Source organism: Nocardia sp. NPDC051787 (assembly GCF_040681325.1).
In the GTDB taxonomy this organism is placed as follows: domain Bacteria; phylum Actinomycetota; class Actinomycetes; order Mycobacteriales; family Mycobacteriaceae; genus Nocardia.
In genome coordinates this window covers 158,189-211,871 of record NZ_JBFAYO010000006.1, presented here as the reverse complement: position 1 = coordinate 211,871, position 53,683 = coordinate 158,189, and the positions used below count along the sequence as shown (strand labels likewise).

Genomic DNA, 53,683 nt, shown 5'->3' with positions numbered 1-53,683 from the left:
TGTTCTATGTCCCGAACCGGGCGCGGACCCCTTCGTCGAGGTCGGCGACCGGGTGCGGGCCGGACAGCAGATCGCCATCGTGGAGGCGATGAAACTGATGATCCCGGTCACCGCCCAGACCGGCGGCGTGATCACCGGGATACTCGAGGAAGACAACGAACCGGTGCAATTCGACGAGCCGTTGTTCTCGTATTCGCCGGAATGACAGTGCATTTCAGGCAGGCGAGCGGCTGCGTCGCCAGGTGAGCACCCGGCGCTGGGTCCGCCCGCCGACCTGTGCGGAGCCGATCAGGGTGAGCACGTCTCCGGTCAGCGACATCTGGCGCACCTGCTCGGTGTCCGCCCACGCCGGGTTGGAACACACGCTGATCGCGTGCACCATCTCCGTGCCGGATCGCCGCCAGGTGCCCGCGTAGCCCATGAACGGGGTCGCGCCCGCGGCGCCGTCGGTGCGCATCATGCTCACCGACATGTAGCCGTGCGCGCCGTAGATCAGCAGGCCGCGCGGCGCGTCGCCCAGCGGTCCTTGGCTGGTCGCATCGTTTTCGTCGATGTCGAAATAGGACATGAGTTCCCATGTCCCGACGAGGTCGGTCGCGTTCATGGGCCCAACGATGACGGCCGCCGCTCTAATCACGCTGTAGCCGAACCGCGGGCGAAATGGTGACTGATCCGCACCAGCCGCCAGATGATGTCCAGCTCCTCGTGATCGCGCGGCCCGTAGACCATCACCAGCGTCCCGGGCAGGAACCCCTGCCTGGCCATCGGATGCAGCTCCGCCCAGCCCTGCTGGACAGTCTGCGTCACCACGTCGTTCGGCAGGCACATGTGCAAGCTGCCATCGTCGTGTCCGTGCAAGTGGGCGAATTCGGTGCCCGCGAGATAGGCCTGGCCGGGACCCGTGGCAAGGGTCGGCCGCAGGTGCAGGGCACGGGTGTCGGGCAGTGAAACGCCGGTGCGGCCGAGCAGGACGCCGTCCAGCGTGGTCATCCGGGACCACAGCTCCTCTTGCAGATCGGGCGGTGCGATCTGGCTGAGCTGCTGATGCGGGTTGTGCTCGCGGGTCCGCGGCCGGTCGCCGGAGCGGCGCGGCAGGTCGAGCCGCCCGTCCACTGTTGTCGTCGTCATGACTGTGCTCCCTTCGCCCAGCGCCTACGCCAACTCGAACGCGACGGATTGGTATCGCGGACCTACCACGCCGAGGTCCCACCGCGGGTGGAATACGAGGCGACGCCGCTGGCCAAGACCCTGACCCCGGTGTTCAGCAGCATCGTGCAATGGTCCAGCGAGCACCTCGGCGAGGTGCTGGTCGCCCGTGCCGCCTATGACGCGGGCAAGAGTGCGAACTGAATCGAGAAGTGTCGATAAGGACCTGATCGCAGCGCAAGGTCTGCGGAACATCATGGCGGTGCAGAGTGGTGAACCGACCCCGCGGCCCGGTTCACCACCCTCCGCGATCACGTGAGCCTGTTGCATCCCTTGTCGGTGTCATGCATTCGCGAGTGCCACCTGAGCTTGTCCCGGGTCTCGGGGCCGTACACTCCATCGACGCCGGCTCCAGCTGTGCCCTGTGCCCTCTGGAGCGCGGACTTGGTCCTGGGTCCGAATTTTCCGTCGACTTGGAGTCCGGCGTTGTAGCACCTGTTCAACGTGGCCTGCAACGTCGTAACAGCTTCGCCCGAGTCCCCTTCCGAAAGCCGGCAAGTCGTGCCCACGCCTTTCCTGCCCGGAATGGTGGCAACCGATTCATTGCCGGCAGCTGCAATCCCGGTGCCGTTACACACCTCGAGGGCTGCGGCGGCGGGGGCGGCGGTTATCACGCCCAGGCCGGTCCCCATGCAGATGAGCGCGCTCACAATTGCGGTTGCGTGCAGCACACTCGACGATCTCAGTTTCATGAATGGTCCTCATCCAGTAGCGGAATACGGGGCGATCCGATCGCTCCGCCGACGACTTCGGCGTCGTTGTTTGTATCGCCCCAACCGAATCGGTTCAAACGCAAAAGCTGAGTCATATAGAAGTTCCGGGCTCGAATTTACATTCGCTTTGCATAGGGGCAGGTGCGCTGCCGGGGATTCTCAATTCGATGTAAAAGAAGCGGTCGGCCACTTCCGCAACGACAACGGTGACGGTAGGTTCCGCGCTGACCGACCGCGCCGCGAGTGCCGCAGGAGGAATGGCAACCATGGGGCGGCGGCCGCGGCGGTGAAGGCCTCGACCATGCCGGGCATGATGTCGGCGACCGCTTCGCCGTCGCGGGGGACGAAGGTGTCGATGTAGACGAGTTCGGCGATGCGGTCCGGTACGGCGTCGGCCAGTGTGGCTGTAAGGGTGAAATCTGACACCACTTATCGGCGAATCCTGACGTCAGTGGGGGCCCAGTTCGGGCGACTCGTATCGGTGAAATTTGACGTCACTGCCCGTCGGGTGAGGCGGCGGAAACTGACGTCATACGATTGGCGAGTCGCCCTGTGGATGCGAGGTCGGTCCCGAGGCCAGCGACTAGACAGGCGAACGGGTCCAGCAGATCGCTATCCGGTGCGGGATGGAAAGCGCATGCGGAGACCGTGGTGTCAGGGTCGAACGGGTTTCGAGAACCGCTATGAACTCGATTGGGCCCTACCGGTTCGCGTCAGGAAGGCGCCGCCTGTGGGTGGGGCGGATCAGTATCCTCATGCCGATACCGATCACCGCCAGTGTCAAGCTTGCCAACAACCACAGCCACGGGTCGGCGCCGATGTTCTGAGTCCGGGCTGCGAGCAGACCCCGCGGGTCGTACTCGACGTGGACGCTCTTTTTCAGCTCGGGCTCGAGTCGGAAGGCCCCCGGGCCGTATTCAATTCGCGGGGACTGCGGGGCGTACGAATCGGCCTTCTCTTTCAGCGATACCACGCGCTCGCCGCAGTCCAGGGAATAAGCGGTCTCCCAGCTGTCGCCGGACTCGGATTTGACCTTGTAGGTTTCGCTGGAACGCACCCCACAGTCGGCGACCACGCCGCGATACTCCATGGCGAGGTGGTGAATGCCGAACCCGAGGCAGACCCAGGAGAAGACAAGCGGCACAATCAGCAACGCCGCCGCGCGTTTCCGGAACCGGGCCCAGTCGGCAAACCCGAAGAGGCAGTACCAGAGGATCCCGATGGCGCCGGCGGCGAAGCCGAAGCCGTCGTCGTTTGTCCCGGGATCGGCCAGAAACGCGGCATACCATAGGGCGCAGAACACGGTGGCCAGCGCGACCAGCGGCAAAAAGAGCCCCAGTATCCAATCTTCCGCGGCAAATCTGGAATCGGCTGGTTGAGATTCGGCGCACTCAGGCCCTGCTGCTTCGGTTTCGGAGGGGTCGCGCTCTCGGGGCTCAGGTTCGCTCGGTGGTGTCATCACAGGTCTCCGTGGAGGAGGTTACCGTAGCCGGGCGCGGGCGGTGTGGTTGCAGATCGGCCGGTCGGCGGGGGCACGCGCGGGTAGATGGACGACAGGGCCCTCTCATCGACACGCTCGTGTACGTCGCCTGCTTCGCAACGGACTTGCCTTACACCCGCGGCGACAGCGACTCTCCTCCCACCTCGCGATCATCACGGGAAGCCCTGTACCGCAACCGAGATAGCGACGTCATAATTCGCCGTGAGCGCGGCCGGTGATGGGGCGAGACGGGCGACATTCCCCCCGGCCGACGTGAGATTCTCAATTCCCACCGCGCTGTAGGTAGCGTCAACGATATCGAGAAACCCGTATCGAATCGATGAAAACTGGGTAATATCGGAGTTAACTCGTCGCATTCATTCATTGAATTTCCCTCTGCCGCAAGGAGATTCGCACGCGATTTGCGGAACCGTCAGCGACGGTGAATTCGTAGGATGTTGTCTTTCCTGGTGCCCGGCTGTCCCTCCGGCCCGGCATGTTCGCGCTCGACGACTTCGTCGACCTCCACCCGCCATTCGGCGGGGTCCAACGCCAGTCCCGCACGCACGTCGGCGGTGGTCGGGAAGCGCACGTCGAAGGGCGGCTCCACCACCCAGCTCGGCCATTCCGCGTGCCCGACGATCAACAGCAGCCCGCCCGGCGCCACCGCCTCGGCCGCGCGGCGCAGAATCCTCGTCCGCTCACCATCCCGGGCGGCTGGTGAGTGCAGGTACTGCGCCGTGACGAGATCGAAACTCCCGGACGGGAAGCTCTCGGCGAGATCGTGCCGCTGCCATTCGATCCGATCCGACAATCCCTGCCGCCGCGCCTCGGCCCGCGCGCGGGCGAGCGCGGTCTCCGAGACGTCGGCGGCGGTGACCCGCCAGCCACGCTCGGCCAGCCAGATCGCGTCGGCGCCCTCGGCGCAACCCAGATCCAGTGCCGAACCCGGTGCGATCGCTGCGATCTCCCGCACGAGCAGGAGATTCGGCCGTCCCGACCAGACCTGCTCACGCTCGGAGTAGAAGGCCTCCCAGTACTCGACCGTCGTTGGCGTCGGCCCGTCCGCATGGTGGTGTGTGGGTTTCATGAACCCCACCATCCGCCGGACACGGAGAATCGGCAAATAGCGTTGCCGGTTCGGCAACGACCCCCAGTGGTCGGCGCGATACGGGCGCTCCGGTCCGGCCGCGTCGTTCCTCAGTCGTCGAGCGGATCGCGCGGGAGCATGCCCTCGGCGGCGCGGAGGCGGCCGGTCATGGCGGTCAGCAAGTCGATGGAGTCGTCGGAAAGGCCGACGGCCGTATGGATCAGCCTGCGTAGCCGCTGGCTGGCGAACCGGTCGGCCACCGCGCAATCGTGCTCGGTCGGGAAGTCGTGCTCGGGCGGTGTGGCGCCGAGCTGTAGGTCGAGATTCACGCCAAGGTACTCACAATCGGTCATCGAGCTCCAGGAAACATGGTGGATGCGCTGGACCGCGCTCCGGAACGACGTGGAGGCACGGTCGTTCCGGGGCGCAGCGTACCTCGCACCCTCTTCGTCACTGGGCCGGGGCGGAAGGGTTGCACGTGCTGTCCCTGCCGTAGTCGGGTCGGCTCACCCGTGCCGTAGCCGTGCCCGCTCCGGAGCGGGGACATTACGCATTGTTCCACTGGCCCTGTGGATTTCGACGCACCGCCCCCCTGCCAACGCCCATGCCTTCCGCTGATCGGGCCCTGAGCGATGGCGGACCGTGCACCCGGTGTCCAGGTACCCATTCGTGGGAAACCGCCGGGATCGGCGCCCCGCCGGTGCTGTGCCGGGCGCGGAACCGCCAGACGTGCCCGTGCTCGATCACCGCGGGGCATACCGAAAATCAGGCGCCGACCGCACCCGCGCGTGACACGATGGGTGGCGGCCGAAGCGGATATCGACTGGTGAGGGGCCCGACATGGGGAATCTCGACGGCAGGGTGGCGGTGATCACCGGCGGCGCCCGCGGACAGGGCCGTGCGCATGCGCTGGCACTCGCCGGCGCGGGCGCCGACATCGTGGTGTGCGATATCGCCGCACCTGTGCCGGGTCTTCCCTACGCGCTGAGCACCCCGGATGATCTGGCCGAGACCGCCGAGCTGGTCGAGCGGACCGGCCGCCGCTGTATCGCCGTGCGGGCCGACGTGCGCAGCCTCGAGCAGATGTGCTCGGTGGCCGAGCGCGCGATCGAGGAATTCGACCGCATCGACATCCTGATCGCCAACGCGGGTATCGCGTCCAGCTCACCCATCGCCGAGATGGACGAGCAGATGTGGCAGGACACGATCGACACCAACTTGACCGGCGTATTCCACAGCTTCCGTGCGGTGGTCCCGCATATGATCGAGCGCCGCTGGGGCCGCGTCATCGCCACCTCGTCCATCGTGGCCAAGATGGGCGCGCGCAACGCCGGGCACTACGCGGCCACCAAGTGGGGCGTGCTCGGCCTGGTGAAATCGCTGTCGCTGGAGGTGGCCGAGTACGGCATCACGGTGAACGCGCTGCTGCCGTCCGGCGTGGACACCGACATGATCCAGAACCCCGCCACCTGGCGGCTCATGGTGCCGGACAAGGAGAATCCCACCAAGGAGGATTGGATGGCGATCATCGAATCCGGTCCGCCGAACGCGGATCTGATCCAGCCCGCCGAAGTGGCCGAGGCCGTGCTGCTGCTGGTCTCCGAGCACGGCCGCCACTTCAATGGTGAAGCGGTGACGATTTCGTGCGGGGGTAGCGCGAACACGTCATGACCTGCGCAGCTCCGGGGCGTGCATCCGGCCGAAAGGGCAGGCCGCGAGCGAAGTCCATCTGGGGCGCGCCTGTACAGACCTTGTCGCGCAGTGCTTCACTGGACAGCACATGGTCTGTGCAGTGCCCGCGTCCGGCCAGGAGTCAGTGCATGTCCCGTCACACCGAACGGACTGACCCGCTTCGGTTCTCGGTGTGCCGACCGCGTCGCGACGTGACGATGCTGATGGTGGTCGGCGAGATCGACCTCGCGACCGCACCCCGGTTGCGCGCCGAGCTGGCCCGCGGATCGCTACGCGACACAAGGACACTCGTGCTCGATCTGTCGCCGGTCACGTTCCTCGCGGCGGCGGGACTGACCGTCCTGGTCGAGGCGCAAGCCGAAGCCGCACGAGCCCATCGCCGCATGATCCTGATCACCAAGGCGCGTTCGGTCGACCGGGCCATCGAGACCACCGGCCTCTCCGCTGGATTCCATCGCGTCGGCTCGTTGGACGCCGCGCTCGCCGATATCGCGCCCGGCTACGACGAGAGCGCTTGACGGGGGTCATCGCCGGGAGGTGGCCCGAGGCCGCGCCCGACCGGGCGAAGGCGACGCGGCCACCTCGCACGTCGGGTCAGCGGCGGTGTTCGAGCTTCTCGCGTGCGGCGTGCGCGGCCCGGGCGCCACGCTCCCGCGCTAGGTGCGCGGTGTGCGCCCCGCGTTCCCGTGCTTCACCCGCGATCTCGGGTCCGCGGTGCTTGGCGAGCTCGGCCAGCTCGGCTCCACGTTCCTTGGCGAGTTCGGCCCATTCCGCACTGCGCTGCTTGGCCAGCTCCGCGAGGTGACCCCCGCGCTCTTTGGCGATTTCGGCCCAGTCGGCGCTGCGCTCTTTGGCGATTTCGGCCCAGTCGGCGCCCCGTTCTTTGGCGAGTTCGGTCCAGTCCGCGCCGTATTCTTTGGCGATTTCGGCCCAGTCGGAGCCCCGCTCTCTGGCGATTTCCGCCCATTCGGCACCGTGCAGCTTCGCGGACTCGGCGAGATCGCCGCCGTGTTCCTTGGCGGCCTCCGCCCACTCCGGTCCGTGCCGTTGTGCCGTCTCGGCCAGCTCCGCGCTTTTGGTCGCGGCGGCGGCCCCGAGCGCTCGCGCCCGTTCCGCGGCCTCGTGCGCGTGCTTGCGCAATGCGGTTCCGGTCGCGCCGTTGGAGGTCGCGCCGAACGGGAGCGCCGCCGATACCGTGGCGGCCGCGTCCCGGGCGGCGCGGCGGCCGCGCCAGCCTAAGGACGGCTTGCCCTCGGTGTCGGCCGCGGCGATCATCAGGCCGCCGAGCAGCCCGACATCCTTCAGGAACGCGGTGCGTTTCGCCGATTTCCGCGCGGGGTCCTGCTCGTTCCAGAAGTCCTGCTCGGTGACGGTCGCGGGTACGACGGTCGCGGCCAGCACCAGGGCGGCCAGGCGCGGCGCCTTCCCGAGTGCCAGCAACACGCCGCCGCCCACTTGGGCGAACGCATTGATCTGCACTACGGTTGCCGGATCGGCAGGCAACTTTCTGGCAATCTCGTCGGGAAGCTGCCGCCGCCCGCGCTCTACCAGTTGGTTCGCGGACTTGACCCGCTCGTCCGGGTGCCGCAGCGTATCGACTCCATCGACGACGAACGCGGTGGCCAGTAGCGGCCGGGCGAGTCGGCGCAACAACATGACAAATCCCCTTCTCTCGATGCCGTTACCGACCGGATTCCCGCAAGTCGCGTGCGCAAACACGCCCGGACGCCGCCTTGTGAACACCGCCTCACCCGGATAACAGCACATCCACGGTGGCCGATTATCGAGACGGGGCCGCGCCCTGATCCGGGCCGGTTCTCCCACCTCCCACCCTGCTCTGCCGGAAGGTGTCCGCTGTGCGAACAGCTACCTCTACAACGACTTTCGAAGCCATCGTCGCCGGGCTACCCGCCGCGCCGATGTGCACGTTCCGCTTCGACGGCGTGCGGTGCCGTCATCGCGCGGAATGGTTGATCCGTAAACGGTCCTGCTGCCACACCGCGGGCGTCGATTTCCTCTGCGAGACCTGTCATGCGCGCATCAACTGGATGCTCGAGCTCGGCATGGCTTTCGAGTGCGCCGGCTGCGGCGTGCGCTCCACGGTCTTCGCCGAGCTGTGCCCGACCGCGGCTCCCCTCTGAGCGCGGCTCAGCCGTTCGCTTGTTCGCGCACGGCTGCCGTGCCGGTCGCCGCCAGGAAACCGCTGATGATCTCGGTGACCCGATCCGGGTCCTCCACCATGGGAAGGTGACCGCAGTCGGGTATCTCCACCGCGGTGTGCGGGCGCAGCGCACGGTTGAGGCGCTTGCCCGCCTCGGCCGAGAGGATGCGATTGCGCCGACCCCAGATCGTGCAGATCGGCGGGAAGCCAGCGGGCGGATCGAACGTGTCCAACGCGCGGTAGGCCGGGAAATCCTGGACCAAGCCGTGCAACGCGGTCAATCGGCCCCGCTCGGACCAGTGCGCCCGCATGCGTGGCTCGTACTGTTGTTTCCGGCCGCGACCACGCGGGCCGAGCTGATTCGCGACGATCAGCGAGACCGCCCAGCCGGGCAGGCTGATCCGGCGAGCCACCGGAGCCAGCGGCAACCGCGCGTCGAGCCAGGCCAGTCCCGCCGACTGCCCCGAACTCACGGTGTCCCAGGTCAGCGGATTGACCAGGACGAGGGCGCGCACCCCCGCCGGATAGCCGATGGTGTAGCGCAGCGAGGTGGCGCTGCCGAGGCAATTGCCGATCAGCACCACGTTGGTGAGCCCGTGAGCGGTCAGGAACGCGCCGAGCATGTTCACGTAGTCGGTGAGCCGGTAGCCCGCCGCGGGCTGATCGGATCGCCCATATCCGGGAAGGTCGAGCGCGAAGACTTCGTGCTCGCACCGCAGCGCCGCGACCTGGTGGTTCCAGATGCGGTGTTGTGCACCGGCATTGTGCAGGAATACGACCGGAGAACCGCTACCCGCGCGGTCGAAGACCACGGCCCTGCCTCGATGCTCGAAAACCTCCACGCCGACTCCCTGCGAGCGGCCCGGCGAGCGAATCGCCGGGTGTGCCGCGATTTTACGTGGCCGTACCCGGTCGAGCGGGCGCTCAGGGCACACCGGACGGTGGCCTGCACGCGCAGATGCAGGCGCATGTTTCGCACCGGGGATTTCACACCGTGAGACCGGAGCGCACCACCTTGCCGGTCGCGTTGCGGGGGAGCGCGGTGGTGGTGAGCCGCCAGCGCGCGGGCACCTTGTAGTAGGCGAGCCGTTCTGCGGTGAACGCGCGCAGCTCGTCTTCGGTTGTCGCGGTGTCGCTTTCGACCACGACCAGGGCGGCGACCTGCTGCCCGAGATCGGCGTCCGGCACGCCGACGACCGCGCACTCGCGCACCGCGGGATGTTCCTCGAGGCACTGCTCGATCTCGGTGGGATAGACGTTCTCCCCGCCGCGCAGGATGAGATCGGAACGGCGTCCGGACAAGCGCAGCCTGCCGTCTTCCAGGACGCCGATGTCACCGGTGCGCAGCCAGCGGTCCGCCGTGATCGCCGCGGCGGTCGCCGCCTGGTCCTCCCAGTAGCCGAGCATGACGTACGGGCTGCGCAGGTAGATCTCGCCTTCGGTGCCGTCGGGGACGGTGTTGCCCGAGCTGTCGCGGATCTCCAGCGTGACGCCGAGGACCGGGCGCCCCACGGTGTCGGGGAACGCGGCCAGCTCCGCCGGACTGGCCAGCGTTGCGGCGGTGCTGCACTCGGTGAGGCCGTAGCTGGTCACCAGGGCGTTGCGGGCGACGGGCAGCTGATCGCGCAGTTTCTGTTGCAGCGCCGCCGAGGACGGCGCCGAGTTCAGCGAGAAGGCCGTCAGCGAGGACAGGTCATAGTCGGCGAGCTCGAGTTCGAGCATCCTGGTGGCCATGGTCGGCATCGCACCCCAGTTGGTGATCCGTTCGGCCTCGATCAGTCGCAGTACCCGTTCGGCGTCGAACGACCCTTGGTGGATGACGGCCGCGTCCCCGGTGACCAGCCGGGGCACCACCAGGTTGTGCAGGCTGGCGATGTGGAACAGCGGCGAGGTGAGCAGGTAGCGCCGCCCGGTGGGCAGCTCGCCGGCTCCGGTGAACGCGGCAGCGAGCGCGTCGTTGAATACGTGATAGTCGATGACCGCCACGAGGTTTCGATGCGAGTGCACCGCGCCCTTGGGTCGCCCGCTGGTGCCGCTGGTGTAGAGGATCACCGCGGGGTCGTCCTCGTCGATTTCGGTCTGTGGCAGCGTGTCGGTCCGGAAGCCGGCCAGGAGCGCGGGTAGGTCGTGCTCCATGGTGAGTACCTGGACGCGAATGTCCAGCTCCGCCAGCAGCGCGGCGCGCTTCGCGTCGACGACGAGCACGGTGGGGCTGGTGTGCTGCACGCCGTAGGCGATCTCGCGGGGCGCCCACCACGCGTTGTAGCCCACCGCTATCGCGCCAAGCGCCTGCGCGGCCCAGAACGTGACCACCCACTCGGGCGTGTTCGCCGCCAGGATGCCGACGCGATCGCCCTTTCCGACGCCGTATCGGTCGCGCAGGGCCGTGGCCAGCGCGGCGACGACGGCGGCGTGCTCGGTGAAGGACATCGTGCGGTCCGCGGTGACCAGGTAGTCCCGGTCGCCGTGCTCGACCGAGGCGGCGAGCACTTCGCGCAGCGAAGATCGGCGGTGGCGCACGACCTGCACGGGTGCGCCGAGCACGTCCTGCACCACCATCTCGAACCGGCCGCCCGGGCCGGTGAGCTGGGCCGCCGCCTGCGCCGCGAACGCCTGCGGATCGAATGGCTCTGTCATATCGGGTACTTCCTCGTCACTGCACAGGATTGGTTCGTCACGGCTCGGGGACCAGCACCGCCCGGCCGGTGACCAGGCCTCGCTCCAGCCGGTCGAGTGCGTCGCGGCCCTCGGCAAGGGGGTAGCGCTCCACCTCGACCCGTAGCTTGCCCGACGTGGCCAATGCCACGGCGTCGATCAGGTCGGATTTGGTGCCGCCGTACGACTTTCGGACCGACGCGCCCCACGGCCAGCCCGGCCCGCCTGCCGGTGCCGCCGTGATCTCCGGGGCGCCGCCGCCCAGGCCGATCATCCGGTAGGCCCCGTTGGGCGCCACCGACTCCACGGCGAGCCGCGCGGTCGCGTCGACGCCGACGAAGTCGAACACCGCGTCCGCGCCGCGGCCTTCGGTGCGGTCGAGGATCTCGCGTGCGGTGTCCTCGCCCGCCGCGAGTCCCTCGGACGCACCGCACCGCACGGCGAGTTCGAGCTTGTCGGCGTGCATGTCCACGGCCAGTATCCGCGCCGCGGTAGTCGCGGTGAGGATCTGCACCGCGACGTGACCGAGCCCGCCGACCCCGATGACCACTGCCACCGACCCCGGGCCGAGCTGCTCGCGAGCGCCGCGGATGGCGTGATAACTCGACAGGGCGGCATCGGCCAGCGGCGCGGCCTGGAGGAAATCCAGGTCGCCGATCGGCACGAAGGAACTCGCGGGCACGCGGATGTACTCCGCCATGCCGCCGTCCGGCCCGAGCCCTGGACATGGCGGCATGGCGGTGCGGCCCGCGGCACGGCAGACGTTCTCGTTGCCGCCGACGCACTCCCGGCACACCCCGCACGACCAGCACAGATACACCACGCCGCGCTCGCCGGTTCGGCGGCCGCCGACCGCGCCGCCGATCGCCTCGACGGTGCCCGCGATCTCGTGGCCCAGAGTCGGCGGCTCCGCGCGCATCTGGAACGGGATGTGCAGCACGTGCAGATCCGAATGGCAGATGCCCGCCGCGCCCACGCGCAGCAGCAGATCGGCCGGACTGATCTCCGGGATCGGTACCTTGCGCAGTTCCAGCACCCCCGGCGCGGTGAGCTGTAGTGCCCGCATCATCGGCGCACCGCCTCGAACGTCGCCCGCAGATAGGCGTCGGCGCGGTCGGAGCCGATCAGGCCAGGGGCCATCCGGTTCATGGTGTAGGCGAAAGTGAGCCGGTGGTCCAGATCGTTGACCACCATCGCGCCGCCGTACCCGGCCCACCAGCACACCCGTCCGTCGGGCACTTCCGGGGCCGTCTGCCGCTGCGGCAGACCGTAGCCGATGCCGAACCGCAGCGGCACCAGCAGCGCGAGATCCACCCCGTCGGACTGCTGCTGGAAGATCAGATCGATCGTCCGGTCCGACAACAATCTCCGGCCGTCCAGCTCTCCACCGCAGGACACCAGCGATTGCACCCGCGCCACCGAGCGCGCGTTGCCGTGCCCGTTCACCGCGCCGATCTCGGCCTGTCGCCACGCCGCGGTCGCCGTCTCGGCGATATCGAGCAGCGGACTGGTGAGCGTCTTGACCAGGATGCTGTCCTGGTCTAGCGCGGCCATGTCGAATTCCGGCATGTCGGGCGGAATGAGCGTGGCGATCCGCCCGTGCTGCTCGGGCGCGGTGCCGATGTGGAAATCGGCGCCGAGCGGTCCGGCGAGCTCGTCGGCGAAGAACTGGCCCAGTGACCGTCCGGTGATCCGGCGGATCACCGCGCCGATCAGATGGCCGTAGTCGAGCGCGTGGTACCCCGACGCGGTGCCCGGCTCCCACCACGGCGGCTGGCTCGCGAGACGGGCGGCGGAGGCCTCCGCGTCGTAGATGTCGGTCAGCGCGATCGGCGGCTGCCAGCCCGAGACACCGGAGGTGTGCGCGAGCAGATGGCGAATCTCGATGTCGCCCTTGCCGTTCGCCGCGAACTCCGGCCAGTACCCGGCCACCTTCGCGTGCACGTCCAGTTCGCCGCGCTCGACCAGCAGCAGTGCGCAGAGCGCGGTCATGGTCTTGGTGAGGGAGAAGACGTTGACCAAGGTGTCGTCGGTCCACGGCGTGCTGCGCCCGGGATCGCGGTAGCCGCCCCACAGGTCGACGACCGGTTCACCGTCGACCATGACGCAGATCGACGCGCCGAGTTCGTCGCCGGACGCGAGCCGATGCTCCAGTTCCGTTCGCACCCGCGCGAATCGCTCGGCGCAGAATCCCGAGGTGGTGGTGCCTGTCGTGGTGGTCATCGCCGCCTCACACGTGTTGCGGCACCCGGGCCGGAACCGGCAGCGGATTCCCCGCGGCCGCGGCTCTTTTCGCGCCTCGCGCCAGTTCGCGTTGGATATCCCGCACATAGGGTTCGAATTCGATCTGGATGGTGTGCCGGGGCGAGTCGTAGTAGCGGCCCGTCCTGGCCGACTCCGCGGACCGGATGGCCGCCCGCATCTCGTCGGCCGTCGGCAGGTGGTAGCGGCCGGTGAGATAGGCGGCGACGAACTTGCTCTGCTGCTCGGCGAAGTTCACCAGCGTCGGCAGCGGCTGGGCCAGGCCGAGGAAGAACAGATTGTCGATGCCCGGCTTCATCATCTGCTTGAACAGCGGGAAGCGGTTCTCGCTGTCGGGCAACAGGTCCGGATCGGAGAAGAACGGAAAGGAGATGCGGTAGCCGGTGGCGCAGACGATCACGTCCACCTCCTCGGTGCTGCCGTCGGCGAAGCGCACCCGCGGACCCTCCAGCGCGGTGATCGCGGGCTTGAACGCGATATCGCCGCAGCCGGCGCGGTGCAGGAACTCCTCGCTGGCCGACGGATGCGCCTCGAACGGCAGATGGTCGGGCTTGGGCAGACCGTAGTCCTCCATGTTGCCACGGAACTTCCGGACGAAGCGCTGCTTGAGCTTGAGCCCTACCGCCGGCGGGATCCACCGCGGCATCGAGCGCTTGTCGCCGACCTTGCCGTTGACGTACTTCGGCAGCACCCAGACCCCGCGGCGGGCGGAGACATACAGCTCGGCGGCGAGGAAGCGCTGGGACAGTTCGGAGGCGATGTCCAGGCCGGAATTACCCATGCCGACCACCACGACGCGCTTGCCGCGCATGTCCACGGGGTCGAACGGGTCGTTGTAGGCGTGGCTGTGCAACAGCGTTCCGTCGAAGGCACCGGGGTAGTCCGGAATTCGAGGATCCCAGTGATGACCGTTGCAGACGATCAAAGCGTCGTAATCCCTGGCCTGTCCATCGGCCGTGGTGATCAGCCAGCGGCCGTCCGCGCCGCGTTCCGCCCCGGTCACCTTGGTGTCGAACATGATGCGGTCGCGGATGCCGAAATGGTCGACGTAGTCGCGGAAGTACTGGAACAGCTGGGAATGATGGGGAAAATCCGGCCACTCGCCAGGCGCCGGATAGTCCTCGAACGCCAAGCGGAACTTGGACGTGTCGATGTGCAGGCTCTGGTAGCAGGCCGACATGCCGTTGGGGTTCTTGAAGTACCAGTTGCCGCCGACCTCGTCGGACGCCTCGTAGCAGTCGAACGGGATGCCGTGGTCCTGCAGGCGCTTGGCGGCGGTGATCCCGGAGGGGCCAGCGCCGATCACGCAGACCAGGGGGAGCGCGGTTGACGTCATTCACTGTCCTCGTGCTGGGCGGCACCGTGCGCGGTGCCGGGCCGAACCGTCCGGCGTCGTCGGGCGCCGGAGTGACGTAGGCAACAAGGTAACATTCGGTAGACAATGTGTCTAGTGAGTGACATGCTGTCTACCAGAGGCGCTCACGCGGTCGCGCGACGTAGACTCGCTCAGCGGAAGTCGCACGTCAGCCCGATGTTTTCCAGCTAACGCGAGGTACCTGTTCACTATGCGAACGAACGCGAACACCAGCCTGCGGGACGAGCAGAAGCAGCAGACCAGGGCCAGGCTGCTGGCGGCCGCCAAGGAGCTGTTCGCCGCCCGCGGCTACGCGGCCGTGCGGGTGGACGACATCGCGGCCGCGGTCGGTTGCAGCCGCGCCACCTTCTATCTGCATTTCGCGGGCAAACTCGAGATCCTGCGGGCGATCGCCGAGCAGGGCACCGCGCCCAGCGCCCTGCACTTCTATCAGGATCTCGACCGGGTGCTGGAGACCGGGTCGCGCGCCGAATTCGTCGGCTGGGTGACCCGCGCGATCGAATGGTTCCACGAGTACAAGGACCTGCTACCCGCTTGGGACGAGGCGACCGCGCTGGAGCCGGAGTTCCGCGAGATCGCCCGCAACGGCATCCTGGCACTGCCCAACGCGATGACCGCCTACCTCGCCGCCTGGCCCGCCGACCGCAAGGACGAGGCGCGGTTGCGGGTGGAATTGCTTGTGGCGCAATTGGAACGGTTCTTCACCCGGTGGGCGATGCAGGGCACCATCGACGTCTCGGCGGAGCAGGCCGCCGAGGTGCTCACCGACATCTGGTTTCCCGCGCTACGAGCGCCGACGACGCCGAGCTGACTCGGTGATCGCGCGCTGCGACCTATTCGTCGGGCCGGTCGAAACCGCGCATACAGAGGGTGATTCCCCGATTCGGCCAGCCGACCGCGTTCGAGCCGTCGGCGTCACGCGGACAGGCGTCGGCGTCGGCCGCGTAGGGCAGGACGGCGGTGATCCGGATGATCTTCTTGCCGGCTCCGGCGCAGTCCACCTTTCGAGGCAGATGCCAGTCGGTGACGTCGTAGCAGGTGCCCGCTCGCCAATCGGGCGCGAGGCACAGGTGGACCTCCTCCCGCCCGGTGCGGTCGGTTCGCTGATGTTCCCGGTCGACTCGCGGATCGGTGCAGGATCCGGTCTGCAGCACGCGGAAGTTGGCGGGGAACGTGTCACAGGCCGCGGGGACCAAGGTCGCGGTGACGCCGCCGGAGGCGTGCGGCGCGGGAATCGCCACGCAATCGCCGGGCAGTGCCGCGGCAAGCGGATCGGGCGCTTCCGCAGCGGTGTCGTCGGTCGCCACCGGGGCGATGAGGACCAGGCAGGCGATGCTGCCCAGCAGCGCCACGACGCCCGCGGCCGCGCCGACGAGGAACGGTGTGTCGCGCGCGTTCGTGTGCGACGGACTCGGTGGCGCGGAGCGCGGAAGAATGCTCGGAGGCCCTGGCCGCGGCGGCGGTGCGGTCGGCGATGCGCCGTCGGCGAGCAACCGTATTCTCGGCTGCCGTGTCCGCGTGCCATAGCGGTGACCGGTGTCGAAAGGCGATGGCGGCCTGCGGTTTCCGGCGATCATCGCCAGGACGATCACGCCCGCCGCGAGCACGGTGACGGTGACCGCGCCGAAGAGCAGTCCGGTGTGTAGTGGTGCGGCGGCGAGCACCGCCGAATGCCGCGCATGGGTCATATGGCCCCCTGGTTGCCTCGTTCCAGTACCGGTTCGAAGCGGGCCGCTGCGGGTCGCCGTCGGATCACCGGTGCTGGCAAACGGATTCGCCGGAATCAGATCATGCCGTCCACGTGGGTGTCAAAGCGGGTCGCTGGACGCCGAGACAGGGGGATTGCGAATGTAGCCAGAAGTTCGCTGCCCGCGCGGATTTGGGTGCGGACGACTCGATTCGACGCCTGCCCCGAGAATCTGTCGGCGTCGTACGGCATCATCTGTGCACGCAGCCAACCACGAACCATCGCTCGGAGTCACCATGCCGTCGCCACGAACCAAGCCGCAGCCCTTGTCGGACAGCGAGATTCAGCAGATCGCCACGGACATCGCCGGTGGCCGCCCGCCCATGGTGTGGTTCACCTCGGCGGCGGTCGGCGTCCCGGAGGGCCGCTCGGGCAAGGTGATCGCGCTCGGCGACCCGGCCGACGGAGACTTCCTGCAGGTCCGGCCGACCGGATCGAAGGATGTACTGTCCTTCTCGCCGACCGAGGTGACATTGACCAAGCCGCCGCGAGGGGCGGCCGGTACTGCTGCCCAGCCGAAGTCGACAACCAGGAAGGAATCCGCTGTGACCCAGCCGTCGACCGTGACGAGCGCCGCGCCAGCTCCCGCCGGCGCCCCCACCCCGAAACCACCGGCGAGCACCCCCGAAGCGGGCGAACCCGACAGCGCGAGCAGGGGCGCGACCAAGCAGGCCCCGGCGGCGAACGCGGCCAAGCCCGCGAAGGCCGCCGCCCGCAAGCCGAAGGCGCCCGAGGTCACGGTGACGCTGAGCGGCACCGCCGACGGCGAGTGGTCCGTCGACGTGGTGAGCGGCAAGAAGCGCACGGTGCGCGGTCTTCCGGTGGCCAGTTCCGCGGTCGCGCAGGCGGCCAAGATCCTGCATCCGGAGGTCGCCGAGGTGGTCGCCGGGGTCCTGGAGACGTTGCGTGGCGCGCAGGAGGCCAAGGTGCAGCAGTTGCAGGCGGAGCTGGAGGAAGCCAAGCGCCTGCTGGACGAACTGAGCGACTGAGTCACACGGCGGTGCTGGTGGACGGGGTTACCGCGCGCCAGACCCGGCGCTCGGCGTCGACGGACGGGCACCGCGCGTCCTCGTGGAACGCGTACCCCAGCGAATACTGCTTCGCGTGGTACATGGCCGCGTCCGCGTCCCGGATCAGGCCGTGCACGGCGGGGTCGGAGCCGTGCGGACCCGCGCAAGCGATCCCGACGCTCGCGGTGATCGGGATCTCGCCCGCGCTCAACCCGAACGGCCGGACGAACGCGGCGATCAGACGTTCGGCCAGCACGGATGCCTCCGGTCGTGCGAGCGGGGACAGCACGACGAACTCGTCGCCGCCGTATCGGGACACGACGTCCTCGCGGCGCACCACACGCCGGATCCGGGCCGCCGCGGACGTGATCAGCTCGTCGCCCACCGCGTGTCCGTAGCTGTCGTTGACCCGTTTGAAGTCGTCCAAGTCGATGAACAGCAGGCAGATCGGTTGCTCGGCCCAGCGTTCGCGATGCTGCCGCAGCGTGCGCAGCAGCGCGGCGCGGTTCAGCAGCCCGGTGAGCATGTCGTGGTCGGCTTGGTACTGCGCGCGCCGCTCGCTGCGGGCGCTGCACACTATGGCACGCTCGCTGCGCACCAGCATGCCGATCAGTAACAGCGCGAACAGCGACGACACCACCACGCGGTCGAGCGGGGCGAGGCTGGACCCGACCACCGGAACCAACGAGGCCACGATCAGCGCGATCGCAATGAGACTGGCGCGCTGCCTGGAGTGGTGCGGATGGATGCGCCGCGGCGCACCTAGCGTTGCCATGGTGGGATGCAGCGCCGCGGCTCCCACGATGGCGTAGGCGGCCAGCAGCGGAGCAAGCATGGCCGCGGGCCCGAGGACGGTGGCGCCCGCGGTCTCCAAGCTGTAGCCCAGATCGCCGAGCAATATGGCGACCAACCCGGCGTGCAGCAGCCACAGCGAGGTCTCCGCGCGGGTGGAGGTGGCCATCGAGTGCGAGACCAGCGTGAGCAGCAGCGCGTCGAGCACCGGGTAGATCGCCGCCACCACGACGTCCACGCCGGTTTCGGTCGACCGCAGGATCGGCGAGATGAGGAAGGTCCAGGAGGCGAGCAGCGCGCCGAGCCCGATCAGCGCGGAATCGAGCAGCAGGTCGTAGTTGCCGTGTACCTGGCGCGGCCACAGCCAGATCAGCGCGGCGAGACCGACACCGAGATAGCCGAGCAGGGTGAACGCGTCGTCGATCGGATGGAGAGAGTGACCGGACGCGTCGCGCAGCGTGGTGCCGGTCGCGAACAGCACCGCGGAGGCCGATAGCAGATACCACGGCAGCGGGTGCGTCGGCCGGTGCGTGTGCAGACCGACCCCGATCATGGTGAGCGTCTCGCCGACGATGACCGCCATCGTCACGAACGACACCAGCCGCGAGTCGATCGTCAGGTGTATCGCGATCGCGGCCGAGCTGCCGCCCACGAGTACTGCGTACCAGCGAAATCCGAGGTGGCGCCGACAGCTGGTCTGCGGCTGCTCGCTGGGTGTCATCAGCCCCCCTTGGTCGCTCCGTCCCCGGTGAACCGGGCCGCGTAGTAGATCTGTGAATCCTCCACCGCGACTTCGACGTTCGCCTGTTCGTCGAGCACTGCCCGAATACTGTCGGCGAACGAGAACCGAGTGTTGTTGTACGAGCAGATGTCCCAACCGACCGCCGCGCGTTCGGCAACCAAAACCTGGACAACTGATTTGATCATGGCATGGAACGCGGCCCCTTGTCGGGCAGTTGGCGCAACAAGGGTGAAACCCGCGTAATAGATCGCGTCACGCGCCGCGTGTTCAGGGTAGCGGGCGGTGAAATAGTCCGGGCTGATCCACGGCACGGTCTCGAGGTGCCTGGTCAGGGTGGTCACGCCGACGGGCCCACCGGAGCGGGCGTGCGCCACGTGCTTCTGCACGCGCGGATCGCTCATCTCCTCGCGGAACTCCTCGGGATGCAGCACTTGCCGTGCGATGGCCTTCGCGCGCAGCGGGCCGAACGCCTCCTCGTAGAGGCGATGGAAAATCTCGATGCGTTCGTCCGGAATCGTCGTCTCGACGGTCACGGCGATCTCGCTCATGCCCGCGCCTCGCTGGCGCTCGGCTCCGGCACGAGCGAGTGCTCGGCTGTGTCGATGGTTCGCTCGCTCATCGCGGATCCCATGGGCTGGTGTGGTAGGCCGCAAGGACCAGCGCGCAGGCCGGATCGCCGTCGCAGGTGGCGTCGACGGTGCACAGCTGAACCGGGCCGAAGCCGTCGCCGCGGTGGCGGGTCATGTCGGCCAGGCTGGCCCGGATCAGGGCGGTCACCTCCTCGGCGGTCTCGGCCTCGTGCTCCACGAAAAGCCCCGCGCCGGAGCCGTCGTCGCGCAGCGCCCAGCCGATGCCCGCCGCGCCGGTCGCGCCCCGTTCGTGCACGTGCCGCACGGCGTAGACGCAGTACAGGCGATCGCCCCAAGGGATCGGCTTGCGCACCCGGCCGACGCGTTCGACGGTCGCGCGCGGCGGAATGACCGACGACAGCCGGATCAAGTTGGCCTCACCGACGCCGAGGCCGCGCAGTGCCGCGTCGAACGCCGACATGGCGGTCGGCCCGGCTCCGGTCGCCGCGCCGATCTCGATCGTCAGTGGCGCCGGGATCGGACGCAAACGATCGGTCCGAGGTCGTGCGCGTAACTTGCCGCGCTGGGTGTCGTGAATCATCGTGCCCTCCCAATCCGGGGCGGCCACAGATTTGCAGGCCAGCCTTCCGTCAAAATCGACTGTGCGTGACGAACGCCGATCGTGCATCCGAACGCGCCGAAACCGCTGCTCGGGCGGCGTGTCTCGTAACCTGGCAGCAGCGACGAGGACAGCGAGGTACGAGTTTGCGGACATGGGTGGCGCCGGGGCGGGTCAACATCATCGGTGAGCACACCGACTACAACGAGGGCTATGTCCTGCCCATCGCGCTGCCGCTGGTGGTGCGCTGCACGGCGGCGGCGCGCACGGACGGGCGGGTGCGCGTCGGCTCGCGGCAGCGGCCCGGCGAGCCGGTGTTCGTGGCAGTGTCCGAACTCGCCGCGCAGCGGGCGCGGGTACCGGGGTGGTCACGGTATCCGCTCGGTGTGGTCGCCGAGTTCGCGCGGCGCGGGCTCCGGATTCCGGGCGTCGACCTCGACCTGGACGGCGAGGTGCCGATCGGCGCCGGGTTGTCCTCGTCGGCGGCGCTGTCGTGCGCGGTGGCGGTCGCGCTGCGGGACCTGTTCGCGCCCGGCCTGACCGATCGCGCGTTGATCGATGTGGCCAAGGCCGCCGAGAACGACTACGCCGGTGCGCCGACCGGCCTGCTCGACCAGTCGGCCGCGATCCTGTGCACGGCCGGGCACGCGCTGTTGCTCGACGTGCGGGGCTTCGCCGCCGGCCCCACCACGCCGCGCGGTGTCGCGCACGAGCAGATCCCGTTCGACTTGGACAGCGTCGGACTCCAGCTACTGGTGATCGATACCGGGCAACCGCACGAGCTGGTCGACGGCCGCTACGCCGAGCGCCGCGACCAATGTGCCGCGGCGGCCGCCGCACTCGGCGTCGCGGCCTTGCGTGACGTCGCGTCCGCGGCGGACGCCGACCGGATCGCCGATGCCGTGCTGCGCCGCCGGGCCAGGCATGTGGTGACCGAGAACGCCAGGGTCCTTGCGGTTGCCGAGAAATTGCGAGACGGCGCCGACCCGCGCTGTATCGGCCCGATCCTGACCGCGGGGCACGCCTCGCTGCGGGATGATTTCGAGGTGTCCACCCCCGCGTTGGACGCCGCGGTCGACGCCGCGCTGACCGCGGGTGCGTACGGCGCGCGCATGGTGGGCGGCGGATTCGGCGGAAGCGCCATCGCCCTGGTCGATCAGGAGCGGACCGAGGCCGTGGCGGAGTCGGTGCGAAGACGTTTCGCGGACGCGGATCTGCCCGATCCCCGCACGTTCGTGGTCGTGCCATCGGCCGGCGCGCACCGGATCGGCTGAGCGACCGTCCAGGTTTCTGCGTGAATGTGCCACGCGGGTGGGGCACGATCACGCACAGTATGTGTCAGCCGACACCATTCGGCGGGCGACGAGGAGGTCGCGCGCGCCGGCAAGACCAGCACGACGCACAATCTCGCACACGAAACGATCTCGCTCGACGCCCGGTTTCACCGCCAGGAGGAACGCTGTGCCGCTTGCCGACCCATACGTACTCGCCGCCGTGCCGGTCGTTTCGCACCCGGGCACACCGAGCACGCACTTCGAAGCCGCGCAGACCCTCCGGCTGGACGCGCAGCCGGTCGATTACGCGCTGGTCGCCCTGTATTTCGTGTTCGTGCTCGGCATCGGCCTGCTGGCCAGGCAGCGCGTGTCCTCCAGCATCGACTTCTTCCTGTCCGGCCGCTCACTACCCGCCTGGGTGACCGGTCTGGCGTTCATCTCCGCCAATCTCGGCGCGGTCGAGATCATGGGCATGTCGGCCAATGGCGCCGAGTACGGCTTCCCGACGTTTCACTACTTCTGGATCGGCGCGATTCCGGCGATGCTGTTCCTCGGCGTGGTGATGATGCCGTTCTACTACGGGTCCAAGGTGCGCAGCGTGCCGGAGTTCATGCGCAGGCGCTTCGGCACGGGCGCCCACTTGGTCAACGCGCTGAGCTTCGCCATCGCGCAGATCCTCATCGCGGGCGTCAACCTGTATCTGCTCGGCTCCATCGTCAACGTGCTGCTGGGCTGGCCGCTGTGGGTGTCGGTGATCGTGGCGGCGGCGATCGTGCTGTCCTACATCACCCTCGGCGGCCTGTCGGCCGCGATCTACAACGAGGTGCTGCAGTTCTTCGTCATCGTGGCCGCGCTGCTGCCGCTCACGCTGGTCGGGCTGCACAAGGCAGGCGGCTGGGAAGGGTTGCGGGACAAGATCACCGCGGCGCCGGGCGGAGCGCAGCAGCTGGATTCCTGGCCGGGCAACGCGCTGAGCGGGTTCGGCGACAACTTCCTCTCGGTGCTCGGCATCGTGTTCGGGCTCGGGTTCGTGCTCTCGTTCGGGTACTGGACCACGAACTTCGTCGAGGTGCAGCGCGCGATGGCGACGCACTCCATCTCGGCGGCGCGGCGCACCCCGATCATCGGCGCCTATCCGAAGATGTTCATCCCGCTCATCGTGGTGATCCCCGGCATGATCAGCGCGGTCCTGGTGCCCCAGATGGCCGAGTACAAGGCGGCGGAGACGGCGAATCCGGACCTCCAGAGCGACACCACCTACAACCAGGCACTGCTGTACCTGATGAAGGACGTGCTGCCCAACGGTCTGCTCGGCGTGGGGCTGGCGGGCCTGCTCGCGGCGTTCATGGCGGGCATGGCGGCCAACGTCTCCGCGTTCAACACCGTGTTCAGCTACGACCTGTGGCAGCAGTACGTGCGGCGTGAGCAGCCGGATGGCTACTACCTCGGTGTGGGCAGGCTGGCCACCGTCGGAGCGACGGTGGCCGCGATCTTCACCGCGTTCATCGCCTCCGGTTTCAGCAACATGATGGACTACCTGCAAACCCTGTTCAGCTTCTTCAACGCTCCGCTGTTCGCCACCTTCATCCTCGGCATGTTCTGGAAGCGGATGACCCCCACGGCGGGCTGGATGGGCCTGGTCTGCGGAACCGGCTCGGCCATCGTGGTTTTCATCCTGCACGAAGCCAAGGTGTTCGAATTGTCCGGCCAGGGATCGAGTTTCGTCGCGGCGGGTGTCGCGTTCGTGGTCGATATCGTGGTCAGCGTGGCGGTCACCCAGGTGACCCAGCCGAAACCGGCGGCCGAGCTGATCGGGTTGGTGTACTCCGAGACGCCGAAAGACGTGCGCACCGATCCAGACGCCGACGCGCTGCCCTGGTACCAGCGCCCGGTCCTGCTGGCCGGCATCGCGCTCGTGCTCGTAATCGCCCTCAACATCCTCATCGGATAAGGAGCTGCCGCAATGCTTTTCGATATCCGCACCATCGTCGGCGCGCTACTCGGCTGTTATGCGGTCGTCCTCGTCGTCACCGGCCTGGTGCACGACACCGCCGCCGATCAGGCCAAGACCGGTGGCGTCAACGTGAACTTGTGGTCCGGGATCGGCATGGGCGTGGTGGCGCTGGCCTTCGTGGCCTGGGCGCTGCTGCGCCCGGTGCAGGTGCCTCCCGAACCGCACGTGCCCGCGGACCACACCGCCGCGGGCACGGACCCCGTGTGAACGGCGGCGCCCCCGAGGTGGGTGGCGCCGCCGGTTGTCGCGTGGATCAGACGCCAGGGCGCGGGATGTCACCGCGCCAAGCGCCGGTCTCGCGGCCCTGACCCTCGATGAAGTCCTTGAAGCGCTTCAAATCACCGTTCACCCGGTGCTTCAGGACGCCGAGTTTGTCGGCGACGTTCTCCACGAACCCTTCGGGATCGACATCCATCTGCGCGGTCACCCTGGTGTGGGTGTCGTCGAGCCGGTGGAACGTGACGACGCCCGCGTGGTTGGGCCCGCTGTCGGACTTCCAGGCGACGCGTTCGTCAGGATGCTGCTCGGTGATGGTCGCGTCGAATTCCCGCGTCGACGGGCCGACATGGATACGCCAGTGCGTGTGCCGGTCATCGAGCTGTTCGACAGCTTCCACGCCCTCCATGAACTGCGGAAACGACTCGAACTGCGTCCACTGGTTGTAGGCGGTGCGAACCGGGACCTCGACGTCCACCGTGGCGGCCATTGTGCTCACTGCGTACTCCTTTCCTCGCCCGGCCCCGCAGGCGTATGGGCTCCCTCGCGCGGCCCGGCGCTGGTCTGCGGTCGTATTTCGTCCGGCTGCGCCCATCGGGCATCTCCGGTGGACACCTCGGAGGGCGACTCGGACAGTGATCGCGTACCCGGGCAACGTGGGCACAAACAAGCGCCGACCGACTACGCCAGCAACACGTTCGCCGCGTAGGAGTCCAGCTCGCGCACGGGTTGCGTCGACGCCCACGGTTCGAATTTCGCTCTCGTCTGCGCGTACGCCTGCCGCACACGGGGCGAGGTGTTCTGTGCGGCCAGCTCCAGCGCGGTTCTGGCGGCCTCGCACGCGCGGTCGATATCGTGCGCGACCGTCAGCTGTGCGAGGCTGAGGCTCCACAGTGCACGGTCGCGACTGGCGTGGGCCGGGATGAGGCTCAGCGCGTCCTCGATCGTGTCGGCCGCCACGCCCACTTCGCCACCCGTCTCGAGGCACCGGGCGGTCATGGCGCCCGTCGTCCACGCGCTCTGGTAGTAGCAGTACGACTTATCCGGTGTCGTCTGCTCGGCGAAGTCGTCGCTCACCCGGAACAGCTGTAGCCACGCCTCGGATTTCCGTCCGTCGGACGCAAAAGCCTGTGCGGCGCAGAGCTTTCGGAAGTCGTCGACGCGACCGTCCCGGACCGGCACGCGCAGCATGCCATCCGCGATGCCCGCGGCGGTGCGGAACTGGCGCAGTTCCACCGCCAGCTGGGTGCGGTGGCAGAGGATGCCGGTCGCGATGTCGGCGTCACCGGATTCCTCCGCGTGCTGGTAGGCGATCCGGAACAGCTGGTCGGCCCGCGCAAGGTCGCCCTGATCCCAGGCCGCCCACGCACTGCTGGCCGTGGCCTCGCCGGTCAATGATTGCAGCGCCGGACGCAAGGTCGCGGGACACTCCCGCAGCAGCGCCGCGCACGTCTGTGCCTGGGCTTCGATAATGGCTCGAGCGGCATCGGAGCCCAGCTGATCGTCCAGCAGCTGCGCCGCGTGCAGGGTACTTCGGAGGTGGCCGATCGCGTCCGGCGTGACAGTCGGAGAACCACTCGTGCTCAGTGTCGCCGCGCCGACGACCGCGCCGGTGGTGGCAATGAAGTCTCGCCGGTTCACGTCCAAGTCTCCAATCAACGCTCGAAAACGCTGTTGTGCCCCATGGTCCGCATCTTCGAGAACGCTGTCCAGCCGCGCCTGAAACCCGACGCTCACCTGACGGTGTAGCCGGCTCTCCCAAAAGCTGACCGTTCGCTGACCACATCGCAGCAGCTCAGCGAGCTCGCTCTGGGTCAGCCTGCACGCGTCCCGGAGTGCCTTCACCTCCGCGCCGGTCCACATCGTCACCATATCTGCCACGGTGCCCCCTTGCACTGTCAGACGGTCATTGCTGCCGATTGCTGAAGGCTGCGTGTTCGTTACCTTCCACGAGGCATTTTGACCCGGCATGATCGGATGCGTACCCGGAACCGGGAAACCTTGTCGCACAACCGAACCCCTATGCGACGGGACATCCGAATCGTGCACGAAGCACGGTGACGGCTGGCGTACCCCCGCGCCTCGGTTCCGGGTCACCCCACGACGATGACGGCCGAAATCCATTCCCCGCGACCACAGGCGGCCTCATGAACTACGACCATCGAGCCATGGCCGAGATCGCTGTTCTCGCCGAGCTTCTCGCGGCGATCGACACCGCCCTGGCCGATGCCGCCCACCGCGACCGGCATCCCGGCGATGGTCGTGCGCACGTCATCGCGGTAGTGCTGTACGAGTTGATCGCCAGCGCACGTACGGTGGTCGGCCCCGACACCGGTCGCCTGTACGCCGCGCCGATCCTCGATTCGCTCATCGACGACGCACCCGCCGCCGACGAACTCTCCATCCTGGACCTCTTGGTGCCGGTGCTCGTCGCCTCGCACATCGCGAACGAACCCTGACCGGCCCTCGGCTGCTCCAATGCCGCCCGGCACGTTGCCGGGGTAATCCATGGTGTGCAAGAGCATTCGCGGTCGATGTGGTCGGCTGTGTCCACTGAGCGCCGAGATCCGCCGATCGGATCGACCGCCGAATTCATCGGCAGCAGTTGGGATCCAATACCACGCACAGCGCGGCGAGGGCGTCGCGGCGGGCGCGGTGGAAAGTGTTCATGCCGCGGCGTTCGGATTCCACCAGGCCCGCCTTGCGCAGCTGGCCGAGGTGATGGCTGACCGTCGATTCCGACAACCCGACCGCCGCGGCCAGATCGCCGCCGTTCTCCTGCCCGTCCGAACTGGTCAGCAGGAGCGACAGCAGCCGGACGCGCACCGGATCGGCGATCGCCTTCAAGCGCAGCGCCACCTCCAGCGCGGCGTTCTCGTCCACCGGCCCGGCCGCGACCGGCGGGCAGCAGACCGGAGCGGACATATCGATCACGGGCAACGTCTTGGGCATGGGATCAACACTACCCGCGGCATTGACATATGTCGAAAAGGTGAGCAGACTCGACAGCGTCAGCTCTTCGGCATATGTCTCACAAGTGGAGGTTGTCATCATGCCCCGTATTCAGCTCGCCCTCAATGTCGACGACATCGAGCAGGCCGTGCAGTTCTACTCGACCCTGTTCCATGCCGAACCGGCCAAGCGCAAGCCCGGCTACGCGAACTTCGCCATCGCCGAGCCACCCCTGAAACTGGTGTTGATCGAGAATCCAGGCCAGGGCGGCAGCGTCAATCACCTGGGCGTCGAGGTCGAGACCTCGGACCAGGTCCATGCCGAGATCGCGCGCCTCTCGGAGGCGGGTCTGTTCACCGAGGAACAGATCGCCACCACCTGTTGCTTTGCCACCCAGGACAAGGTCTGGGTCACCGCGCCGGACAAGGAGCGCTGGGAGGTCTACACCGTCCTCACGGACAGCGAAACCTTCGGCGCCGCACCGGAACTCGGGGCCGCACCCGAACTCGGCGATGCCGAAGCGGTCCAGGCGTGCTGTGGCACCGCTGAGGACGCCGCGGCCGAGGGATCGTGCTGCGGCGCCACCGCGAAGAAGGAAGCCGTCGCCTCTGGCGCCAGCTGCTGCGGTTGACACGTTCTTTCGCGCAGCGAGGCTCGGGCGGTCGCGAGAGCGATCCGCTGCTCGCGGATCTGTGGCATTCGGCGGCGGTGCGCTCGCTGATCGGTCAGGTCGAGTCCGTCGACGACCAGGGCGTGGCGCTGGAACGGTCGTGCTGTGGAAAGCGATTGATGCCGAACGGGCCGATCCGCTCATGCGGCGAGTGGCCGCCGCGCTGGACGCCGGTGGGGCGGTGTAGCGGTCGCCGGGGCCGCTTCGCCGGGGTTCGGGTTGTTCACCAGGTGTTCGCTTGCCTGCGGATTCGATGGCCATCAATATCGATGTGTGTCTATATTCGAGTTGCCGCTGACGGACGTGACCTCGCCGTCGTGCGAGGTCACGCCCCTGGTTCGGGAACCGCTGACCGCCGCCGCCGCCGCCGCCGACCTGGCCTCCGTGTTCAAAGCGTTGGCGGATCCGGTCCGGTTGCGGCTGTTATCCGTCGTCGCGAGCCGCGCCGGGCAGGAAGCCTGCGTCTGCGACCTGTCGGAAGGGTTCGACGTCAGCCAGCCGACCATCTCGCACCATCTGAAGGTCTTGCGCGAAGCCGGATTGCTCAGCAGTGAGCGGCGCGGATCGTGGGTCTACTACCGCGTCGAACCCGCCGCCCTGCGGCAGCTGTCGCAGCTGCTCGACATCGCGGTCGCCCGATGAACGACCTCGCGCGGCGGCTGATCGCCGAATTCACCGGCACCGCGTTACTGGTCGCCATCGTGGTCGGCTCCGGCATCGCCGCCCAGCAGCTCTCGCCGAACGATGTCGGCCTCCAATTGCTGGAGAACTCGACCGCGACCGTGTTCGGGCTGGCCGTGCTGATCCTCGTCTTCGGACCGGTCTCCGGCGCCCACTTCAACCCAGTGGTCTCCGCCGCCGACTGGCTGCTCGGCCGCCGCCACGGCACCGGCCTCACCGGCCGCGATCTGGGTGCCTACAGCACCGCCCAGGTCGGCGGGGGAGTCGTGGGTGCGGTGCTGGCCAACATCATGTTCGACCAGTCCGCGCTCCAGATCTCCACCCATCACCGCATCACCGGCGGTCACCTCGTCGGCGAGATCGTCGCGACCGCCGGACTGATCGCGGTCATCTTCGCCCTCGCCCGCAGCGGCCGCGCCGCGCTGTCAGCGGCCGCGGTCGGTGCCTATATCGGCGCGGCCTACTGGTTCACCAGCTCCACCTCGTTCGCCAACCCCGCCGTCACCATCGGCCGCGTCTTCTCCGGCACCTTCGCCGGAATTGCCCCGTCCTCGGCGCCCGGGTTCATCGCCGCCCAGATCGTGGGCGCACTGATCGGACTGGCGCTGATCGGCGTCCTATATCCGACCGCCGCGGCGGCAGCCGACAACGTCGTCGTGCCGCACGGCATCGACGACTCGCTTCCCGATTCCCGCTGAACGGCTCGATCCGTCATCAGATCGAAACCCGCGTCCGCGCCTACCCGCCAGACCCCAACCGCTGAAAGGCCGTCCCCTCAATGGTTTCCAAGCCCAGTGTCCTATTCGTCTGCGTCCACAACGCGGGCCGCTCCCAGATGGCCGCGGCCTTCCTCCGCCACCTCTCCGGCGACCGCGTCGAGGTCCGCTCGGCAGGCTCCGCCCCAGCCGATCAGATCAACCCGGTTGCGGTGGAGGCGATGCGGGAAATCGGCATCGACATGTCCGCGGAAGTGCCGAAGGTGCTCACCGCCGAGGCAGTGCAAGCATCCGATGTGGTGATCACGATGGGATGCGGCGACGCCTGCCCCTATTTCCCCGGAAAGCACTACCTGGACTGGAAACTCGACGACCCAGCGGGCCAGGGCCTCGAAGCGGTCCGCCCGATCCGCGACGAGATCGAACAACGCATCCGCGGCCTGCTCGATGAGCTCGGTATCGAGCCGGTTGCCTGACTACCAGCGCTTGGAGACGGCAGGCCGCTCCGATCCGCCGTAACCAAGGGTCGCCGCTCGGCGGCCGAATCGAACGCCTACCCGTTCGCCGTCAGTGCGGCGATGTCTTCGATCCGCACGACCTTCCCGCTCGCTCCCCAGTTGCCCTCCGGGATCTCGTTGATGTGCACCCACGCGGTCGCGGGCTGGGTGAATCGGGCGGGATCGTCATCGGCGTCCGCGAGCACCTGGGTGACTCGCTCCACGATGTCCTTGCGCTTGTCGTCGTTCATCGAGCCGGCCGGAACGCCGACTCGCACGACGTACTTCGGCTTCTCTCCGGCGGGCAATTGCCGACCGCCCACGAACCACGCGTCGATCTCGTTGACCACCAGCCAGGAGATGGATCTGGCCGCCTCGGTGTCCGGTGCGCCCTCGGCCACCATCACCTCGGACACCAGTCGCGCGCCGATCTTTTCCCGGCGCGCGTCGTCGAGCGAACCCTTCGGAATGAACAACTCCACAAACGGCATCAGTTAGTCCTTTCATTGAACTCGGTAGAGGAACTGAAGCTACCGGTGTGAGTTCAATGAATCAACCCTCTAGACTGGGGTCATGCACCGAACCAGCTTCGCGGAGATGCACTGCTCCATCGGGCAGTCCCTGGAACTTGTCGGGGAGTGGTGGACTCCGCTGATCGTGCGGGACCTCTTCCTCGGTCTGCACCGGTTCGACGACATCGCGGAAAACCTCGGCATCTCCCGCAACCTGCTCACCCGCCGGTTCGACACGCTGATCGGAAACGGCATCGTGGAGCGCCGGGCGTATCAGGAACGGCCGCTGCGGCACGAGTACCACCTCACCGAGGCGGGTCGCGAGCTCATGCCGGTACTGATGGCGCTGATGGCATGGGGCGATAAGTGGGCTACGCCGCCGGGTGGACCGCCGGTGCGCCTGTTGCACGACGACTGCGGCGAGACGTTCACCCCACGGGTCAGCTGTTCGGCATGCGGGAAGCCGGTGACTGCGACGACCGTGACGGCACTGCCCGGCCCCGGCGCCGCCTCGGGACCTGGTACAAGGGTCTTGGCCCGCCGCCATTCCGACCCGGACGGTGTCCTGGCGGAGGGGCGATCCGGAGGCGCGGCCGCCGAACCGGAGTGAACCTGCCCAGGCCATGGAAACCGTGCTCGACCAAGCGCGTGCGAGTGCCAGCCGCTCGCCGCGCCGGATAAGTTCAGGCGACCGACCAACCTGAACAGGAGCCAGCAGTGCCTATCGAGCACGAAGCCAAAATCCTCGGCATCGACCCCGACACCATCGGACAGCACATCGTGGACAAGGGCGGCCGAAAACTCGGCGAGCGATTCATGCGCCGCTACGTCTACGACATCACGCCGGGCGATGAATCGAAGTGGATCAGGCTGCGGGACAACGGGAACGGAACCACGCTTGCCATCAAGCAGATCACCAGCGACGCCATCGACGGCACCCACGAAGTCGAGGTGGGCGTCGACGACTTCACCGCCACCAACGCCCTGCTCGAGATGCTGGGTTTCGCCGCGAAGTCCTACCAGGAAACCAAGCGGATCAGCTTCGTGCTCGACGGCGCCCAGCTCGAGATCGACACCTGGCCGCAGATCCCGCCGTACCTGGAGATCGAAGCCGCGACGAAGGATGAAGTGATCCGGATCGCCGAACTGCTCGGCTACGCCGAAGCCGACATCACCGGCGAGAACACGATCAAGATCTACGCCCGGCACGGCATCGACCTCAACACCGTCCGCGAATTACGGTTCTGAGCTGACCTCGCACTCGGATTCTCGCGGGTGCGACATGTGCAAACGCGTTGGCGCGCAAAGTCTTCCAGTCGGATGGCCGGGGGCGGCAATGCCCCCGGCCCGAGACACGTGCAGTCTCGGTACCGAGGGCCATATCAGGCCATGCGACTACTTCTGCGGTTCGGCCGGCTTGCCCGGCATGGGCGAGTTGATCGTGCTGAAGTACTGGATGGCGGCGCCGACGGCGACCGGAGCGGTGACCAGGATCTGACCCGCGACGGTGCCCAGTGCGCCGACCGCGACGATGCCGCCGAGGCAGCCGACAGCCGCCGCCGGGATGAACGGGCCGAACATGCCGACGATGGTGGCGGCGGCGACGGTGGCTCCGGCGATGCCCCCGAGGATGCAGCCGACCGAGGCGCCGCCGATGCCGCCGACCAGGGTGCCGATGGAGGCGCCCATACCGATGGTGCTGGTCATGCGGGACCAGGCGGCCTGCTCGCGGTCGTATTCGGTCTTCCAGGGAGCCTTGTCCTCGAAGGGGAGGGCGACCGGCTTGTAGGTGGCGTGCGCCATGTCGAACTGCGGAGTCAGCGTGGCGGTGCGTTCGGAAATCTCGGCGGCGATGGGGAATTCGAAGTCGTCGATGCGGAAGGTCAGGGGCGCGCCCGCGACGATGGAGCCGTCGGCGGCCTTGATCTTCAGCATCTGGTCCTCGACCACCAGCGAACCGGCGTCGGTGGTGATGACGCTGGAAGTTTCGGTGGCGTAGGCGGTGAAACCGACGGCTTCGGCCTCGGCGGAATCAGCCTCGTCGGACGTGCCTTCGCCTGAGGTGGTTCCGACGGACGTGGTGTCGGCGGGAGCGACCTCGGGAGCGGCCGAGCTGGTGCCAGCGGCAATGCTCACCGCGGCGGTGGTGAACGCGGCGGCCAGGGCGAGTTTCGTGATCTGCATGGGGATTCCTTGGTTTCGGAGGCATGGCGGTAGGACGGCCATACCTATGACGTTCGGTAGGTCGTGGGAGTAACGGGCCTTCGCCCGGTGGATATGTGAACTACGAGGTGGCGCGCACCCGTCCGGCGAGGCCGAGCAGGATGTCGACGGCGAGGAAGCCGAGCAGGCTCAACCCGACCAGCGGGACGAACCAGCCGACCACCAGCGCGGCGGCCAACACCGGCACGACCAGCCACGGCGAACTCTGGCGCAACGCGCCGCGCCGCGGAGCCCTGCCCATGGCGAACCGTCCCGCGCCGCGCGTCGGTCGCCTGCGCCACCACAGGAGGTAGCCGCGCACGATCACGGTGACCAGGCCGATCATCGCCGCGAGCAGCAACAGCTGGTTGAGCAGCCCGAACAACAGCCCCATATGGAACTGAATGCCCCAGTTGGTGAGCTTGGCCATCAGCGGCCAGTCGGCGTAGGCCAGGCGATCGGTGACCGCGCCGGTAGCGCCGTCGACCGCGATCGAGTCGACGGTGTAGATGCCGGGCATCCGGCGTTCCTTCACCGCGAACGCCTGCCCCGGTGCGGCCGGGACGGCGATCTCGGCCGCTTGGGCGATGCCCTCGGCACGGGCGGTCGCATATACCTGTTCCAGCTGGGCGATCCGCTCGGCCGGGTCGGTGGACGTGTGCTCGACATGGCCGCCGCTGTGATGATCGGAACCCGAATCATGCGCGGACGCGGTGCTTCCGGGCAGCGCGGTGCTGACCGCCGGTGTGGTCCAGCTCAATTGCTGACGCAGCTCGGTGATGTTTTCACCGGCGTACGGCGACCAGGTCATGCCGGTCACCGACAGTAGCAGCGCCAGGGGAAGCACCCACATGCCCACCGCACCATGCCAATTCAGCGTGCGACCGCGCGCGCGTTGCGACCGGTCGGCCGCGAACAGCCAACCCCAGCCGTTGCGGGCGCGTCGGCTCCGCACGCGGCGCACCCAGATGACCAGACCGGCCAGCCCCACGATCCACAGCCAAGACGCGGCGAGCTCGCTGTAGATCCGGCCGGGCTCGCCCAGGTGCAGGTCCCGGTGCAGTTTGTCGATCCAGGTGCGCATCGGCAGCGCGCCAGAGCTGCCGTAGACGACGGAATCGCCCACCGGCAGTGCGGTGTACGGGTCGACGAATACCGCGCGCCGCTCGGACTCGCCCAGCGAGGGATCGCTGAACAGCACGCGGGTGGTGTCCTCTGGGCCTGCGGCCGGAGCGACCGCGACCAGCTGCAAATCCGGCTGGATAGCGCGCTGGGTGGCGACGGCGGCACTGACCTGCTCCGAGAGCGGCTCGGGTGTTCCGGTCTGCGTGACCGTCAGCAGGTCGCGCGACATGATCGACTCGAGCGTCGGCGAGATCGCGTAGAGCGCGCCGGTGACCGCCGCGATCAGGATGAACGGTCCGATGAAGACACCTGCGTAGAAGTGCAGCCGTACGTACAGGCCGTTGTGCGTGGACCGGCGGTTGGCGGCGGGGGCGTCCGACGGCTCCGGTAAGTCGGTGTCGGAAGTGGCTATTTCTTCTGTTGTACTCACGGTCGTTTCGTTTCTGACGTCGGGAACCCGGGCGGGAAGCAGGCTGTCGTCCTGGGTGGCCGAGGCGCAACGGGGCGCTCCTGCCGATGGCGGACAGCGCGTACCTCGCATACGGCCGATGTGCGTGTCGCGGAACTACATTCGGCGACCGGCGTCTTGGCCGAGGTGTGCGGCGGCGGGTGCGCTCACCTTGGGAGAGGCGCTACATCGCCGGGGTACGCGGAAATAGCCGTGCGAACCCGCGCAACGGCGTCCCCGCACGCTCAGGCGATGGGCACGGGGTGCGGATGACGCTGTGCTGCACGGTGAAAGACCCTGGGCATGAGCAACACTCAGCTCCGGGGCGCTCCTTGCACCGGGTGTGGGAAAAGATCAGACAGCGACCGGAAGCGGCGGACCGCGCGTGCGCAGCGATTCCGCGGCGAACACACGCAGGATGACGCGGTCGCGATGGTTCGTACGCAGCGGCGCCCGATCCGCGACCACGGGCGGGATATGGCGCACCGGCAGCACGCGGGACAGCACCGCGGTACCGATCTTGTACGCGGTCTCCGCGCCGCGGATCACGACGGACGCCGTGACCGCAGCGAACAGATGTGCGGTGAGCATAGTGGGGGTCAGCTGGGCATCGCCGTGATGCACGTGGCCCGAGCTGATGCCCATGGTGAAGTGACCGAGGAGCTGCCCGGCCACGAGCGCCGCGACCAGCCCGGCGGAGGACTCGCGCAGCGGGGCGAGACCGGCGACCAAGGCGCCGACCACGGCGGACGCGGCGGCGAGCAGCGCCAGTGTGGTGGTATCCGGTGGCATTCCGCCGGACGCCCACCCGTGTGCCGCAACGGAAATGGCACCGGAGATCGCACCGGCCGAACCACCGCGCACTCGCGCGACGGCGCCGCGTCGTCCCGCGGCAGGCCGGTCGATCTCGATCACCCGCTGATGATAGCCGACGGCTTGCACGCAATCCCCGATGAAGGGCGTCCGGTCACGGACAGCGATGTTGTACGCGTCGTTGTCACGGACGCACGGACTGACCGGCAGGCGCGGCGACGAGGACTCCGCGGCCGCCAGTCGTGGACGCGAACCGATCAGCTCGCGTCGACCTCCATTTCGATCAGCGGCTTGCGCAGCAGCTTGCCGGTCGCGTTGCGGGGCAGCTCGTCGAGGAAGACCACCTCGCGCGGGACCTTGTAGCGGGCCAGGTTCGCCTTGACGTAGTCCTTGATCTCCTGCGGGTCCCGTTTGGAACCGGGGCCGGGGACCACGAAAGCGCGCAGCCGCTTGCCGAACTCGCGGTCGTCCACGCCGACCACCGCGGCTTCGAAGATGTCGTCGCGGCCCGCGATGAGGTTCTCCACTTCGAGCGGGAAGACGTTCTCGCCACCGGAGACGATCATGTCGTCGTCGCGTCCGTCGATATAGAGCAGGCCGTCGGCGTCGAAATGCCCGACGTCACCGCTGGACATCATGCCGTCGACGATCTCCTTGGTGCGGCCGTCGGTGTAGCCGGTGAAGGCGAAGCCGTTGTCCACGAAAATTGTTCCGGTGACGTTCGGCTCGGTGATCGGCTGGCGGTTCTCGTCCAGCAGCACGATCCGGATGCCGACCGGGGCCTTACCGGCGGTGGTCGGCGCCTTGCGCAGGTCCTCGGGGGTCGCGACGGTCATCACGGCGCATTCGGTGGAGCCGTAGAGGTTGTAGAGGCTGTCGTTGAAGTAGTCCAGCGTGCGGGTCACCACGTCCGGCGCGATGGCCGAACCCGCCGCGAAGATCACCTTGATGCTGCTCACGTCGTACTCGGCCAGCACGTCGTCGCCCAGATCCAGGATGCGCTGCAGCATGGTGGGCACCACCACCAGCGAATCCGCCTTGTACCGGGCGATATTGGCCAGGGTCTGCTCGGGGTTGAACCGGCGCTGCTGGAAGATTACCCGGTTGCCGAGGGCGAGACCGAGGGTGAACTGGGAGAGTCCGGTGCCGTGGAAGATCGGCGCCGCCATGATCATGGTGCCGTTGTTGGGCAGCGGCACCCGGTCGACGAACTGGGCGGAGGCGAACGGGCTGACGCGGTCCCTTGGCGCGCCCTTCGGAGTCCCGGTGGTGCCGCTGGTCAGGATCACCATGCCGCCGGGCTTGGCCGGTGCGGGCAGCGGCGCGGTGGAACGGCTCGCGCTCAGCGTATCGATGGTCGGGATCGACGGATCGGCGTTGTCGGTTTCGTCCACCCAGGTCAGGATGCGCGGGATCGCGGCGGGGATGGCGCTCATCAGGTCGATGAACTCGCTGTCGTGCAGCACCGCCTTCACGTGCTCGCGCTCGGCCACGTCGGCGAATTGCGGCTTTGCGAAACCGGTGTTCATCAGCACCGCGCGCACGCCGAGCTTGCCGGCGGCCAGCAGGCTCAGCACCATGCCGCGGTGGTCGCGGGCCAGGATGGCCACCACGTCACCAGGATTGATGCCTTGGGCTTGCAGTCCTCGGGCCAGGGCGTTGGACTGCTCGTTGAGCCGGCCGTAGGTGAGCTCGCCGCGCTCGTCGACGATGGCGGCGGCGTGCGGCCTGGTCTGCGCGGCGTGCATGACGACTCCGGCGAAGGGGCCGAATTTCAGCACGTTGCGCGCCGAGCGTGCCGCGTGGTCGGGGCGCAGCGGATTGAACAACCGCCGCTTGACCATTACGTTCACGCCAAGGGCTAGATCGCCCGCCTTGCGGGCGGTGTCGGCCAGCGGGGGGAGGGAGAGAGACATCGACGACAACCTTCCGGCGGCGCCACCCGGCGGTCCTCCGAGTGGTGCAGGCCGCAATCTCGAGAGCCAGTGCTGCCGCTAACAGTAGCAAGCATCTGTGACCGGATGTGTCACGTATCTCGCAGATTCCTACCCGTCGGTAGTGGGCGGTGTTCGACCTGCGGCGCCGCGTGCTCGCGGACTCTTGGGGTTCGCGTCCGAGCGACCGCCGCTGGCGACTTCGTCGCGAACGCAGCGATCACGCGGCCGCGACCTGGCCGCGAACGGTGTCGCTTTGCTCGAAAGCCGGGTTGGGCCGATGCGGTTGCGCTGGGTAGCAACCGCAGAGAATTCTGGCATCGCGTTCGGGTCTTCGGTGTTCGCGGCGGTGTTTGCCAGCGGGGACTGTGAGCCGCGACCGACGCTTTTCGGCCTCGCGTATGGCAGTCGCGTCTCAGGGAAGATGCGGGGTGGTATCGGTTGTTGCGCCGATCCCACCCCGTCCGCCGTCGGTCAGGCCTTGACCTCGTAGTCCACCAGCACGCGGCGCAGCAGCTTGCCGGTCGCGTTGCGCGGCAGGTCGTCGAGGAAGACCACCTCACGCGGCACCTTGTAGCGCGCCAGGTTGTTCTTGACGTACGACTTGATCTCCTCGCCGTCGGGCGTCTGGCCCGGCTCCGGGACGACGAAGGCGCGCAGTCGTTTTCCGAACTCCACGTCGTCCACGCCGACCACGGCCACGTCGAAGACGTCGGGCCGCTCCAGCAGCAGGTTCTCCACTTCTTGCGGGAAGACGTTCTCGCCGCCGGAGACGATCATGTCGTCGTCGCGGCCGTCCACCATGAGCAGGCCGTTCTCGTCGAAGTGGCCGACGTCGCCGCTGGACATGAAGCCGTCGATGACCTGCTTGGTGCGGCCGTCGGTATAGCCCTCGAAGGGCGCGCCGCTGCGGATGAAGATCCGCGCGGTGGTGTTGATCGCGGTGACCTGCTGGTCGTTGTCGTCGAAGAGCCGCACCTCGCAGGTGATCGGCGGGCGCCCGACGGTGCCGGGTGCCAGGGCGAGGTCCTCCGGGTTGGCCACGGTCGCGACCGCGCATTCGGTGGAGCCGTAGAGGTTGTAGAGAACCGGGCCGAACGCCTCGGTGGCCTTGATCGTAAGCTCGGGGGACAGCGCCGAACCGGCCAGCATGATCACCTTCAGCGAGGAGGTGTCGTACTTCGCCCGGATCGCCGGATCGAGCTCGGTCATCCGGTGCAGCATGGTCGGCACCGCCACCAGCATGTCGACCTTGTGGTCGGCGATCGCCTTCAGTGTCGCCTCGGCGTCGAAGCGGCGGCGCACCACCACCTTGTTCGCCAGTGCCGCGCCGACCAGCCAGGTGGCCAGACCGGTGCTGTGGAAGATCGGCGACACGATCATCATGGTGCCGCGCTGCGGGAAGGGGATGCGATCCACGAACTGCGCCGTGGACAGCGGAGTGACCTTGGTGCGCGGCGCGCCCTTCGGCAAGCCGGTGGTCCCGCTGGTCAGGATGATGAAGCCGCCGGGCTTGCTCGGGGCGGGCAGCGGCTCGGTCGAGTTGGCCGCGACCAGGTCGTCGAGCGTCTGCGTGCCCGCGGGCAGAGGGGTGCCCTCATCGACCCAGGTCAGGTAGCGCGGCATGTCGGCGGGCAGGGCGTCGAGCAGACCGAGGAATTCGCTGTCGTGCAGCACCGCCTTGACCTTCTCGCGCGCGCACACCTCGGCGAACTGCGGTTTGGCGAACCCGGTGTTCATCAGCGCCACCCGGACGCCGAGTTTGCCCGCGGCGGCCATGGACAGGATCAGGCCGCGATGATCGCGCGCCAGGACGCCGATCACCGTGCCCTCGGTGATGCCCGCCGCCTGCAGGCCGCGTGCGATCGCGGTCGACTGTTCGTCTACCTCAAGGTAGGTCAGGGTGCCCGCCTCGTCGGCGATGGCGGGCGCATCCGGCGCCACTCGCGCGGAGTGCCGGATCAGTGTGGCCTGCGGGCCGAGGATCTTCGACTCTTTCATCGTCCGCAGTGTCTCCAGCGGCTTCCTGGGGTCGCTGACGCCCGCGGTGCGCAGCACCCCTAGCGCCTTCACAATCTCCAGCGTGTGGGCCACTTTCATGTCGACAAAACCTCCACAAAACCCTCGCGTCGGTACTCGACCTAGCGAACCAGTACGGCGTGTTGTCCGCCACCGTAGCAGTGCAGAGTGTGAGAGGTCACAACGAAATCAGACAAATCCGTCTCGGGGCGGTCACGGCCGACGTGGGTGGGCGTAACCTCCGCCTTCGCTCCGGTCGTGCGCCATCTGAGGCTTGGATAACGTCCGATGGCGGCCTATTGGCGGGTCGCGGACTCGATTATGTCTTTTTGTCCTGTGTCACCGGGCCGGCGGGCTACCCTCGCAACGTTCGAGACCGCTCGAAGGGAGACGCGGCCAATGTCCGATCAAGAGGACCGTGAACCGTTCATCGATGTCCCCGGCGACCTACCCGGTATCCGGGGTCTGTTCGCCTTCAAACCCGAAACCGGCGCTGCGCTGAGCGAATTCGCGCAGACGTTGCTGCGCGGATCCTCGCCGCTCAGCCCGGGGGAACGCGAAACCATCGCCGCGTACGTGTCGTCGCGCAACAAGACCTACTTTTGCACGCAGTCGCACGCGGCGACCGCGGCGGTGCTGGTAGAGGGCGGTCGCGACGCGATCGACGCCGTCATCGATGACGTGGAGTCCGCGGCCATCGATCCGAAACTGCGCGCGCTGCTCCGGATCGCGGACAAGGTGCGCCAGTCCGGCCTCGACGTCACCCACGAGGATGTCGAGAACGCTCGCGCGGCGGGCGCCAAAGACGAGGACATCCACGACGCGGTCCTGGTCGCCGCGGCGTTCTGCATGTTCAACCGCTATGTGGACGGCCTCGCGACGATCGCGCCACGGGAGCGCTCTACTTATGAGCAGATCGGCCAGCTGCTCGCCACCGCCGGGTACGTTGCCGTGGGAGCGGCCCAAGCGCCGGGTACCGCTGAGGGCGGCCAGTAGGAATCATGCGCGGCGGCCGGTGCCTCGAATCGGCCGCCCGCGAGCCCGTCGCGGACTGGGGAAGCCGGCCTCAGGGCAGCCCCCAGGCGAATCCCGCTGCGATCACAATGCAGCTGACAATGGCGATGACGACGATGCTCCACATGGGTGCGAAGGCTACGGAGCGGACGGCTCCAGGTCCATAGCCGAGACGACACTTCGTGGGCCGTAACAGCAATCCGGTGCGAGTTGAAAACCCGCACCGGATTGCTTTGCCGGACTGTCTAATTCAGCATCACTTGAGCTCGGCGCTGGTCTTGCCCAGGACGCGCCGCGCGACGATGAGCTGCTGGATCTGCTGGGTGCCTTCGAAGATGTCCAGGATCTTCGAGTCGCGGCCCCACTTCTCCAGCAGTGTGCGCTGCGAGTAACCGATCGCGCCGGCCAGTTCCACGGACTTGAGGGTTACGTCGGTGCCGGTGCGGCCCGCCTTCGCCTTGGACATGGACGCCTCGAGCGAGTTGGGCTTCTTGTTGTCGGCCATCCATGCCGCGCGCAGGGCGAGCAGGTAGGCGGCCTCGTAATCGGCTTCCATACGCAGGAATTCGGCGGCGGCGGCGTGCTGGTTGTTGGCCGGGGTGTCGTAGGAGATCTCCACGCCCGCCGCGGTCAGGATCGAGCGCAGCTCCTCCAGCGCGGCGCGGGCGACGCCGACCGCCATGGCGGCGACGAGCGGACGGGTGTTGTCGAAGGTCTGCATGACCCCCGCGAAACCCTTCTCCACGTTGACTTCCGGGCTGCCGAGGATGTTGTCCTTCGGAATCCGGCAGTCCTGCAGCAGCAGCACGGCGGTGTCGGAGGCTTTGATGCCGAGCTTGTGCTCGAGCCGCGCCACCGACAGGCCCGGGGCGTCGCGCGGCACGACGAACGACTTGATCGCCGCGCGACCGAGGCTCTTGTCGAGCGTGGCCCACACCACGATGTGGGTCGAGCGCTGACCAGCGGTGACGAAGATCTTCTCGCCGTTGAGCACCCACTCGTCGCCGTCGAGCACGGCGGTGGTGGACACGGCGGCGGAGTCGGAGCCGAAGGACGGCTCGGTGATCGCCATCGAGGCCCACACCTTCCCGAAGCGCTTCAGCTGCTCGTCGGTCGCGACCGCCGCGATCGCCGCGTTGCCCAGACCCTGGTAGGGGATCGACAGCATGAGGCCGACGTCGCCCCACGAGGTCTCCAGCGCGTTGAGCAGCGCGGACATATTGCCGCCGTTGGTGTTTCCGAGCAGTTCGGTGGCGTGGCGGTCGCTCTCGCTGTCCTCCGCGCGGCCACCAGCCGCGCCGCCGATCTTCTGGGTGCCGGAATCGGCCAGACCTTCGACCATGGCGGCCATGGTGTCCAGCTCGACAGGGTAGTCGTGCTCGCCGAGGTCGTACTTGCGCGAGATCGGGCGGAAGATCTCCTGCGCGACCTGATGGGCCTGGTTCGCGCTGGCCCGCAGCTTCTTGGGGAGTTCGAGGTTGATCATGGGTGGGTCTCCTGGAAAACGGAACGGGCCGGTTAGACGAGCACGACACCTTCGGCGACGCCGATGGCCCGCAGGTCGCGGTACCAGCGCTCGACCGGGTGTTCCTTGGTGTAGCCGTGGCCGCCGAGCAACTGCACGCCGTCGAGGCCGATCTGCATGCCCTTGTCGGTGGCGAGCTTGCGGGCCAGCGCCGCTTCCCGGCCGAAGGACAGGCCCTGCTCCGCCCGGGAGGCGCCGCGCAGGGTCACCAGCCGCAGGCCGTCGAGTTCGATCGCGATATTGGCGACCATGAACGCCACCGCCTGGCGGTGCGAGATCGGCTCGCCGAACGCTTCGCGCTCGTTCACGTACGGGATCACGTAGTCCAGCACGGCCTGTCCGGTGCCCGCGGCGAGCGAGGCCCACCCGAGGCGGGCCAGGCGCACGGCGTCGGCGTACTCCTCGGCGCGGGACTTGGCGTCACCGTCGCCCAGGATGGCGTCGGTGCCGACCGCGACGTTGTCCAGGATCACCCGGCCCAGTCCAGCCGCGCGCAGACCCATGCTCGGGTCGGCCTCGACGACCAGGCCGGGCGCGTCCGACTCGACGATGAACAACGCCGGACGGCCGTCCAGCTCGGCGCCGACCAGGAACAGTTCGGCGTCGGCGGCCGCGGGTACCAGGGACTTAACCCCCGAGATGCGGTAGCCGCTTGGCGAGCGTACCGCCTTGGTCTGCAGCGCGAACGGGTCGAACAGGGCACGCGGCTCGCTGATCACGACCGACGCCTGCGGCACGTTCTCCCCGGTGAACGAGGGCAGGTAGGTCTTCTGCTGCGCGTCGCTGCCCCACTGCGCGAGCGCGACCGCGACGCCGCTGGGCGCCAGGATGGGCAGGGCCAGACCCATGTCACCGTGCGCCAGCGCCTCGGCGACCAATGAGTTGGTGACCGCACCGCGCTCCGAGGCCGCGCCCTCGAGTTCCTCCGGGACGTTGATCAGGGTGATGCCGAGTTCAGCCGCCCGCTCCAGCAGGTCGCGCGGCGCCTTGGCGGCGTTGTCGGCCTCATAGGCGGCCGGGCGCAGGATCTCGGCGGCGAATTCCTTCACCGTCTCGACGATCATCTGCTGCTCGTCGGTCGGGGTGAGGTCGAAATAGCCCTTGGTCTTCGCCTCGTTCGCCGCCAGACGCTTGGGCGCGCCGGTGCCGGCGACCTTGGCGAAGGCGCGGGTCGCGGCGCCGAGCGTGCGGAAGCCGGTCTTGGTGCCCTCGTAGGTGACGCGCTCGATCGGCTTGCGCAGGTTGTACTTCTCGGCCAGTTCCGACCCGGTCAGGGTCGTCATGACTCGCATCGCCGCGCCCATCCAATCCCGCTTGGGTTGGTTCAGGCCGACCGCGGACGTGTCTGGACGTCGCTTCGTTGCGCTGTCTCGAGTGCTCATCATCTACCTGTTTCTCGGATTTCTCGGATGGGTGGAGCGGTCTGTCCCCAGCAATCTTACTCTTGAGTAAGGCTATCTTACTTCAGAGTAAGAAAAGCGTCGAGGTGCAGAATATGCGGCGGATCCAGGTCCGGCTGGACCTGTGCGGAACGCGCCCGGCCTCAGCGAAGACAGAGGTACGCCGGCGCAACACCGACATGAGCGGCCGACGGCATCGTCGCAGTTAGAATCCGACTCATGTCAGCGATCTTCGACTGGGCCCGGCCGGACAACGTCCAACCCGAGCCGATCACGGTCGACATCTGGCGCGAGCTTCCAGAGGAATTCTGCCGCCTGGTGGAGGTGGTCAACGGAGACGCGGTTCGCTGCGAATCACCGACCCGGGCACATCAGAAAGCCGTCCACCGGCTGCTCGCGATGCTGGAGACGGCGGCCCGAGAACACATGGGCGAAGACCCGTCGGCGTGCCTGGACGCCAACCACGATTTCGATGTGGTGCTCTGGGAGGTCCCCCGCGCGACCATTCGACGTCCCGACATCGCGTTGTTCGAATGCGTACCGGCGGATGTCCGACGACCGGTACCCGCGCGGCATCTGAAGATCGCCGTCGAGGTCATCTCGCCCAGTCACGTCAAAACCGACCGGCTGGAGAAGATGGGCGAATACGCTGCGGCCGGAATCCCCTGGTATTGGCTGGTCAGCGTGTCGGACAGCGAGGTGACCTCGATCGAGACCTTCGGCCTCGACCACAGCGTCGGGCATTACCGCCTCGCCCGCGTCCTCAAGCCGGGCACAGCGTTCGCCGTCGATCTGCCGATCCGGATCCAACTCGATTGGGACCAGTTGACCGACCTCGTGCTGTGACACGCCGAGGTCCGGTCGGCAAACCGTCTTCGCCGCCGGTAGGCGGGTGGTAGAGCCGGTCGAACCGATGAAGCGGATCTCCCGGCTCAGGCGATCATTCGCGGACGTAGTACCGCAACGTTCCGTATGCTGTCAATGCGGCGAACACTATGCCGACCGGGGCGATGACCAGCGCGGTCGTCGCGATGTCCTCGCCAGTGATGCGGGGGAAGACTTTGCTGGCGAACAGGTCGCCGAGCGCGCGGTCGATCACCAGTGGGCGGGCGGCGAGCAGGCCGATCATCGCGAGCACCGAACCGGCCAATGCCGCGACTACCGCCTCGAGCAGGAAGGGCAACTGGGTGTACCAGCGTGTGGCGCCGACCAACCGCATGATGCCCACCTCGGTGCGCCGGGTGAACGCGGCGATCTGCACCATGTTCGCGATCAGCAGCAACGCGGCCAGCGCTTGCAGCACGGCCAGGCCGAATGCCGCGTTGCGCAACCCGTCGAACAGGCTGACCAGCCGGTCCACGATGTCCTTGTCGTTGCGCACCATGCCGACGCCGGGCCGATCGTAGAACTTCTCGTAGATCGCCGGATACAGCTGCGCGTTCTCCATCTTCACGCGCAGCGACGCGGGTAGCGGCGTCTCGCTGACGTACTTGGCCAGCTCGGGCTGGTCTTTGAAGGTCTTCTCCTTGGCCTCGCGGATCGCCTCGTCCCGGTTGAGGAACTGGACCGACTCCACGCCGCCGGTCGCCTTCAGATCGGCCATCAGTGATCGGCACGGGTCCTGCGAGCAGTCCGGGTCATTGGCCGAGACGTCCTCGGTGAGATACAGCCGCACCTCGAGGCGGTCGAGGAAGTACTGCTCGGTCTTGTCCGCGATGCGCACCGCCAGCAGACCGCCACCGAGCATGGTGAGCGAGACCGCGGTGGTCAGGATCATCGCGATGGTCATCGTGACATTGCGGCGCAGACCCGCCGCGACCTCGCCGAAGAGGAAACTCGCACGCATTATCGGCCCACCCCGTAGACGCCGGTCGCCTCGTCGCGCACCAGGCGGCCGCGATCGAGCTCCACCACCCGCCTGCGCATCGCGTCGACGATGTGATTGTCGTGGGTGGCCATCACCACCGTGGTGCCGATGCGGTTGATCCGTTCCAGCAGCATCATGATGTCGGCGCTGGTGTCGGGATCGAGGTTGCCGGTCGGTTCGTCGGCCAGCAGTACCAGCGGCCGGTTCACGAACGCGCGCGCGATCGCCACACGCTGCTGTTCGCCGCCGGACAGCTCGCTCGGCAGCCGATCGGCCTTACCGCCGAGGCCGACCATGTCGAGCACCTCGGGGACGGTGCGCTGGATGACCTGGCGTCGTTTGCCGATCACCTCCAGCGCGAACGCCACGTTCTCGTAGACCGTCTTCTGCTGCAGCAGCCGGAAGTCCTGGAAGACGCATCCCATGCGCTGACGTAGCTTGGGCACTTTGCGGCCCGGCAACCGGTCCACCCGGAAGTCGGCGACTCTGATCTCGCCGGATGTGGGCGACTCTTCTTTGAGCAGCAACCGCATGAAGGTCGACTTACCCGAGCCGGACGGTCCGATGATGAAGACGAACTCGCCCTTGCCCACATCGACGGTGATGTTGTCCAGCGCGGGTCGCGTCGACGTCGGATACGACTTGGTCACGTTCCGCATGGTTATCACGGGGAGCCAGTGTAACCAGCAACCGCGCGCGGCCTGCGTCGTCAACCGTGGGTGACAGCGTGGCGCGGCCGGTCCGCCCGTCAGGGGCTCGGCTGATCGGAGACCACCGCCGCCGGAACGGCGTTGACCAGCGTGGTCGGCACGGTGGTCGTTTCATCCGGTTTGACGAATACGTACAGCACGAAGGTGGCGACCCAGGTGGCCATGAGGATCGCCGTGGATCTACGCGGTCTCACTGATTCCCTCCCGGCGCAAGGCTGCGGCTACACGCACCCGCAGTTCGCGTCCGACTTCGAATTGTTTGCCCGGCAACGTGCGGGCAACCATTCGGATGTTCATCTGGTCTACGGTGAGGTCTTCGACACCCATGACGGTGGGCTCGTCCAGCAGCAGTGGCTTCAGACGAGCATCTTCGTACGCCTTTGTACCGACCTCGTGCAGGATCTCGTTGACCCTGGTGATGTCAGCGCTCGCGGCCACCGGTACGTCGATCGCGGCGCGCGCCCAATCCTTCGACAGATTGGTGACTTTCACGATCTGGCCGTTGGGCACGGTGATCACCTCACCGTCCGCGTTGCGCAACGTGGTGATCCGCAGCGTGACGTCCTCGACCGTACCCTCGGCCTGCTCCGCGGCTCCAGTCACCGCGATGCGGACCACATCGCCGAATCCGTACTGCCGCTCGGTGATCAGGAAGAACCCCGCGAGAATGTCCTGCACGATGCGCTGGGCGCCGAAACCGAGCGCGGCGCCGAGCACCGCGGCGGGCGCGACCAAGCCGGTGACGGCGAAACCGAGCCGCCGCAGCACCTCCATGGTGATCAGCACGTAGACGATGGTCAGCACCACCCACGTGATCACCTGGGCCAGCGCGTGCCGGTGCTTGGCCGCCTCGGTGCGCACCAGCGCGTCGCTGCTGTGGAACCCAGCGTCGATCTTGCGGGTGACCCGGTCCCTGACGAACGTGGCGAACCGGCTGAACAGCACCGCCCCGAGAATGAGCAGCACGATCTCCAGGCCCGAACCGCGTAGCCACGTGGTGAAACCGGTGGAGGCGATTGCCTGGATTCCCGCGACATTCATCTAGCTCGCCTGCTCTCGCATTCTCCAGCGGATACCGGACTCGATGAACCCGTCGATGTCGCCGTCGAGCACCGCCGACGGGTTGTTGACCTCGTGGTTCGTCCGCAGGTCCTTGACCATCTGGTACGGGTGCAGCACGTAGGAGCGCATCTGATTGCCCCAGGACGCGCCCTCGTTGGTCTTCAGCGCGTCCATCTCGGCGCGCTCCTCCTGCCGCTTGCGCTCCAGGAGCTTGGCCTGCAGCACACGCATGGCCGAGATCTTGTTCTGCAGCTGCGATTTCTCGTTTTGGCAGGTGACCACGATGCCGGTGGGAATGTGGGTGATACGGACCGCGGAGTCGGTGGTGTTGACGCTCTGGCCGCCCGGACCCGACGAGCGGTACACGTCGACGCGGATCTCCGTCTCGGGCACCTCGATGTGGTCGGTGGTCTCCACCACGGGTAGCACCTCGACCTCGGCGAAGGAGGTCTGGCGACGTCCCTGGTTGTCGAACGGGCTGATCCGTACCAGGCGGTGCGTGCCCATCTCCACCGACAAGGTGCCGTAGGCGTACGGCGTCTTCACCGCGAAGGTGGCGCTCTTGATGCCCGCTTCTTCGGCGTAGGAGGTGTCGTAGACCTCGACCGCGTACTTGTGCCGGTCGGCCCAGCGGATGTACATGCGCATCAGCATCTCGGCCCAGTCGGCGGCGTCCACGCCGCCCGCACCGGAACGGATGTTCACCAGCGCGTCGCGCTTGTCGTATTCACCCGACAGCAGCGTGCGGACCTCCATCGCCTCCACGTCGCCGTGCAGCGCGGCGCGCTCGGCGTCGGCCTCGGCGATCGCGGCGGCCCTGGCCTCGCCCTCTTCCTCCTCGGCCAGCTCGTAGAGCACCGGCAGGTCGTCCAAGCGCTGGCGCAGCTCCTCGACCCGGCGCAGCTCGCCCTGGGCGTGCGAGAGCTCGCTGGTGACCCGCTGCGCGTGGTCCTGGTCGTTCCACAGGTCGGGGTCGGCGGCCTGATGCTCGAGCTCGTCGATACGACGGCGCAGCTCGTCGATGTCGAGGACCGACTCGACCGTCTTGAGTGTGGCGTCGAGTTCGGCGAGATCAGCGGAAACGTCAGGATGCACGATCGTCAAGCCTAGCCGCCCCTCGACAGGCGCAGCACACGAGTGCACGCGCGGTGACGTGGGACGGCGCCGACGCGGCTGAGCAGCCTCGACGGCGGCCTGATCGGGCAGAACGCCAGGCGCTCCCGCGCTCGCCCCTCACCCGGCACCGGGCCGGTGCGGTGTGATGGACGCCTCATGGGTTCCTACCCTAAACGCCGACCGCGCCTGGCGCAGTGGGTGTTTGGAACTCGGAGCGATCGCCGTGGTGGCCGGCCGTAGCTCGGTCGCGGTAGATCCGTTGTGTCGCTACCAGCCGTCGGGTGTGCAGTGCCGTGTCGAACTCCGCGCGGTTCGGCATCCGGCGATCCCCCTCGGCGCGAGGCGGTGTGACTTGCTCAGGCGTTGTGCGGAGCGTCACCGCGGCCGGGTTGGGCGACCGCAGCTGTGCATGGACGCCGCCGTGCTCCCGGAGGGATCCAGCTCGGTCAGCCGGAGACGGCCCGCAGTGCGCCGGGGCGGCGGCCGGCGAGCGTGTCGAGCGCGGCTGCGCTTGCGTCGTCCGCCGGGAGATAGACGATCACTTGCTGGTCGTCGTCGGCGGAAAGATCGAGAACCTCATAGGCGAGGCGGAGTGGCCCGGCATCGGGGTGCGCCAGCCGGGTTACGCCGGTGGCGGCGGCCAAGCTGGGCACGTTGTCCACGCGGTCGGCGAACGCGGGACCGACGGTGACCGTGAGTTCGTCCGCTAGGGCGGCGATATGCGGATCGACGCGAAACGGGCCTTGCTTCAACGTGGCGACCGTCTCATCGGCGACATGTTCCCAGTCCGCGTAGAAACTCCGGGCGTCCGGTGCGCAGAACACCAGACGCGCCAGGTTGGGCGGTGTATCGGGTCGGGAAAAGAGGCCGGTCGGCGCCATCAGCCGGTGGTAGCCGTCGGTGTAGGCGAGCACTTCGGTGAGGCGGTTGACCACCACGGCGGGCGCGGGTTCGAGACGGTCCAGGATCGCGCGCACCGTGGGCCGCACGTCACGCAGCGGCTGCGCGTCGCCCATGCAGCTGAACCCGCTGTCGACCGACTTGCTCAACCGGTGCAGGTGGACGCGCTCGGCGGGGCTCAGCCGCAACGCGTCGGCCAGCGCGGACAGCACCGGCGGCGAGGGATGACGGTCGCGGCCCTGCTCGAGACGGGTCACATATTCCACACTCACACCGGCCAGCGTGGCCAGTTCGGCGCGGCGCAATCCGGGGGTGCGCCGCCGCGCTCCGGTCGGCAGGCCGACCTGGGCGGGTGTCACGGCTTCACGGCGGGTGCGCAGGAACAGGCCGAGCTCGTTATCACTCACGACTCCGCCTCGCCGCGCTCGGCTCCGTCGTGCGCGAGGGCGCGCTGTGTTCTCGGTTCGCTCGCTGACGCTCATCCACATCTCGAACCTAACAAGGCGAAACAGCCGGAGGGTGTCCCTGCCACTACCACTCTTACAGCGGTCTCCCTGGGCCGGGCGGCGTGCCGCAGATTGGGTAGCAGCGGCCGATCCGGGTCGCTGGGAGTGATCCGAGGAGGAACAGCATGTCCAACGCCCCACTGAAGCTCGCGGTGATCATCGGCAGCGTCCGGGTGGGACGCTTCGGCCCCGTCGTGGCCACCTGGTTCGCCGAGCAGGCGCGGCGGCACGGTTCGTTCGAGGTGGACGTCATCGATCTGGCCGAGGCGCAGATCCCCCTGGAACTGCCCGCGGAACCACCGGCGCTGGATCCGGACCCGGTGCGCCCCGAAGGCATGACCGACCTCACCGGTCGGCTCGCGGCGGCCGACGCTTTCGTCATCGTCACGCCGGACTACAACCGGAGTGTCCCCGCCTCGCTCAAGGCCGCCATCGACTGGCACTTCACCCAGTGGGACGCCAAAGCGATCGGTTTCGTCGGCTACAGCGGAGCCAGTGGCGGCCTGCTCGCCATCGAGCACCTGCGCCAGATCTTCAATGAACTCAACGCGCACACGGTGCGCAATTACGTCTCGTTCCCGCGCTACTACCTGCTCTTCGATAGCGAAGGCCAGTTGCTGGAACCCGCCGAGCCCGCGGCCGCGGCGGCGGCGATGCTCGACCAGTTGCACTGGTGGGCAAGCGCGTTGACCGTGGCCAGGTCACTGCCGGTGGCGTGAGCGTGGGATGACGGTTTGGGTGGGCTGCCCAGCCGATAGGGTGCGGGGCGTGGCTGTGTACTCCTCCGATCTCGAACTCGCCCTGCGGCTGGCTGACGCTGCCGACGCCATCACCCGGGCTCGCTTCGGTGCGCTGGACCTGAAGGTCGACGCCAAGCCGGATCTGACGCCGGTGTCGGATGCCGATCTGGCCGTGGAGAAGGCGATTCGGCAGGTGCTGTCCGAGGCCAGGCCGCAGGATTCGGTGCTCGGTGAGGAATTCGGCGGCGCTGCCGAATTCAGCGGACGGCAGTGGGTGGTCGACCCGATCGACGGCACCAAGAACTTCGTGCGCGGCGTGCCGATCTGGGCGACGCTGGTCGCGCTGCTGGTCGACGGTGAGCCGGTCGTCGGCGTGGTGAGCGCGCCCGCGCTGGTCCGGCGCTGGTGGGCCGCCGCGGGCTCGGGGGCGTGGTCGAGCTTCGAAGCGCAGCCGGCCAAGGAGATTTCGGTCTCCGCCGTCGGCGTGCTGGGTTCGGCCAGCCTGGCGTTCTCCAGCTTGTCCGGTTGGCGCGAGCGCGGCCTGCGCGATGGGTTCCTGGCGCTGACCGACGAGGTGTGGCGCGTGCGTGGTTACGGCGATTTCCTCAGCTATTGCCTGCTCGCAGAGGGCGCCGTCGACATCGCCACCGAACCGGAAGTATCCCTGTGGGATCTGGCCGCCCTGGATATCCTCGTCCGCGAAGCAGGTGGCCGCTTCTCCGCTCTGGACGGCACACCGGGCCCGCACGGTGGCGATGCCGTCGCCACCAACGGCCTGCTCCACGACGAGGTCCTGCACCGTCTTCGTGGCTGATCGTTCCGCTGTCGGACGTAGTCCGTCGTCAGCCCGCGCATGGCCGGAGCGAAGGCGGAGGTACGCCTATCCAGCCCGGCGGGGCGTCGCCGGGGTGAGATCGACTCCGGTTGGTGGCCGCAGGCGGCGCAGGGTGCCATCCATGCTGGTGACGAACAGCGCCCAGGAGTCCCCGTCGCGGTCGATGCGCACCGATGTGGCGCCGTCGGGCGGATTGCGGAAGAGGCCGGGTTTGATCAGGCCGGTGATGATCGCGCAGGTGGCGCCGGTGGCGGTGTCCACTTGGTAGATGGCGCCGAGAATGTGATCGGCGACGAAGAGCGTGCCCGCGCGGGTGGCCTCCATATCGTCGGGCAGTGCGACCAGTTCTGGGATGCCCGAGACGAGACCGGGGTGGGCGGGATCGTCCAGCGGAACGCGGAGGATCTGCAGCGTCATGGTGTCGACGTAAACCGACTTGCCATCGGCGGCCAGCGCGATGCCGTTGGAAGGGGGCAGGCTCGACCAGTCCCGCTCGTACTCGTTCGTCCCGGGCCAGTAGCGCGAGATTCCGTTCGGACCGGCAAGGCCGATGGTGGTGAACAGCAGGCTGCCATCGGGGAGCAACAGCAGGCCGTTCGGGCCGTTCAGCCCCGTCAGCAGGACGCGCACCGCGCCGGATTCGGTGTCGTAGCGTTGCAGCGTGCCCGGCGGCTCGCTGAGTCCGTCACCGGTCAGGAAGTAGACGTACCGCCCCGCGACGCGCACGCCCGCAGGCCGGTGCAGACCGGTTACCAGCTGCTCCATTCGTCCGGTCCGGTCGACGTGCGCAAGGTACCCATCCATGAGCCCGGTGACGTAGAAGCCGCCGTGCCCGTCCGCATCGAGGTTCTCCAAATTGCCGACACCCTCGACCACGGTGGTGGCTTCCCACCCGTCGGAACACATCACGGGAAATGTCTCCGCCTGCGCTATCGGCATCGCGGCGGCGACTCCGGCCGCGACAGCGGCGGTCAGCAGTGCCGCTCGCGTCCGGTTTCCTATCCCTGTTGCCATGAGCGACAACATAACAGCGCGGTACGAGTCGGGAAGGTCGGCGATTTCCGGCCTGTGCTGGAAATTCGCACGTCAGCGGGTCGCTTTCGGGTGAGCCGAGTCCAAGTTATCCCCATGTGTGGAACTCAGCGGTCGACCAGGATGAACGCCGAACGGTACCGGTATCTCCGGGGCCGAGCGCTCGTAGGATGGGCCGGGTGACTTCCCCCGATGATTTCGCGGCTGTAGCGATCGACGACGCGTCCGGTACAGACGCCGGATCCGCTGCGGCGCAGCAGGTCCTGCGCCGAGTCTTCGGTTACGACAGCTTCCGCGGCGACCAGCGCTCCATCGTGGAGCACGTGAGCGCCGGCGGGGACGCGCTGGTACTCATGCCCACCGGCGGCGGCAAGTCACTCTGCTATCAGGTGCCCGCCCTGGTACGTCCCGGCGTCGGCGTGGTGATCTCGCCGCTGATCGCGCTCATGCAGGACCAGGTGGACGCGCTCAGTGCTCTGGGTGTGCGGGCGGGCTTCCTCAACTCCACTCAGTACCCCGACGAGCGTCGCATGGTGGAGGCGCAATTCGTCGCGGGCGAACTCGACCTGCTGTACCTGGCGCCGGAGCGGTTGCGCCTGGAATCCACCGCGCAACTGCTGGATCGGGGCACGGTCGCCCTGTTCGCCATCGACGAAGCGCACTGTGTCTCCCAGTGGGGCCACGATTTCCGCCCCGACTATCTCGGCCTGTCCGTGCTGCACGAGCGGTGGCCGGACGTGCCGCGGATCGCGCTCACCGCGACCGCCACCGAGAAGACGCGGGACGAGATCATCCAGCGCCTCGACCTCGGCGCGGCCCGCCGCTTCGTGTCCAGCTTCGACCGGCCCAACATCCAGTACCGGATCGAGCCGAAGAACCGCGCCGAGCGCCAGCTGCTGGAATTCATCCGCACCGAACATGCGGGAGACGCGGGCATCGTCTACTGCCTCTCGCGCAACTCGGTGGAGAAGACCGCCGCCTTCCTCACCGAGAACGGTATCGCCGCGGTGCCGTACCACGCGGGCCTGGACAATCGCACCCGTGCGATGAACCAGTCGCGGTTCCTGCGCGAAGACGGCCTGGTCGTCGTGGCGACCATTGCTTTCGGCATGGGTATCGACAAGCCCGATGTACGCTTCGTAGCTCACCTCGATCTGCCCAAATCCGTCGAGGGCTACTACCAGGAGACCGGTCGCGCGGGCCGGGACGGGCTGCCCTCGACCGCGTGGATGGTGTACGGACTCAGCGACGTGGTGCAGCAGCGCAAACTGATCGATGCCTCCGAGGGCGACGCCGCGCACCGCCGCCAGCTCCAACTGCACCTGGACGCGATGCTGGCGCTGTGCGAGACGGTGAGCTGCCGCCGCACCCAGCTGCTTGCCTACTTCGGCGAGCCCGGCCTGCCCTGCGGAAACTGCGACACCTGCCTGTCCCCGCCGCAATCCTGGGACGGCACGGTGGCCGCGCAAAAGCTGCTGTCGGCGGTGCTGCGGCTCAAGCGCGAACGCGGCCAGAGCTTCGGCGCCGGCCACATCGTGGACATCCTGCTCGGCAAGAAGAACCCGAAGATCCTGCAGTACGACCATCACGAGCTGAAGGTCTTCGGCGTCGGCACCGACTTGCGCGATACGGAGTGGCGCGGCGTGGTCCGGCAATTGCTCGCCCGCGGCCTGCTGGCCGTGCACGGCGACTACGGGGTGCTGACGCTCACCGAGGCCAGCAGCGAAGTGCTGTTCGACGGACGCCAGGTGCTGCTGCGCCGGGAACCCGAGCGGGTGGCCAAGCCCGCCCGCGCCGCGAAGGCCGCCAAGTCCGTAGCCGCCGAAATGACGCCCACCGACCTGCCGCTGTTCGAGAAGCTGCGCGAATGGCGCGCGGCCACCGCCAAGGAACTGGGATTCCCCGCCTACGTCGTCTTCCATGACGCCACCCTGCGCGACATCGCGGCCCGCAAACCCGCGAATCTCGCCGAACTCGGCAAGATCAGCGGTGTCGGCGAGAACAAACTCGCGAAGTACGGGGAACAGGTGCTCGAAGTACTCGGCGAGGCGTGAACCGCTGCCGGTGCACAGTGGACGAATGGGTGAGGATGCTCGCCGGACGAGGGCGCGAAACACTGTGGAGGACAGCATGAGTAACAGCGACACGATCGGGCGTCGCAACTTCCTGGCCGGTGCGGCCACTCTCGCGGCCGGCGCGACGCTCGTCGGCCGCACCCCCGCGCGAGCCGTACCGGTCGCGGAGGGCGTCACCAAGTTCCCCTTTCCGACCGGCCGCCGGGTGCGGGTACTGGTCACCGGCGACGCCGGCACGGGAACCCGGACTCAGTGGGCGGTCGCCGACGCGATGCGCACGTTCCACGGCCGCGAGCCGTTTTCGCTGGCATTGGGCCTCGGCGACAACATCTACGAGCACGGCCCGGGCGGCGCGGACGACGTGCAGTTCGCCGACAAGTTCGAAAACCCCAATGCCGAACTGGATTTCCCGTGGCTGATGGTCCTGGGCAACCACGACAACAGTTCCGTCCTCGGTGGTGACGGCGGATGGCTGCTGCGCGGCAACCTCGAGGTGGAGTACCACGCCACCTCACGCCGCTGGTGGATGCCGAGCCGCTACTACTCGGTGCGGATTCCGGAGCGGAATCCGGTGGTCGAGTTCTTCGTGCTCGATCTCAACCCGCTGGCCGCCTACGTGCCGCCGGTCTTCTCACCCTATTGGGCGGTTGACGGCCGGTTCATGAACGAGCAGCGCGACTGGCTGGACCGCGCCCTCACCGACTCGCCCGCGACC

General features: G+C 67.9%; 58 protein-coding genes (1 of these 58 only partly in view). 23 read left to right on the top strand and 35 right to left on the bottom strand.

Annotation, left to right across the window (positions count from 1 at the left end; genetic code table 11):
- The first annotated feature begins 52 nt into the window (after window positions 1-52).
- Complete coding sequence (locus tag AB0M45_RS09000; RefSeq protein WP_364324649.1) at window positions 53-205, top strand: acetyl-CoA carboxylase biotin carboxyl carrier protein subunit; 153 nt, start codon at window positions 53-55, stop codon at window positions 203-205.
- Between the two features lie 9 nt (window positions 206-214).
- Here AB0M45_RS09000 and AB0M45_RS08995 read toward each other — a convergent pair whose 3' ends face one another.
- Both AB0M45_RS08995 and AB0M45_RS08990 read right to left on the bottom strand, forming a co-directional pair.
- A complete protein-coding gene (locus AB0M45_RS08995; protein WP_364324646.1) occupies window positions 215-604 on the bottom strand; it encodes a lipocalin-like domain-containing protein in 390 nt (129 codons plus the stop codon).
- Window positions 605-633: 29 nt separating this feature from the next.
- Window positions 634-1,128, bottom strand: a complete 495-nt coding sequence (locus tag AB0M45_RS08990) for a luciferase family protein (protein WP_364324644.1) — start codon at window positions 1,126-1,128, stop codon at window positions 634-636.
- Here AB0M45_RS08990 and AB0M45_RS08985 point away from each other — a divergent pair.
- The gene (locus AB0M45_RS08985; RefSeq protein WP_364324641.1) at window positions 1,045-1,350 is read left to right on the top strand and encodes a helix-turn-helix domain-containing protein; all 306 of its coding nucleotides are present in this window, start codon (window positions 1,045-1,047) and stop codon (window positions 1,348-1,350) included. The two genes, AB0M45_RS08990 and AB0M45_RS08985, sit on opposite strands and share 84 nt — an antisense overlap.
- Before the next feature lie 107 nt (window positions 1,351-1,457).
- Here the strand turns inward: AB0M45_RS08985 and AB0M45_RS08980 are convergent, their stop codons facing one another.
- From AB0M45_RS08980 to AB0M45_RS08960, 5 genes are all read right to left on the bottom strand, one after another.
- Window positions 1,458-1,898 carry a peptidoglycan-binding domain-containing protein gene (locus tag AB0M45_RS08980; protein ID WP_364324638.1) on the bottom strand — a complete coding sequence of 147 codons (441 nt, stop codon included), beginning with the start codon at window positions 1,896-1,898 and terminating at the stop codon, window positions 1,458-1,460.
- A gap of 180 nt (window positions 1,899-2,078) precedes the next feature.
- Window positions 2,079-2,348, bottom strand: coding sequence for a hypothetical protein (locus tag AB0M45_RS08975; RefSeq protein WP_364324635.1), 270 nt, complete (start codon window positions 2,346-2,348; stop codon window positions 2,079-2,081).
- A 271-nt stretch (window positions 2,349-2,619) separates the two neighbouring features.
- Window positions 2,620-3,378: a hypothetical protein gene (locus tag AB0M45_RS08970; RefSeq protein ID WP_364324632.1), complete on the bottom strand. Its 759-nt coding sequence runs from the start codon at window positions 3,376-3,378 to the stop codon at window positions 2,620-2,622.
- A gap of 454 nt (window positions 3,379-3,832) precedes the next feature.
- Window positions 3,833-4,489: a class I SAM-dependent methyltransferase gene (locus tag AB0M45_RS08965; RefSeq protein ID WP_364324629.1), complete on the bottom strand. Its 657-nt coding sequence runs from the start codon at window positions 4,487-4,489 to the stop codon at window positions 3,833-3,835.
- A 110-nt stretch (window positions 4,490-4,599) separates the two neighbouring features.
- A complete protein-coding gene (locus tag AB0M45_RS08960; protein ID WP_364324626.1) occupies window positions 4,600-4,842 on the bottom strand; it encodes a hypothetical protein in 243 nt (80 codons plus the stop codon).
- A gap of 487 nt (window positions 4,843-5,329) precedes the next feature.
- On the opposite strand from AB0M45_RS08960, the gene AB0M45_RS08955 reads away from it, so the two are divergent.
- Window positions 5,330-6,160, top strand: coding sequence for a mycofactocin-coupled SDR family oxidoreductase (locus AB0M45_RS08955; protein ID WP_364324623.1), 831 nt, complete (start codon window positions 5,330-5,332; stop codon window positions 6,158-6,160).
- Between the two features lie 149 nt (window positions 6,161-6,309).
- A complete protein-coding gene (locus AB0M45_RS08950) occupies window positions 6,310-6,699 on the top strand; it encodes an STAS domain-containing protein (protein WP_364324621.1) in 390 nt (129 codons plus the stop codon).
- A 76-nt stretch (window positions 6,700-6,775) separates the two neighbouring features.
- On the opposite strand, the gene AB0M45_RS08945 is transcribed toward AB0M45_RS08950, so the two are convergent.
- Window positions 6,776-7,837, bottom strand: a complete 1,062-nt coding sequence (locus AB0M45_RS08945) for a DoxX family protein (protein ID WP_364324618.1) — start codon at window positions 7,835-7,837, stop codon at window positions 6,776-6,778.
- A gap of 200 nt (window positions 7,838-8,037) precedes the next feature.
- On the opposite strand from AB0M45_RS08945, the gene AB0M45_RS08940 reads away from it, so the two are divergent.
- The gene (locus tag AB0M45_RS08940) at window positions 8,038-8,322 is read left to right on the top strand and encodes a hypothetical protein (protein ID WP_364324615.1); all 285 of its coding nucleotides are present in this window, start codon (window positions 8,038-8,040) and stop codon (window positions 8,320-8,322) included.
- Window positions 8,323-8,329: 7 nt separating this feature from the next.
- Here the strand turns inward: AB0M45_RS08940 and AB0M45_RS08935 are convergent, their stop codons facing one another.
- From AB0M45_RS08935 to AB0M45_RS08915, 5 genes are all read right to left on the bottom strand, one after another.
- On the bottom strand, window positions 8,330-9,184 hold the full coding sequence (locus AB0M45_RS08935; protein WP_364324612.1) for an alpha/beta hydrolase: 855 nt from the start codon (window positions 9,182-9,184) through the stop codon (window positions 8,330-8,332).
- A gap of 145 nt (window positions 9,185-9,329) precedes the next feature.
- Window positions 9,330-10,979: a class I adenylate-forming enzyme family protein gene (locus tag AB0M45_RS08930; protein ID WP_364324609.1), complete on the bottom strand. Its 1,650-nt coding sequence runs from the start codon at window positions 10,977-10,979 to the stop codon at window positions 9,330-9,332.
- A gap of 37 nt (window positions 10,980-11,016) precedes the next feature.
- Window positions 11,017-12,063, bottom strand: a complete 1,047-nt coding sequence (locus tag AB0M45_RS08925) for an NAD(P)-dependent alcohol dehydrogenase (RefSeq protein WP_364324892.1) — start codon at window positions 12,061-12,063, stop codon at window positions 11,017-11,019.
- Window positions 12,063-13,220, bottom strand: coding sequence for a serine hydrolase domain-containing protein (locus tag AB0M45_RS08920; RefSeq protein ID WP_364324606.1), 1,158 nt, complete (start codon window positions 13,218-13,220; stop codon window positions 12,063-12,065). Before AB0M45_RS08920 ends, AB0M45_RS08925 begins: the two co-directional genes overlap by 1 nt.
- 7 nt (window positions 13,221-13,227) lie before the next feature.
- Entirely contained in the window at window positions 13,228-14,595 is a 1,368-nt protein-coding gene (locus tag AB0M45_RS08915) for an NAD(P)-binding domain-containing protein (RefSeq protein WP_364324603.1), read from the bottom strand.
- Between the two features lie 229 nt (window positions 14,596-14,824).
- Between AB0M45_RS08915 and AB0M45_RS08910 the strand changes: the two genes are divergently transcribed.
- A complete protein-coding gene (locus AB0M45_RS08910) occupies window positions 14,825-15,445 on the top strand; it encodes a helix-turn-helix domain-containing protein (protein WP_364324600.1) in 621 nt (206 codons plus the stop codon).
- A gap of 22 nt (window positions 15,446-15,467) precedes the next feature.
- Here AB0M45_RS08910 and AB0M45_RS08905 read toward each other — a convergent pair whose 3' ends face one another.
- On the bottom strand, window positions 15,468-16,322 hold the full coding sequence (locus AB0M45_RS08905; RefSeq protein ID WP_364324597.1) for a hypothetical protein: 855 nt from the start codon (window positions 16,320-16,322) through the stop codon (window positions 15,468-15,470).
- Between the two features lie 295 nt (window positions 16,323-16,617).
- On the opposite strand from AB0M45_RS08905, the gene AB0M45_RS08900 reads away from it, so the two are divergent.
- A complete protein-coding gene (locus AB0M45_RS08900; RefSeq protein ID WP_364324594.1) occupies window positions 16,618-17,370 on the top strand; it encodes a DUF6319 family protein in 753 nt (250 codons plus the stop codon).
- 1 nt (window position 17,371) lies between these two features.
- Here the strand turns inward: AB0M45_RS08900 and AB0M45_RS08895 are convergent, their stop codons facing one another.
- The 3 genes from AB0M45_RS08895 to AB0M45_RS08885 form a co-directional block, all read right to left on the bottom strand.
- On the bottom strand, window positions 17,372-18,904 hold the full coding sequence (locus tag AB0M45_RS08895) for a GGDEF domain-containing protein (protein ID WP_364324591.1): 1,533 nt from the start codon (window positions 18,902-18,904) through the stop codon (window positions 17,372-17,374).
- Window positions 18,904-19,473: a hypothetical protein gene (locus AB0M45_RS08890; RefSeq protein WP_364324588.1), complete on the bottom strand. Its 570-nt coding sequence runs from the start codon at window positions 19,471-19,473 to the stop codon at window positions 18,904-18,906. Before AB0M45_RS08890 ends, AB0M45_RS08895 begins: the two co-directional genes overlap by 1 nt.
- 67 nt (window positions 19,474-19,540) lie before the next feature.
- Window positions 19,541-20,095, bottom strand: coding sequence for a pyruvoyl-dependent arginine decarboxylase (locus AB0M45_RS08885; RefSeq protein WP_364324585.1), 555 nt, complete (start codon window positions 20,093-20,095; stop codon window positions 19,541-19,543).
- Window positions 20,096-20,259: 164 nt separating this feature from the next.
- On the opposite strand from AB0M45_RS08885, the gene galK reads away from it, so the two are divergent.
- The 3 genes from galK to AB0M45_RS08870 all read left to right on the top strand — a co-directional run bounded on the left by galK (window position 20,260) and on the right by AB0M45_RS08870 (window position 23,608).
- Window positions 20,260-21,387 (top strand): galactokinase, encoded by a 1,128-nt coding sequence (galK, locus tag AB0M45_RS08880; protein ID WP_364324582.1) that lies wholly within the window; start codon window positions 20,260-20,262, stop codon window positions 21,385-21,387.
- Window positions 21,388-21,607: 220 nt separating this feature from the next.
- Complete coding sequence (locus AB0M45_RS08875; protein ID WP_364324889.1) at window positions 21,608-23,338, top strand: sodium:solute symporter family protein; 1,731 nt, start codon at window positions 21,608-21,610, stop codon at window positions 23,336-23,338.
- A 12-nt stretch (window positions 23,339-23,350) separates the two neighbouring features.
- Complete coding sequence (locus AB0M45_RS08870; protein ID WP_364324579.1) at window positions 23,351-23,608, top strand: hypothetical protein; 258 nt, start codon at window positions 23,351-23,353, stop codon at window positions 23,606-23,608.
- A gap of 46 nt (window positions 23,609-23,654) precedes the next feature.
- Here AB0M45_RS08870 and AB0M45_RS08865 read toward each other — a convergent pair whose 3' ends face one another.
- Complete coding sequence (locus AB0M45_RS08865) at window positions 23,655-24,116, bottom strand: SRPBCC family protein (RefSeq protein WP_364324576.1); 462 nt, start codon at window positions 24,114-24,116, stop codon at window positions 23,655-23,657.
- 182 nt (window positions 24,117-24,298) lie between these two features.
- Window positions 24,299-25,489, bottom strand: coding sequence for a helix-turn-helix transcriptional regulator (locus tag AB0M45_RS08860; RefSeq protein WP_364324886.1), 1,191 nt, complete (start codon window positions 25,487-25,489; stop codon window positions 24,299-24,301).
- A gap of 296 nt (window positions 25,490-25,785) precedes the next feature.
- On the opposite strand from AB0M45_RS08860, the gene AB0M45_RS08855 reads away from it, so the two are divergent.
- Complete coding sequence (locus AB0M45_RS08855) at window positions 25,786-26,076, top strand: hypothetical protein (RefSeq protein ID WP_364324573.1); 291 nt, start codon at window positions 25,786-25,788, stop codon at window positions 26,074-26,076.
- A gap of 133 nt (window positions 26,077-26,209) precedes the next feature.
- On the opposite strand, the gene AB0M45_RS08850 is transcribed toward AB0M45_RS08855, so the two are convergent.
- Complete coding sequence (locus AB0M45_RS08850; protein ID WP_364324571.1) at window positions 26,210-26,569, bottom strand: Rv2640c family ArsR-like transcriptional regulator; 360 nt, start codon at window positions 26,567-26,569, stop codon at window positions 26,210-26,212.
- Between the two features lie 100 nt (window positions 26,570-26,669).
- Between AB0M45_RS08850 and AB0M45_RS08845 the strand changes: the two genes are divergently transcribed.
- The 4 genes from AB0M45_RS08845 to AB0M45_RS08830 all read left to right on the top strand — a co-directional run bounded on the left by AB0M45_RS08845 (window position 26,670) and on the right by AB0M45_RS08830 (window position 29,112).
- A complete protein-coding gene (locus AB0M45_RS08845) occupies window positions 26,670-27,200 on the top strand; it encodes an ArsI/CadI family heavy metal resistance metalloenzyme (RefSeq protein ID WP_364324568.1) in 531 nt (176 codons plus the stop codon).
- Between the two features lie 318 nt (window positions 27,201-27,518).
- The gene (locus AB0M45_RS08840) at window positions 27,519-27,881 is read left to right on the top strand and encodes a metalloregulator ArsR/SmtB family transcription factor (protein WP_364324884.1); all 363 of its coding nucleotides are present in this window, start codon (window positions 27,519-27,521) and stop codon (window positions 27,879-27,881) included.
- Window positions 27,878-28,618: an MIP/aquaporin family protein gene (locus tag AB0M45_RS08835; protein ID WP_364324565.1), complete on the top strand. Its 741-nt coding sequence runs from the start codon at window positions 27,878-27,880 to the stop codon at window positions 28,616-28,618. The genes AB0M45_RS08840 and AB0M45_RS08835 overlap by 4 nt, the downstream gene beginning before the upstream one ends.
- Before the next feature lie 80 nt (window positions 28,619-28,698).
- Window positions 28,699-29,112 carry an arsenate reductase ArsC gene (locus AB0M45_RS08830; protein WP_364324562.1) on the top strand — a complete coding sequence of 138 codons (414 nt, stop codon included), beginning with the start codon at window positions 28,699-28,701 and terminating at the stop codon, window positions 29,110-29,112.
- Between the two features lie 77 nt (window positions 29,113-29,189).
- Here the strand turns inward: AB0M45_RS08830 and AB0M45_RS08825 are convergent, their stop codons facing one another.
- A complete protein-coding gene (locus AB0M45_RS08825) occupies window positions 29,190-29,624 on the bottom strand; it encodes a tautomerase family protein (protein WP_364324559.1) in 435 nt (144 codons plus the stop codon).
- Window positions 29,625-29,706: 82 nt separating this feature from the next.
- On the opposite strand from AB0M45_RS08825, the gene AB0M45_RS08820 reads away from it, so the two are divergent.
- Window positions 29,707-30,255 carry a helix-turn-helix domain-containing protein gene (locus AB0M45_RS08820; RefSeq protein ID WP_364324556.1) on the top strand — a complete coding sequence of 183 codons (549 nt, stop codon included), beginning with the start codon at window positions 29,707-29,709 and terminating at the stop codon, window positions 30,253-30,255.
- Window positions 30,256-30,362: 107 nt separating this feature from the next.
- Complete coding sequence (locus tag AB0M45_RS08815) at window positions 30,363-30,893, top strand: CYTH domain-containing protein (protein ID WP_364324553.1); 531 nt, start codon at window positions 30,363-30,365, stop codon at window positions 30,891-30,893.
- 147 nt (window positions 30,894-31,040) lie between these two features.
- Here AB0M45_RS08815 and AB0M45_RS08810 read toward each other — a convergent pair whose 3' ends face one another.
- From AB0M45_RS08810 to AB0M45_RS08790, 5 genes are all read right to left on the bottom strand, one after another.
- On the bottom strand, window positions 31,041-31,829 hold the full coding sequence (locus AB0M45_RS08810) for a hypothetical protein (protein WP_364324550.1): 789 nt from the start codon (window positions 31,827-31,829) through the stop codon (window positions 31,041-31,043).
- Window positions 31,830-31,929: 100 nt separating this feature from the next.
- Window positions 31,930-33,402: a PepSY-associated TM helix domain-containing protein gene (locus AB0M45_RS08805; protein ID WP_364324547.1), complete on the bottom strand. Its 1,473-nt coding sequence runs from the start codon at window positions 33,400-33,402 to the stop codon at window positions 31,930-31,932.
- Between the two features lie 372 nt (window positions 33,403-33,774).
- Window positions 33,775-34,335 (bottom strand): hypothetical protein, encoded by a 561-nt coding sequence (locus AB0M45_RS08800; RefSeq protein WP_364324544.1) that lies wholly within the window; start codon window positions 34,333-34,335, stop codon window positions 33,775-33,777.
- A 155-nt stretch (window positions 34,336-34,490) separates the two neighbouring features.
- A complete protein-coding gene (locus AB0M45_RS08795) occupies window positions 34,491-36,149 on the bottom strand; it encodes an acyl-CoA synthetase (protein WP_364324541.1) in 1,659 nt (552 codons plus the stop codon).
- A 492-nt stretch (window positions 36,150-36,641) separates the two neighbouring features.
- On the bottom strand, window positions 36,642-38,267 hold the full coding sequence (locus AB0M45_RS08790; protein WP_364324538.1) for an acyl-CoA synthetase: 1,626 nt from the start codon (window positions 38,265-38,267) through the stop codon (window positions 36,642-36,644).
- A 318-nt stretch (window positions 38,268-38,585) separates the two neighbouring features.
- Here AB0M45_RS08790 and AB0M45_RS08785 point away from each other — a divergent pair, with 318 nt between their 5' ends.
- The gene (locus tag AB0M45_RS08785) at window positions 38,586-39,182 is read left to right on the top strand and encodes a carboxymuconolactone decarboxylase family protein (RefSeq protein WP_364324536.1); all 597 of its coding nucleotides are present in this window, start codon (window positions 38,586-38,588) and stop codon (window positions 39,180-39,182) included.
- Window positions 39,183-39,456: 274 nt separating this feature from the next.
- Here the strand turns inward: AB0M45_RS08785 and AB0M45_RS08780 are convergent, their stop codons facing one another.
- Window positions 39,457-40,686 carry an acyl-CoA dehydrogenase family protein gene (locus tag AB0M45_RS08780; RefSeq protein WP_364324533.1) on the bottom strand — a complete coding sequence of 410 codons (1,230 nt, stop codon included), beginning with the start codon at window positions 40,684-40,686 and terminating at the stop codon, window positions 39,457-39,459.
- A gap of 32 nt (window positions 40,687-40,718) precedes the next feature.
- The gene (locus tag AB0M45_RS08775) at window positions 40,719-42,107 is read right to left on the bottom strand and encodes an acyl-CoA dehydrogenase family protein (RefSeq protein ID WP_364324530.1); all 1,389 of its coding nucleotides are present in this window, start codon (window positions 42,105-42,107) and stop codon (window positions 40,719-40,721) included.
- Between the two features lie 237 nt (window positions 42,108-42,344).
- On the opposite strand from AB0M45_RS08775, the gene AB0M45_RS08770 reads away from it, so the two are divergent.
- Entirely contained in the window at window positions 42,345-42,971 is a 627-nt protein-coding gene (locus tag AB0M45_RS08770; RefSeq protein ID WP_364324527.1) for a Uma2 family endonuclease, read from the top strand.
- A gap of 94 nt (window positions 42,972-43,065) precedes the next feature.
- Here AB0M45_RS08770 and ftsX read toward each other — a convergent pair whose 3' ends face one another.
- The 6 genes from ftsX to AB0M45_RS08740 form a co-directional block, all read right to left on the bottom strand.
- Window positions 43,066-43,971, bottom strand: coding sequence for a permease-like cell division protein FtsX (gene ftsX / locus AB0M45_RS08765; protein WP_364324525.1), 906 nt, complete (start codon window positions 43,969-43,971; stop codon window positions 43,066-43,068).
- Window positions 43,971-44,660 (bottom strand): cell division ATP-binding protein FtsE, encoded by a 690-nt coding sequence (ftsE, locus tag AB0M45_RS08760; protein WP_040781303.1) that lies wholly within the window; start codon window positions 44,658-44,660, stop codon window positions 43,971-43,973. Before ftsE ends, ftsX begins: the two co-directional genes overlap by 1 nt.
- 80 nt (window positions 44,661-44,740) lie before the next feature.
- Window positions 44,741-44,866: a hypothetical protein gene (locus AB0M45_RS08755; RefSeq protein WP_364324521.1), complete on the bottom strand. Its 126-nt coding sequence runs from the start codon at window positions 44,864-44,866 to the stop codon at window positions 44,741-44,743.
- Window positions 44,867-44,882: 16 nt separating this feature from the next.
- A complete protein-coding gene (locus AB0M45_RS08750; RefSeq protein ID WP_364324518.1) occupies window positions 44,883-45,743 on the bottom strand; it encodes a mechanosensitive ion channel family protein in 861 nt (286 codons plus the stop codon).
- Window positions 45,744-46,859 (bottom strand): peptide chain release factor 2, encoded by a 1,116-nt coding sequence (prfB, locus tag AB0M45_RS08745; RefSeq protein WP_364324515.1) that lies wholly within the window; start codon window positions 46,857-46,859, stop codon window positions 45,744-45,746.
- 467 nt (window positions 46,860-47,326) lie between these two features.
- A complete protein-coding gene (locus tag AB0M45_RS08740) occupies window positions 47,327-48,187 on the bottom strand; it encodes a helix-turn-helix transcriptional regulator (RefSeq protein WP_364324512.1) in 861 nt (286 codons plus the stop codon).
- A 224-nt stretch (window positions 48,188-48,411) separates the two neighbouring features.
- Here AB0M45_RS08740 and AB0M45_RS08735 point away from each other — a divergent pair, with 224 nt between their 5' ends.
- Together AB0M45_RS08735 and hisN are read left to right on the top strand one after the other, a co-directional pair.
- Window positions 48,412-49,005: an NAD(P)H-dependent oxidoreductase gene (locus AB0M45_RS08735; protein WP_364324509.1), complete on the top strand. Its 594-nt coding sequence runs from the start codon at window positions 48,412-48,414 to the stop codon at window positions 49,003-49,005.
- A 49-nt stretch (window positions 49,006-49,054) separates the two neighbouring features.
- Window positions 49,055-49,840, top strand: a complete 786-nt coding sequence (gene hisN, locus AB0M45_RS08730; protein WP_364324506.1) for a histidinol-phosphatase — start codon at window positions 49,055-49,057, stop codon at window positions 49,838-49,840.
- A gap of 66 nt (window positions 49,841-49,906) precedes the next feature.
- Here hisN and AB0M45_RS08725 read toward each other — a convergent pair whose 3' ends face one another.
- On the bottom strand, window positions 49,907-50,875 hold the full coding sequence (locus tag AB0M45_RS08725; RefSeq protein WP_364324503.1) for a hypothetical protein: 969 nt from the start codon (window positions 50,873-50,875) through the stop codon (window positions 49,907-49,909).
- Window positions 50,876-51,072: 197 nt separating this feature from the next.
- Between AB0M45_RS08725 and recQ the strand changes: the two genes are divergently transcribed.
- Window positions 51,073-52,947, top strand: coding sequence for a DNA helicase RecQ (gene recQ, locus AB0M45_RS08720; protein ID WP_364324500.1), 1,875 nt, complete (start codon window positions 51,073-51,075; stop codon window positions 52,945-52,947).
- Between the two features lie 76 nt (window positions 52,948-53,023).
- Window positions 53,024-53,683: the 5' portion of a metallophosphoesterase gene (locus AB0M45_RS08715; protein ID WP_364324497.1), read on the top strand. Its footprint extends 420 nt past the window's final position; 660 of the gene's 1,080 nt are visible here — the first part of the coding sequence; the start codon lies at window positions 53,024-53,026; its stop codon lies beyond the right edge, outside the window.

What these genes read in the sequence shown, in the direction of transcription:
- AB0M45_RS08775 (WP_364324530.1), bottom strand. Translation starts at nt 42,107, where the DNA reads ATGAGCACTCGAGACAGCGCAACGAAGCGACGTCCAGACACGTCCGCG.
- AB0M45_RS08955 (WP_364324623.1), top strand. Translation starts at nt 5,330, where the DNA reads ATGGGGAATCTCGACGGCAGGGTGGCGGTGATCACCGGCGGCGCCCGC.
- AB0M45_RS08770 (WP_364324527.1), top strand. Translation starts at nt 42,345, where the DNA reads ATGTCAGCGATCTTCGACTGGGCCCGGCCGGACAACGTCCAACCCGAG.
- AB0M45_RS08890 (WP_364324588.1), bottom strand. Translation starts at nt 19,473, where the DNA reads ATGAGCGAGATCGCCGTGACCGTCGAGACGACGATTCCGGACGAACGC.
- AB0M45_RS08895 (WP_364324591.1), bottom strand. Translation starts at nt 18,904, where the DNA reads ATGACACCCAGCGAGCAGCCGCAGACCAGCTGTCGGCGCCACCTCGGA.
- AB0M45_RS08990 (WP_364324644.1), bottom strand. Translation starts at nt 1,128, where the DNA reads ATGACGACGACAACAGTGGACGGGCGGCTCGACCTGCCGCGCCGCTCC.
- AB0M45_RS08810 (WP_364324550.1), bottom strand. Translation starts at nt 31,829, where the DNA reads ATGCAGATCACGAAACTCGCCCTGGCCGCCGCGTTCACCACCGCCGCG.
- AB0M45_RS08915 (WP_364324603.1), bottom strand. Translation starts at nt 14,595, where the DNA reads ATGACGTCAACCGCGCTCCCCCTGGTCTGCGTGATCGGCGCTGGCCCC.
- AB0M45_RS08835 (WP_364324565.1), top strand. Translation starts at nt 27,878, where the DNA reads ATGAACGACCTCGCGCGGCGGCTGATCGCCGAATTCACCGGCACCGCG.
- ftsX (WP_364324525.1), bottom strand. Translation starts at nt 43,971, where the DNA reads ATGCGTGCGAGTTTCCTCTTCGGCGAGGTCGCGGCGGGTCTGCGCCGC.
- AB0M45_RS08980 (WP_364324638.1), bottom strand. Translation starts at nt 1,898, where the DNA reads ATGAAACTGAGATCGTCGAGTGTGCTGCACGCAACCGCAATTGTGAGC.
- AB0M45_RS08735 (WP_364324509.1), top strand. Translation starts at nt 48,412, where the DNA reads ATGTCCAACGCCCCACTGAAGCTCGCGGTGATCATCGGCAGCGTCCGG.
- AB0M45_RS08790 (WP_364324538.1), bottom strand. Translation starts at nt 38,267, where the DNA reads ATGAAAGTGGCCCACACGCTGGAGATTGTGAAGGCGCTAGGGGTGCTG.
- AB0M45_RS08750 (WP_364324518.1), bottom strand. Translation starts at nt 45,743, where the DNA reads ATGAATGTCGCGGGAATCCAGGCAATCGCCTCCACCGGTTTCACCACG.
- AB0M45_RS08825 (WP_364324559.1), bottom strand. Translation starts at nt 29,624, where the DNA reads ATGCCGTTTGTGGAGTTGTTCATTCCGAAGGGTTCGCTCGACGACGCG.
- AB0M45_RS08785 (WP_364324536.1), top strand. Translation starts at nt 38,586, where the DNA reads ATGTCCGATCAAGAGGACCGTGAACCGTTCATCGATGTCCCCGGCGAC.
- AB0M45_RS08950 (WP_364324621.1), top strand. Translation starts at nt 6,310, where the DNA reads ATGTCCCGTCACACCGAACGGACTGACCCGCTTCGGTTCTCGGTGTGC.
- AB0M45_RS08930 (WP_364324609.1), bottom strand. Translation starts at nt 10,979, where the DNA reads ATGACAGAGCCATTCGATCCGCAGGCGTTCGCGGCGCAGGCGGCGGCC.
- AB0M45_RS08820 (WP_364324556.1), top strand. Translation starts at nt 29,707, where the DNA reads ATGCACCGAACCAGCTTCGCGGAGATGCACTGCTCCATCGGGCAGTCC.
- AB0M45_RS08870 (WP_364324579.1), top strand. Translation starts at nt 23,351, where the DNA reads ATGCTTTTCGATATCCGCACCATCGTCGGCGCGCTACTCGGCTGTTAT.
- AB0M45_RS08860 (WP_364324886.1), bottom strand. Translation starts at nt 25,489, where the DNA reads ATGGTGACGATGTGGACCGGCGCGGAGGTGAAGGCACTCCGGGACGCG.
- AB0M45_RS08995 (WP_364324646.1), bottom strand. Translation starts at nt 604, where the DNA reads ATGAACGCGACCGACCTCGTCGGGACATGGGAACTCATGTCCTATTTC.
- AB0M45_RS08725 (WP_364324503.1), bottom strand. Translation starts at nt 50,875, where the DNA reads ATGGCAACAGGGATAGGAAACCGGACGCGAGCGGCACTGCTGACCGCC.
- AB0M45_RS08755 (WP_364324521.1), bottom strand. Translation starts at nt 44,866, where the DNA reads ATGGCCACCTGGGTCGCCACCTTCGTGCTGTACGTATTCGTCAAACCG.
- AB0M45_RS08905 (WP_364324597.1), bottom strand. Translation starts at nt 16,322, where the DNA reads ATGACCCATGCGCGGCATTCGGCGGTGCTCGCCGCCGCACCACTACAC.
- AB0M45_RS08850 (WP_364324571.1), bottom strand. Translation starts at nt 26,569, where the DNA reads ATGCCCAAGACGTTGCCCGTGATCGATATGTCCGCTCCGGTCTGCTGC.
- AB0M45_RS08910 (WP_364324600.1), top strand. Translation starts at nt 14,825, where the DNA reads ATGCGAACGAACGCGAACACCAGCCTGCGGGACGAGCAGAAGCAGCAG.
- AB0M45_RS08985 (WP_364324641.1), top strand. Translation starts at nt 1,045, where the DNA reads ATGCGGGTTGTGCTCGCGGGTCCGCGGCCGGTCGCCGGAGCGGCGCGG.
- AB0M45_RS08855 (WP_364324573.1), top strand. Translation starts at nt 25,786, where the DNA reads ATGGCCGAGATCGCTGTTCTCGCCGAGCTTCTCGCGGCGATCGACACC.
- AB0M45_RS08900 (WP_364324594.1), top strand. Translation starts at nt 16,618, where the DNA reads ATGCCGTCGCCACGAACCAAGCCGCAGCCCTTGTCGGACAGCGAGATT.
- AB0M45_RS08970 (WP_364324632.1), bottom strand. Translation starts at nt 3,378, where the DNA reads ATGACACCACCGAGCGAACCTGAGCCCCGAGAGCGCGACCCCTCCGAA.
- AB0M45_RS08925 (WP_364324892.1), bottom strand. Translation starts at nt 12,063, where the DNA reads ATGCGGGCACTACAGCTCACCGCGCCGGGGGTGCTGGAACTGCGCAAG.
- AB0M45_RS08780 (WP_364324533.1), bottom strand. Translation starts at nt 40,686, where the DNA reads ATGATCAACCTCGAACTCCCCAAGAAGCTGCGGGCCAGCGCGAACCAG.
- AB0M45_RS08830 (WP_364324562.1), top strand. Translation starts at nt 28,699, where the DNA reads ATGGTTTCCAAGCCCAGTGTCCTATTCGTCTGCGTCCACAACGCGGGC.
- AB0M45_RS08845 (WP_364324568.1), top strand. Translation starts at nt 26,670, where the DNA reads ATGCCCCGTATTCAGCTCGCCCTCAATGTCGACGACATCGAGCAGGCC.
- AB0M45_RS08920 (WP_364324606.1), bottom strand. Translation starts at nt 13,220, where the DNA reads ATGACCACCACGACAGGCACCACCACCTCGGGATTCTGCGCCGAGCGA.
- AB0M45_RS08945 (WP_364324618.1), bottom strand. Translation starts at nt 7,837, where the DNA reads ATGTTGTTGCGCCGACTCGCCCGGCCGCTACTGGCCACCGCGTTCGTC.
- AB0M45_RS08960 (WP_364324626.1), bottom strand. Translation starts at nt 4,842, where the DNA reads ATGACCGATTGTGAGTACCTTGGCGTGAATCTCGACCTACAGCTCGGC.
- AB0M45_RS08965 (WP_364324629.1), bottom strand. Translation starts at nt 4,489, where the DNA reads ATGAAACCCACACACCACCATGCGGACGGGCCGACGCCAACGACGGTC.
- AB0M45_RS08795 (WP_364324541.1), bottom strand. Translation starts at nt 36,149, where the DNA reads ATGTCTCTCTCCCTCCCCCCGCTGGCCGACACCGCCCGCAAGGCGGGC.
- AB0M45_RS08885 (WP_364324585.1), bottom strand. Translation starts at nt 20,095, where the DNA reads ATGATTCACGACACCCAGCGCGGCAAGTTACGCGCACGACCTCGGACC.